The 57,671-nt window shown below is 51.8% G+C and carries 48 protein-coding genes and 2 pseudogenes (1 of these 50 only partly in view); 26 read left to right on the top strand and 24 right to left on the bottom strand.

What is annotated here, in order from left to right:
• Window positions 1-92 precede the first annotated feature (92 nt).
• Together HMPREF0201_RS03350 and HMPREF0201_RS23280 are read right to left on the bottom strand one after the other, a co-directional pair.
• Window positions 93-1,235 (bottom strand): Fic family protein, encoded by a 1,143-nt coding sequence (locus HMPREF0201_RS03350; RefSeq protein ID WP_016535056.1) that lies wholly within the window; start codon window positions 1,233-1,235, stop codon window positions 93-95.
• 335 nt (window positions 1,236-1,570) lie between these two features.
• A pseudogene (locus HMPREF0201_RS23280) lies at window positions 1,571-1,792 on the bottom strand (hypothetical protein); the annotation flags it as partial.
• Window positions 1,793-2,471: 679 nt separating this feature from the next.
• On the opposite strand from HMPREF0201_RS23280, the gene HMPREF0201_RS03355 reads away from it, so the two are divergent.
• From HMPREF0201_RS03355 to HMPREF0201_RS03370, 4 genes are all read left to right on the top strand, one after another.
• Window positions 2,472-2,804, top strand: a complete 333-nt coding sequence (locus tag HMPREF0201_RS03355) for a hypothetical protein (RefSeq protein ID WP_039897950.1) — start codon at window positions 2,472-2,474, stop codon at window positions 2,802-2,804.
• An 820-nt stretch (window positions 2,805-3,624) separates the two neighbouring features.
• Window positions 3,625-4,788: a DUF262 domain-containing protein gene (locus HMPREF0201_RS03360; protein ID WP_016535059.1), complete on the top strand. Its 1,164-nt coding sequence runs from the start codon at window positions 3,625-3,627 to the stop codon at window positions 4,786-4,788.
• Window positions 4,789-5,352, top strand: coding sequence for a HEPN domain-containing protein (locus tag HMPREF0201_RS03365; protein ID WP_016535060.1), 564 nt, complete (start codon window positions 4,789-4,791; stop codon window positions 5,350-5,352).
• A 74-nt stretch (window positions 5,353-5,426) separates the two neighbouring features.
• Window positions 5,427-6,269 (top strand): hypothetical protein, encoded by an 843-nt coding sequence (locus HMPREF0201_RS03370; protein WP_147293941.1) that lies wholly within the window; start codon window positions 5,427-5,429, stop codon window positions 6,267-6,269.
• Between the two features lie 244 nt (window positions 6,270-6,513).
• Here HMPREF0201_RS03370 and HMPREF0201_RS23285 read toward each other — a convergent pair.
• Both HMPREF0201_RS23285 and HMPREF0201_RS03375 read right to left on the bottom strand, forming a co-directional pair.
• Window positions 6,514-6,642, bottom strand: a pseudogene (locus HMPREF0201_RS23285) (hypothetical protein); the annotation flags it as partial.
• Between the two features lie 182 nt (window positions 6,643-6,824).
• Window positions 6,825-7,418 (bottom strand): LuxR C-terminal-related transcriptional regulator, encoded by a 594-nt coding sequence (locus HMPREF0201_RS03375; RefSeq protein ID WP_016535062.1) that lies wholly within the window; start codon window positions 7,416-7,418, stop codon window positions 6,825-6,827.
• Window positions 7,419-8,121: 703 nt separating this feature from the next.
• Between HMPREF0201_RS03375 and HMPREF0201_RS03380 the strand changes: the two genes are divergently transcribed.
• The 9 genes from HMPREF0201_RS03380 to HMPREF0201_RS03425 all read left to right on the top strand — a co-directional run bounded on the left by HMPREF0201_RS03380 (window position 8,122) and on the right by HMPREF0201_RS03425 (window position 17,205).
• Window positions 8,122-8,685, top strand: coding sequence for a fimbrial protein (locus HMPREF0201_RS03380; RefSeq protein WP_016535063.1), 564 nt, complete (start codon window positions 8,122-8,124; stop codon window positions 8,683-8,685).
• Window positions 8,686-8,745: 60 nt separating this feature from the next.
• Window positions 8,746-9,450 (top strand): fimbria/pilus periplasmic chaperone, encoded by a 705-nt coding sequence (locus HMPREF0201_RS03385; protein WP_244878498.1) that lies wholly within the window; start codon window positions 8,746-8,748, stop codon window positions 9,448-9,450.
• Between the two features lie 229 nt (window positions 9,451-9,679).
• Complete coding sequence (locus HMPREF0201_RS03390; protein WP_055696344.1) at window positions 9,680-12,208, top strand: fimbria/pilus outer membrane usher protein; 2,529 nt, start codon at window positions 9,680-9,682, stop codon at window positions 12,206-12,208.
• A 13-nt stretch (window positions 12,209-12,221) separates the two neighbouring features.
• Window positions 12,222-12,767: a hypothetical protein gene (locus tag HMPREF0201_RS03395; protein ID WP_016535066.1), complete on the top strand. Its 546-nt coding sequence runs from the start codon at window positions 12,222-12,224 to the stop codon at window positions 12,765-12,767.
• A 45-nt stretch (window positions 12,768-12,812) separates the two neighbouring features.
• Window positions 12,813-13,322: a fimbrial protein gene (locus HMPREF0201_RS03400; protein ID WP_039897952.1), complete on the top strand. Its 510-nt coding sequence runs from the start codon at window positions 12,813-12,815 to the stop codon at window positions 13,320-13,322.
• Window positions 13,323-13,575: 253 nt separating this feature from the next.
• Window positions 13,576-14,175: a hypothetical protein gene (locus HMPREF0201_RS03405; RefSeq protein WP_147293940.1), complete on the top strand. Its 600-nt coding sequence runs from the start codon at window positions 13,576-13,578 to the stop codon at window positions 14,173-14,175.
• Between the two features lie 927 nt (window positions 14,176-15,102).
• The gene (locus tag HMPREF0201_RS03415; RefSeq protein WP_016535069.1) at window positions 15,103-15,579 is read left to right on the top strand and encodes a WbuC family cupin fold metalloprotein; all 477 of its coding nucleotides are present in this window, start codon (window positions 15,103-15,105) and stop codon (window positions 15,577-15,579) included.
• A gap of 671 nt (window positions 15,580-16,250) precedes the next feature.
• Window positions 16,251-16,676: a phosphate-starvation-inducible protein PsiE gene (locus tag HMPREF0201_RS03420; protein WP_016535070.1), complete on the top strand. Its 426-nt coding sequence runs from the start codon at window positions 16,251-16,253 to the stop codon at window positions 16,674-16,676.
• A gap of 64 nt (window positions 16,677-16,740) precedes the next feature.
• Window positions 16,741-17,205 carry a TIGR00645 family protein gene (locus HMPREF0201_RS03425; RefSeq protein WP_016535071.1) on the top strand — a complete coding sequence of 155 codons (465 nt, stop codon included), beginning with the start codon at window positions 16,741-16,743 and terminating at the stop codon, window positions 17,203-17,205.
• Between the two features lie 145 nt (window positions 17,206-17,350).
• On the opposite strand, the gene HMPREF0201_RS03430 is transcribed toward HMPREF0201_RS03425, so the two are convergent.
• The 5 genes from HMPREF0201_RS03430 to HMPREF0201_RS03450 all read right to left on the bottom strand — a co-directional run bounded on the left by HMPREF0201_RS03430 (window position 17,351) and on the right by HMPREF0201_RS03450 (window position 24,205).
• Window positions 17,351-18,769, bottom strand: coding sequence for an NAD(P)/FAD-dependent oxidoreductase (locus HMPREF0201_RS03430; protein ID WP_016535072.1), 1,419 nt, complete (start codon window positions 18,767-18,769; stop codon window positions 17,351-17,353).
• A 106-nt stretch (window positions 18,770-18,875) separates the two neighbouring features.
• Window positions 18,876-20,135 (bottom strand): CfaE/CblD family pilus tip adhesin, encoded by a 1,260-nt coding sequence (locus HMPREF0201_RS03435; protein WP_016535073.1) that lies wholly within the window; start codon window positions 20,133-20,135, stop codon window positions 18,876-18,878.
• Window positions 20,136-20,141: 6 nt separating this feature from the next.
• On the bottom strand, window positions 20,142-22,847 hold the full coding sequence (locus tag HMPREF0201_RS03440; protein ID WP_039897956.1) for a TcfC E-set like domain-containing protein: 2,706 nt from the start codon (window positions 22,845-22,847) through the stop codon (window positions 20,142-20,144).
• 56 nt (window positions 22,848-22,903) lie between these two features.
• Window positions 22,904-23,425 carry a CS1 type fimbrial major subunit gene (locus tag HMPREF0201_RS03445; RefSeq protein ID WP_016535075.1) on the bottom strand — a complete coding sequence of 174 codons (522 nt, stop codon included), beginning with the start codon at window positions 23,423-23,425 and terminating at the stop codon, window positions 22,904-22,906.
• 39 nt (window positions 23,426-23,464) lie between these two features.
• A complete protein-coding gene (locus tag HMPREF0201_RS03450) occupies window positions 23,465-24,205 on the bottom strand; it encodes a hypothetical protein (RefSeq protein WP_016535076.1) in 741 nt (246 codons plus the stop codon).
• Between the two features lie 247 nt (window positions 24,206-24,452).
• Here HMPREF0201_RS03450 and HMPREF0201_RS03455 point away from each other — a divergent pair, with 247 nt between their 5' ends.
• The gene (locus HMPREF0201_RS03455; protein ID WP_016535077.1) at window positions 24,453-24,965 is read left to right on the top strand and encodes a helix-turn-helix transcriptional regulator; all 513 of its coding nucleotides are present in this window, start codon (window positions 24,453-24,455) and stop codon (window positions 24,963-24,965) included.
• Window positions 24,966-26,239: 1,274 nt separating this feature from the next.
• On the opposite strand, the gene HMPREF0201_RS03460 is transcribed toward HMPREF0201_RS03455, so the two are convergent.
• Window positions 26,240-26,554, bottom strand: a complete 315-nt coding sequence (locus HMPREF0201_RS03460) for a PTS sugar transporter subunit IIB (protein WP_039897957.1) — start codon at window positions 26,552-26,554, stop codon at window positions 26,240-26,242.
• Window positions 26,555-27,040: 486 nt separating this feature from the next.
• On the opposite strand from HMPREF0201_RS03460, the gene HMPREF0201_RS03465 reads away from it, so the two are divergent.
• From HMPREF0201_RS03465 to HMPREF0201_RS03475, 3 genes are all read left to right on the top strand, one after another.
• Window positions 27,041-27,562, top strand: coding sequence for a hypothetical protein (locus tag HMPREF0201_RS03465; protein ID WP_016535082.1), 522 nt, complete (start codon window positions 27,041-27,043; stop codon window positions 27,560-27,562).
• A 115-nt stretch (window positions 27,563-27,677) separates the two neighbouring features.
• The gene (locus HMPREF0201_RS03470) at window positions 27,678-28,433 is read left to right on the top strand and encodes a fimbria/pilus periplasmic chaperone (protein ID WP_016535083.1); all 756 of its coding nucleotides are present in this window, start codon (window positions 27,678-27,680) and stop codon (window positions 28,431-28,433) included.
• Window positions 28,434-28,446: 13 nt separating this feature from the next.
• Complete coding sequence (locus HMPREF0201_RS03475; RefSeq protein ID WP_016535084.1) at window positions 28,447-30,921, top strand: fimbria/pilus outer membrane usher protein; 2,475 nt, start codon at window positions 28,447-28,449, stop codon at window positions 30,919-30,921.
• Between the two features lie 94 nt (window positions 30,922-31,015).
• On the opposite strand, the gene HMPREF0201_RS03480 is transcribed toward HMPREF0201_RS03475, so the two are convergent.
• The 5 genes from HMPREF0201_RS03480 to HMPREF0201_RS03495 are packed head-to-tail and all read right to left on the bottom strand — an operon-like array spanning window position 31,016 to window position 35,075.
• Entirely contained in the window at window positions 31,016-31,237 is a 222-nt protein-coding gene (locus HMPREF0201_RS03480; protein WP_039899116.1) for an acyl carrier protein, read from the bottom strand.
• 17 nt (window positions 31,238-31,254) lie between these two features.
• Window positions 31,255-32,688, bottom strand: coding sequence for an AMP-binding protein (locus HMPREF0201_RS03485; protein ID WP_016535086.1), 1,434 nt, complete (start codon window positions 32,686-32,688; stop codon window positions 31,255-31,257).
• Complete coding sequence (locus HMPREF0201_RS03490; RefSeq protein WP_039897958.1) at window positions 32,685-33,803, bottom strand: MBOAT family O-acyltransferase; 1,119 nt, start codon at window positions 33,801-33,803, stop codon at window positions 32,685-32,687. Before HMPREF0201_RS03490 ends, HMPREF0201_RS03485 begins: the two co-directional genes overlap by 4 nt.
• 10 nt (window positions 33,804-33,813) lie before the next feature.
• Window positions 33,814-33,936 (bottom strand): hypothetical protein, encoded by a 123-nt coding sequence (locus tag HMPREF0201_RS23420; RefSeq protein ID WP_016535088.1) that lies wholly within the window; start codon window positions 33,934-33,936, stop codon window positions 33,814-33,816.
• Window positions 33,933-35,075, bottom strand: a complete 1,143-nt coding sequence (locus HMPREF0201_RS03495; RefSeq protein ID WP_016535089.1) for an SGNH/GDSL hydrolase family protein — start codon at window positions 35,073-35,075, stop codon at window positions 33,933-33,935. The genes HMPREF0201_RS23420 and HMPREF0201_RS03495 overlap by 4 nt, the downstream gene beginning before the upstream one ends.
• Before the next feature lie 649 nt (window positions 35,076-35,724).
• Here HMPREF0201_RS03495 and ompC point away from each other — a divergent pair.
• The 4 genes from ompC to zinT all read left to right on the top strand — a co-directional run bounded on the left by ompC (window position 35,725) and on the right by zinT (window position 38,950).
• Window positions 35,725-36,819 (top strand): porin OmpC, encoded by a 1,095-nt coding sequence (ompC, locus tag HMPREF0201_RS03500; RefSeq protein ID WP_016535090.1) that lies wholly within the window; start codon window positions 35,725-35,727, stop codon window positions 36,817-36,819.
• 134 nt (window positions 36,820-36,953) lie between these two features.
• Window positions 36,954-37,466, top strand: coding sequence for a GNAT family N-acetyltransferase (locus HMPREF0201_RS03505; RefSeq protein WP_016535091.1), 513 nt, complete (start codon window positions 36,954-36,956; stop codon window positions 37,464-37,466).
• Between the two features lie 238 nt (window positions 37,467-37,704).
• The gene (locus tag HMPREF0201_RS03510; protein ID WP_039897959.1) at window positions 37,705-38,229 is read left to right on the top strand and encodes a phospholipase D family nuclease; all 525 of its coding nucleotides are present in this window, start codon (window positions 37,705-37,707) and stop codon (window positions 38,227-38,229) included.
• Window positions 38,230-38,305: 76 nt separating this feature from the next.
• On the top strand, window positions 38,306-38,950 hold the full coding sequence (zinT, locus tag HMPREF0201_RS03515) for a metal-binding protein ZinT (RefSeq protein WP_016535093.1): 645 nt from the start codon (window positions 38,306-38,308) through the stop codon (window positions 38,948-38,950).
• Between the two features lie 43 nt (window positions 38,951-38,993).
• Here zinT and HMPREF0201_RS03520 read toward each other — a convergent pair whose 3' ends face one another.
• The 6 genes from HMPREF0201_RS03520 to HMPREF0201_RS03545 form a co-directional block, all read right to left on the bottom strand.
• Entirely contained in the window at window positions 38,994-39,677 is a 684-nt protein-coding gene (locus HMPREF0201_RS03520; RefSeq protein WP_016535094.1) for an outer membrane protein, read from the bottom strand.
• 20 nt (window positions 39,678-39,697) lie between these two features.
• A complete protein-coding gene (locus HMPREF0201_RS03525; protein ID WP_016535095.1) occupies window positions 39,698-40,189 on the bottom strand; it encodes a GlcG/HbpS family heme-binding protein in 492 nt (163 codons plus the stop codon).
• 92 nt (window positions 40,190-40,281) lie between these two features.
• Complete coding sequence (locus HMPREF0201_RS03530) at window positions 40,282-40,899, bottom strand: response regulator transcription factor (protein WP_016535096.1); 618 nt, start codon at window positions 40,897-40,899, stop codon at window positions 40,282-40,284.
• Complete coding sequence (locus tag HMPREF0201_RS03535; protein ID WP_016535097.1) at window positions 40,899-42,209, bottom strand: sensor histidine kinase; 1,311 nt, start codon at window positions 42,207-42,209, stop codon at window positions 40,899-40,901. The genes HMPREF0201_RS03530 and HMPREF0201_RS03535 overlap by 1 nt, the downstream gene beginning before the upstream one ends.
• A 110-nt stretch (window positions 42,210-42,319) precedes the next feature.
• Complete coding sequence (fumA, locus tag HMPREF0201_RS03540; protein WP_016535098.1) at window positions 42,320-43,969, bottom strand: class I fumarate hydratase FumA; 1,650 nt, start codon at window positions 43,967-43,969, stop codon at window positions 42,320-42,322.
• A 55-nt stretch (window positions 43,970-44,024) separates the two neighbouring features.
• Entirely contained in the window at window positions 44,025-45,536 is a 1,512-nt protein-coding gene (locus tag HMPREF0201_RS03545) for a DASS family sodium-coupled anion symporter (RefSeq protein ID WP_016535099.1), read from the bottom strand.
• A gap of 628 nt (window positions 45,537-46,164) precedes the next feature.
• Here HMPREF0201_RS03545 and HMPREF0201_RS03550 point away from each other — a divergent pair.
• Together HMPREF0201_RS03550 and HMPREF0201_RS03555 are read left to right on the top strand one after the other, a co-directional pair.
• Window positions 46,165-48,945, top strand: coding sequence for a flavocytochrome c (locus HMPREF0201_RS03550; RefSeq protein ID WP_016535100.1), 2,781 nt, complete (start codon window positions 46,165-46,167; stop codon window positions 48,943-48,945).
• Between the two features lie 58 nt (window positions 48,946-49,003).
• Window positions 49,004-49,972 (top strand): FAD:protein FMN transferase, encoded by a 969-nt coding sequence (locus tag HMPREF0201_RS03555; protein ID WP_016535101.1) that lies wholly within the window; start codon window positions 49,004-49,006, stop codon window positions 49,970-49,972.
• Here HMPREF0201_RS03555 and dcuR read toward each other — a convergent pair.
• From dcuR to HMPREF0201_RS03570, 3 genes are all read right to left on the bottom strand, one after another.
• Window positions 49,953-50,672, bottom strand: coding sequence for a two-component system response regulator DcuR (gene dcuR, locus HMPREF0201_RS03560; RefSeq protein ID WP_016535102.1), 720 nt, complete (start codon window positions 50,670-50,672; stop codon window positions 49,953-49,955). The genes HMPREF0201_RS03555 and dcuR overlap by 20 nt on opposite strands.
• A complete protein-coding gene (locus HMPREF0201_RS03565; RefSeq protein WP_016535103.1) occupies window positions 50,669-52,291 on the bottom strand; it encodes a sensor histidine kinase in 1,623 nt (540 codons plus the stop codon). The genes dcuR and HMPREF0201_RS03565 overlap by 4 nt, the downstream gene beginning before the upstream one ends.
• Window positions 52,292-52,355: 64 nt before the next feature.
• Window positions 52,356-53,120, bottom strand: coding sequence for an AraC family transcriptional regulator (locus HMPREF0201_RS03570; protein WP_055696345.1), 765 nt, complete (start codon window positions 53,118-53,120; stop codon window positions 52,356-52,358).
• 210 nt (window positions 53,121-53,330) lie between these two features.
• Here HMPREF0201_RS03570 and HMPREF0201_RS03575 point away from each other — a divergent pair, with 210 nt between their 5' ends.
• The 3 genes in view from HMPREF0201_RS03575 to fhuB are tightly spaced (at most 4 nt apart) and all read left to right on the top strand, a layout consistent with a single transcriptional unit that may run on beyond the window.
• Window positions 53,331-55,433, top strand: coding sequence for a TonB-dependent siderophore receptor (locus HMPREF0201_RS03575; RefSeq protein WP_244878527.1), 2,103 nt, complete (start codon window positions 53,331-53,333; stop codon window positions 55,431-55,433).
• Between the two features lie 4 nt (window positions 55,434-55,437).
• Window positions 55,438-56,298, top strand: coding sequence for an iron-siderophore ABC transporter substrate-binding protein (locus HMPREF0201_RS03580; protein WP_016535106.1), 861 nt, complete (start codon window positions 55,438-55,440; stop codon window positions 56,296-56,298).
• Window positions 56,291-57,671, top strand: the 5' portion of a protein-coding gene (gene fhuB / locus HMPREF0201_RS03585; RefSeq protein ID WP_016535107.1) for a Fe(3+)-hydroxamate ABC transporter permease FhuB. Its footprint extends 617 nt past the window's final position; only the first 1,381 of its 1,998 coding nucleotides appear in the window; the start codon lies at window positions 56,291-56,293; its stop codon lies off the right edge, out of view. The genes HMPREF0201_RS03580 and fhuB overlap by 8 nt, the downstream gene beginning before the upstream one ends.

Here is a 57,671-nt window from a genome sequence, read left to right on the forward strand (position 1 = left end):
CGGCGTGACAAATTCCGTGAAATAATGCGATCACCCGTCTATCAGTGGAAGAAGCCAGCGCCGCGCAGATAGATACGTATTAACCAAATTAACTATAGATCAGGGATAAAACCGGTATTGCGCAGACTGGTGATAACTCCACGCATTAAATATGAGTTTGAGAACTTCGCCGTGTACGTCCTTGCGCCTTCCTCTACGGGTTGAAGCATCCCCCGCTCAATGAGTTTACCAATCTGATAAGTTATCTGCGGCCCCTTAAGCTCCGGAAGAACGCCCTTCAAGTCACCGGCTTTAATGGTGCCTTTTTCGACGGCTTTTTTTAGCACTTTTGCCTCAAGGTCATTAATTAGTCCGCGCTCCACCGAATAATCTACGGCAGGGTATAAAATTTTCGTGCTGAGGAAACTCAGGCTGGTTAGCTGGTCTACTTTTTTCAGCTCTACCGATATTCCGGATAGTACATACAGGCACCATCTTTCCAGCCCCTCTTCTGTACCTTTATCCGCTTCGCTCAACATAGCGTAGTAACGCTCCCGGTCATTACAGAAAACCGCTGTAGGGTTCAGCACCCGGCCACCGGCCTGCACATTAAAGCCGTATTTTATTAACAGGGCGTAGGTCAGTAAGCGGACAGTTCGACCATTACCATTCCCGAATGGGTGGATCCAGCCGAAACGATGGTGCGCCAGAGCTATCTTCATTAGGTCATATTTTGGTTTATCTGCGCGGTTAATGAAGGCGGTCAACTCTTCCATATATCCCGGCACCTGTATGTGCTCAGGTGGCAGGTGTTCCGATTGTGCGATACTGACGTTGTGCTGGCGATATGCTCCTGGTGTTTTATCTCCTTCCCTGTCCAGTCCCGATACAGCAAGGCCATGGAGTTCCCGAATGAAATGCTCGGTTATCGGCTCACCGTTTTTAAAATGCTGGTCGATAAACTCCATTGCCTCTTCGATGTTGTAAATCTCTTTCAGCTGATCGGTGGAACTCCTGGTACCCTCAACCTTGCTTTCAACGTAATCGGCAAGTGTAGTGTGGTTCCCCTCGATACGGGCAGACCCCAGACTCTCAAGCATGTGAAAAACATCTTTTAACTGGACAAACAGAATCGGGTGTACGTCAGTTTCAAGCCTCAGGTGCCGGAGCAATTCCAGCTCTGTTAAAATATCCACCAGCGGAGAGTCAAACTCTGGATTGAGCAGCCCTAGTTCGAAGTGATTAAAGGTAGCCATAATTTAGTTATCTAAACTCGTGGTTAATTCATATCTCAAAATCTACACGAAAATCTCTTTCCAATCCATTGGTTGAGTAGAGGTGTCGTTAGTTGTTATCTCAAATCACCATAATGCTAGATATCAAAAAATGTAGAGCGAAATGAAACACAGTGGAACGGGGTGAGGTGGATTTAAACCATCTTAAAAGCATGGCGGAAGCCGCAACCAGGTGGCAATGGTGCGTTTAGTTTGGTATTGCCAACGTAAAAAGGGCTAACAACAAAACCACGTACACGCATGGCACTTACCCCACCTTGCCGTATCGCTAAGGGACAACGGCAGACCCCCAGCGGGGTGACAGTTCGCAGTAAGGTTCGCACTACGCAGCAATCAGCTTCCAGCGTGCGCCGGGTTGATTCGAGCTGTTGGCGTTTACCGAACAATCCCATACGCTGAAGCAGGTAGGCTACGCCGGACATATCGAGCGGCGGAGCGCCGATCTCACCTGCCGCCCATTCAAGGTTATCTGGTTAGTAGTAGCTCAGGACCTCTTTTTTACGGCTGGTCATTCTCATGGCTGGCTGATTCCTTATCGTGTGATAGATGTATCATACAATAATTGGGTTAAAGGGGGAGCTTTACCGCCTGATGTTCTGTATGAATAACAACCAGATTTTATGGGCAGAAAAAGATATGGGGGTACTTTTGGGGGTATCTGGAAAAACTAAACAATAAAAACACCAACAAAAACATAGGCTATTATCTATATGTTTTGTTCCTATTATCGCACCATTTCATGCTTTTACCTTATAAATAATGAGGTTAGATAGAAATATCTATGCTTCATTGCATCTATAAAGGTCGGTAAATCATTCCCTAAAACTGCCGTTATGATTGATGGTGTTCGGGGAAGATGTTAACCATAACGGCCTGTAGTTGTACAGCTAGAACAGGCACTAAGAACTCGAAGCTGATGACGATGCCACGTCTTTAAATCCTTCCCAAAGCAGACTAACTAAGCATTTAAGCCCGATGTGCTGGCAGCAATGATTCTTCTGAACTGCTAGCGTAAACAGGTCTATGGTGGTATGTACCTGTAAACGATGGTTCTACCAGCGTTTCGGTCACGCTCCCGCAAGGGTACTTCAACCCTGAAAGGTACACGGTTATCCTGATAAGTTAGCTAGTCTGTACATAAGCCCTCTTAGACTGTCGCTTTGCTCCGCAGGTCGCTAGTACCACCAACGGGGCTTTATGGCTTCTATTGTTTCAGCTATGATGGATTTTTATACCAACGGGCTGAATTTTATGGAAAAGATAATCAAGATTAGTTTTAACTATAAAGGCAATGACTCCGAGGTTAATTATGATCACATTGATGATGGTTATGACCAGATAAATGGAGTATTGGAATACATTGCAGATATTTGCGTAATTCCCGACTTGATCGTTGCAGGGAAACCGGGAGCGACACGGAAAGCTATAGGGAAGCTTAACCTTTCTGCATATGATGTTTCCGATGTTCGTTTCCAGTTGGAGACAGGTGAATGGGTCGATGTTGAGGATGAGCGGCTCAGAAACGTTTAATTGGGTCGTCAAGAAAACAGACAGATACTGTGTTGTACTCGTTATGTAGTACAAAAAAGACCTAATCTCATCAGACTAGTTGCCGAAAAGACCCCGAACCCAATAGCGGGAACGGGGTGAGGCCTCGGTAACTCAAAGTAAAGCGTCTCCGCTTACGGCTGCACCCGATAACCTCCGAAATGGGAGCCAGATGCAGCGTGTAAGCGCCCTCCTTAATTGAGAAAGGCAAAGGTATTGCCCAGTGCTTTATAACGTCTCCAGCTCTTGTAGTTCGTCTGAGGTGATCTTGTCCTCTGCTAGTTTCTGCTGTAGCGCTACCTTACGGCGAGCCACTGCCTTTCGTGCTTCAAAGGCTGCGTTGCGGTCTGCCCCTTACCCGCGTTTCTTATCCTCAATTCGGTGGATTAACCTATTTCGACTACATTGATAAACGCTTGACCGAGGTCATGCGCGACAATCCGCCTGTAGTTACTCCTGGCTACCGCTTTAAAAAACTTCAGGTGCAGATCGTTGGATGCATCTGTCAAAACTTGTCACCCGCTGGCCCCGCCTGGGGGGATTCGAGGTTATATGCGCGCTAAGTTACAGTTGTGATGAAGTGTTAATCACATTGCCAACTAAGCTTTTGGACAGAATATGGACATACATTTTGCATGAACAACCGAGTAAATTTTGATAAGTTAGTTCACAATGCATCGAAAATGTTGGGGGAGATCAAAAGCCAAGATTAATGTGGCCGTATGTTTCCATGTTCCACTTATCGCTGATAAATGTTTAAAGCTAAGATGCTACTAACAGCATTTCGCTAACGGAGATTTTTATGTCTTTACTTGATAATGATAACGATATTTTTGAAATAGAAGATGAAACATATCCAATTGATGAATTCGAATTAACAACTACTCCCAACGATTTTAACATGTTGACTATAATAAGTTTTATTAGGTCGAAAGTGTTTAAAATTCCTTCTTTTCAACGGCACTTTGTTTGGGATATAAAGAAATCCTCAAAGCTAATCGAGTCGCTGTTAATAGGCTTGCCAATCCCACAAATTTTCCTCTATGAAAAAGGGAAAAATGAGTTTTTAGTAATTGATGGGCAACAGCGTTTAATGTCACTATATTATTTCTTCAGTGGTAGATTTCCTAAGATGGAAAAAAGATCTGAATTAAGGAAAGTTTTTGATAGGCATGGATACATACCAGATGAAATTCTGGCTGATGATGATTATTTTGTAAAGTTTAATCTTAAACTTGATGGTATTGTCGATGGTCAGTTAAATAAATTCAATGGAAGAAATTATGACACTCTAGGTGAGTTTCAAACGACGTTGAATCTCGCAACCATTCGAAACATGATTATAAGACCTGTAGCCCAGGACTCTGAAGATGGAGCAATGTTTGAAATTTTTAACCGTTTGAATAGTGGTGGTGTAAATCTTGCTCCACAAGAAATTCGAATGAGTTTATATCATTCTGAATTTTTAGAGATGCTTTTAAACTTAAATGAGCATCCGCATTGGCGATTAATATTAGCTAAAAAAGTCATTGACGTACGACTAAATGATGTAGAAGCGTTATTACGTTCCTTTGCGATGGCTATATACCTTGATAACTATAAAAGCTCAGTAAATGGATTCCTGAATAATTTTTCGAATGCTACGAAAAACTTCCCCCCTCATAACATTGCATTTTATCAGGACTTATGGCGTGCTTTTATGGATGCCTGCTCCGATCTCAATGAAGAAAGTTTTAGAACAGGAGGAAGCCGGCTCAGTATCACACTCTTCGAGTCTGTTTTTTCAGCTAGTGTTGAAGAATCACTGCGTTCAGGAAAAATTGATATCAAAAAAATATCCCCTGCTTATATCGAACGTTTGAAATCTGATGCCGCCTTCATAGGCTATAGTACAGGAAAAACTACTAGAGGTGAGTTCGTTAGGGGACGAATTAAAAGGGCCAAAGAAATTCTCAAGGAGTTTTAAATGAACGATATGGGGAAGCAGGCAATTGATAGTTTATACACGGATTTTGTAGAAAACTATGGGAGACTCATTGAAATTGGCGAAGTAAGCTTCGCCAACTCTTATAAATCTCAGTTTGCTAAAGTGATTCTTCTGGCATGCGCAAGCTATTTTGAATCAGCAACAACACTTGTAATTCACTCAATGTTAAACCCAACACGTTGCAATATAACAAGACAATTTATTGAAAATAAGGCGTTGAGTAGACAATATCACGCTCTTTTTGATTGGAATAATCGCTCTGTAAACAAATTTTTTGCATTTTTCGGTGCGGATTTTAAAACTTTCATGGCTGCGAAGATGAGGCAAGATGCTGATATAAAAAGAAGTATAGATAATTTCCTTGAGTTAGGAGATTTACGAAACCAGTTAGCTCATGAAAACTATGCATTGTTTAGATTGAATCTCACGCCTGAAGAAATTTATGAAAAGTTTAATGGCGCCCATATATTTATAGATAATTTAAATGGTTATATGAATGAATATAAGGAGGCGTTACAAGCTCAGTTGGCTCAAGAACCATAATGGCTATTTCAGAATTTGATAAAGTTTAATAAAATGGATATATATGTTTTTTAACGTCAACATGGAATTAAGGGGTGTCCTATGAAAGCTGTAGATTTAATAAAAAAATGGAATTGTACGTACACTCTGCACTTTACGCATGCGAATTATCAATTGCTGCTGGATCTGCTATGTCCTTCTCAAAGGAAAAATGGAATGTTGGACCTAGTTTACATAGCGCTGCAAATCGACCACAGTTAAACAATAAAATACTTCCTTTGACACTGAAAACATCTGATATCTTTCAGCTTGCATTGCATGTAATGAATGATCTTAAAGTTCCGCAGAAAGAAAAAAATGGTGGTCGTCGAATGTTTAATATCAACGACTTAACTCCCCCAGATGAGATAATGTCTGCACAAACTATACTTTATCTTTTTTGCTTGTTAGAGGAATACGAATTTCTTACTTATGAGAATACACTTACATCAAATCTAAGTAGGGTGTGTCATAGTGATCAGTACACACTGAAAAATCTAGAGGAATTAGGGGTTGAAGGAGTAAAGAAAAAAAGTATTGAAAGGCATATGGCTACATATCAATTTTCAGCATGCCGAAAAAGAATTAAGTATTGGGGTAAAATGGGGTTAAAAGAGTTACCAGAGGGCAGAATCGCTCTATACGAGCAAGCTTCAAAAAGAAGAAATGAATTAACGCATTTATCTACACCAACCCCTGCATCAAGATTTGAGGCAGTAAATTATTATTTAGTTTGCCGAAATCTGGTGCGTGATATAGCAATATCTTTCGCAGATGAGAGTATCAATGAACTTGATATTGAATGGGACATTTGGAGTGAACTTGAACATGATGTACAAAATGATAGTTTAGTTCATGACTTAGCAAAAGTTATAAACAATAATCAAATTCATAGTTAGATTGAAATTTAAAGTTTTGCTTTGCCCACTTTACAGCGCTTGAGCTTATGTTTTTATGAACTAAAGCTTGTGTAGCATGTCCTGCCAGCTATTAATATCATTCTGAAGGTTTATGCAGAACGTTACAGGGGTTCTTTTGGGGGGGGGGATTGGGTAAGGCATATAAAGTTCATTAAATTCAATCGGTTAATTGGTGTTTTTTGTTCCTGTTATCGGCACCAGTAACCACGCGATATTCACCAAATCAGGAAGGCCACCTTGTGCCATTTACTGCCAGAAATGCGTCAATTTGCATGGCATGCTGTGTAAGGTGGTTAGGTGCCAGATGGGCATAACGCTGAATCATTTCTATGCTTTCCCATCCTCCCATTTCCAGTCCTCCTTAACGCAGCTCGCCAGGCTGTGTTTGTAGTAGCACAGTAAAATTGGCCACCTGTAGGATAGGGCTGTCAGCCCGCCCGGACTGGCACTTACACCGGCGGGGCTTCCGTAAGACAGGCGAAAGCAGAACGTATCTGTATCAAAAACATCCCCCAGACTTTCCAGGTGTTGGTGTTAAGGAATGATTTTTTTAATTTTATAGATTTGGTAAAGCTGTTGCATGCTGACTAAATGCGTCCTGCGCATCACGTTCCGTAAATGTGAGTATAAAGTTTTATTTTCGATAGACAGTCTGTTGCATATTACGCGATGGCTTATTCCTCTGAAGAAAAGGTTAAGGATCCTCGTTTCTTTACGGCTGACATAGAACGTATCGCTGCGGTGTAGCTGACTTTTGTTATCAGACAGGTACAGATGTTCTGCTTTCATTCTGTCCAGTACCGGGCGTATGTCACGGCGATTAATGATAATCAGGTTATCAGCCATCACTAAGAGCCTGTTTATCGGCGTGCACCTCACTTCGGTCAGGATGTAGAACAGCGTGTTTCGATAGCGCTGTACGAGTCGCCGAAGCTCTGCCTGTCCCCATTCGTTACACACCCGGTCTGCTCCCAGAAATACGCAATGCACCGGATATTCACTCAGCTTTGTGACAACATCCTGCAGCGTATCCACTATTGACACTTTTTGTGGGTACGAGAACTTTTCTTTCAGATATACCCTCATTCCCAGCGCTGTAAAACTGCAGTCCTCAGCAATCAGAATCATTAGTCATCTCAATGGGTTTGATTTATTAGTAGGTTATTAATACATTTATTTTGTAAATGAAATGTTATTCGCCGTGAATTCTTATAAATAAATTCCTTTTATTTTTTAAATGAAAAAATATTTACCGCCAGGAAAGGGCCCGACTTTCTTTCGACAGGCAAGGGAGGCCCCAGCTTGTATAAAGCTGTGTGTATTAACGCCGTTAATTTAAAGCGGGACCGTTACTTATATTCACTTTCAGGTAGCTACATATTTAGCCTCATTAATGACACCAAGTATCGATGGGCTGAATTTAGATCATTTCACTAAAAAGATCACCTTCTTTGATCACAAATTCTTATTTATCAAGCAACATTGGATGATTATGCTGATTTGGTGATCTTGTTCAGGATATCGATCTTATTGTTAGTTGCATTGGCATGCCCGAGCAGAATAAATGCCATTATTTTATTTTGAATTCCCACATTCATTCCGTGGTTTAATATTTATTTAGGGTTTCTGTTCGAGGATTTACGTGAAAGCAGCATGATTGCAGATGGATGCAATTATTTTTCAGTAGGCATAATAAGCCTGCGAACTTTAATGTGAGTCATCATTTTATATCCATCGAAATGCCGTTTTTTTCTTTGCTATCAATGTATTGCTCAGGAGTGTCCGAAAACTCCTGAGAAGATGCGTATTATTTAATCGAAAAGGATAATTCATGAAACGTAAAAATTTAGCTCTCGCGTTAACGACATTGCTTTGCACATCGTCGGTATTCGCTGATCCCGTAGCACCGCCTAAACCCGCCACGGTGAATGGAGGAACCATCAAATTTGTCGGCAGCCTGGTCAATGCCGCCTGTGCGCTTGAACAGCCGGCTGGCGGACAAGTTGTTGACCTCCAGCAATTCCGCGTGGCGGAACTAAAAAAGTCGGTAGGAGCTGCCACGCACGCACAAGATTTTGATATTAAGCTAACGGACTGCTCGGTTGAAACGTACAAGAAGGCCAGCGTTAACTTCAGTGGCGTGAGTGTACCGGGCGAAAATACCATTCTTGCTCTCGACAACGACCGCGGGACCTCTGCTGCCAGCGGCGTCGGGATCCGTATCCTGAGCAATGGGGAGGCCGTACCCGTCGACGGTTCAGGGGCTTCTGAAGCCACGAATCTGACGCCGGGCAACACCAAAATGCGATTCCAGGCGCAGTACGTTTCGACGTCCACAGACGTTAAACCTGGCGCAGCGAATGCCAGCGCTGAGTTCAGCATCACCTATTCCTGACAGGCCCTGCTCCGGACCCTGGTCCGGAGCAGGTATCTCCGCAATATCATGGTTATCAATATGACTCTTACGCGCTTTTTCCAGAGAAAAGCGGGCGCCCTTTTGCTCTCTTTTTTCAGCGTGCTGCCCCTTGGCGCCCAGGCCGGCGGCATAGTGCTGGGCGGTACCCGCATTATCTATCCGCTGGACAGCCGGCAGCAGCCGGTCTCTGTCCGTAATACCGACGACAAAACCACCTTCCTGGTGCAGTCCTGGGTTGAGGGTGCAGACGGCCAGAAAAGTAAGGACTTTGTGGTCACGCCGCCGCTGTATACCGGCGGGCCCGGCAACGAGAATATGCTGCGCCTGGTGCGTACGGGGGGAGAATTACCCCGTGACCGGGAGAGCCTCTATTACTTCAATGCCAAGGCGATTCCTTCGGTGGATAAAAAAGCGCTTGAAGGAAAAAGCGCCCTCATTCTCGCCGTGGTCACCCGCGTCAAACTGTTTGTCAGACCTGAAGGGCTCAAGCCCCGGCCTGAGGCCGCGCCCGCCGAACTGCGTTTCCGGCTAAACGGGCAGAAGGTCACTGTCCATAATCCGACGCCGTACTACCTGACCCTGACCGACATAAAAGCCGGCAGAACGCCGCTGGCGGACACCATGGTTTCTCCTCTGAGTGACTCTTCCATCGCCCTGCCGCCGGGGGCGGGAAGCGACATCACCTTCAGCACCATCAACGACTACGGCGGCATCAGTACCCCGCAGAAAGGCGTCATGCAGTAAGTGAGTTGCTCGCGGGATGTAAGGGAGGTTCAGCATTATGGACAGAAAGCGGAACAGAAAAAAAAGGTCGGGAGACGGAGCGGGAGAGCCGTCGGCCATCATCGTTCCTGACCTTACGGATGAAAAAAATAGCGACAAAAGAAAGAGAAGCCGCAGGACGCCTGAACATCAGCGGGGCGTCGCCCCCCTGGCGCTGGCGGTCACGCTGGCGCTGACTGGTGGACCTGCGATGGCCGATGAACTCTGGTTCCCGCCCGGATTACTGGGGGGCGCGAAGACGGTGGCAGACCTGTCGCAGTTCCAGCGGGGCGGGCAGATGCCGGGCCGCTACCAGGTTGACATTGTGGTGAATGACACGGTGGTGGCCACCCGGACGCTCACCTTCGTGCCGCTGCCGGAGAAGGATATTCCCCCGGGCATTACCGATAACACCGGGTTGATGACCTGCCTGGGCCCTGACGAGCTGAAGGAAGTGGGATTGCGACCGGAGATACTAGCCCCACTGACCGGCCAGCCCGATGAGCAGCCAGAGGCGAGCGCCCTGTCGGACCAGCAGTGCCTGAACGTGGCAACCCTGGTGCCGCAGGCCACGACCCGCTTCGACTTCCAGCGTATGCGCCTGGAGCTGAGCATCCCTCAGGCTGCGTTGCTGGCCAGACCCCGGGGATGGATACCGCCGGAGCAGTGGGACGAGGGCATCAATGCGGCCCTGCTCAACTACAACCTGAGCGGCAGCGACAACCGCGGGCGATACGGCAACAGCCGCAGCAACTACCTGCGCCTGAGCGGCGGCCTGAACCTTGGCGCCTGGCGTTTTCGGGACGATATGACCTGGAGCAGTTACCGCAGCCGTTACTCCAGCGAGAGTCGCTGGCAGCACGGGAGCGCCTGGGCGGAGCGGGCCATTATTCCCTGGCGCAGCCGCCTGACGCTCGGGGACGCCACCACCGATGGCGATATTTTTGATTCGGTAGGTTTTCGCGGCGTGCGGCTGATGACCGACGACAGTATGTACCCGGACAGCCAGCGCGGCTATGCCCCGGTTATCCGCGGCACCGCCGTCGGCAACGCCCGGGTGACGGTCCGGCAGAACGGGTACGAGATGTACCGGATGAACGTGGCCCCGGGGCCATTTGTTATCGACGATATGTACCCGATGTACGCCGGGGGTGACCTTGAGGTCACCGTGACAGAGGCGGACGGCAGCCGAAAAACGTTCACCGTGCCGTATTCCTCGGTGCCTCTCCTCCTGCGTGAGGGGCGCGTGACCTACTCGGTGACCGCGGGACGGCTGCGCAGCAACAGCGACCGCTATGAAACCCCGGCCTTCGTGCAGCCGACCCTGGTGTGGGGACTGCCGTATAACATCACCGCTTACGGCGGGCTGCAGCTGGCGGAGCGCTACCGGGCGGGAACGCTGGGCGCTGGCCTGAATATGGGGCGCTGGGGGGCTATCTCTGCCGACGCCACCCACGCCGACAGCGAGTTGACCGACGGCAGCCGCCATCAGGGGCAGTCCGTACGATTCCTCTATGGCCGGTCGCTGAACGACCTGGGGACGACGTTCCAGCTGGCGGGCTACCGCTACTCGACGCAGGGCTTCCACACCCTGGACGAGACGGCGCTGAAAGGCATGTCGGGCTGGCTGTACGACCCGAAGGAGGTGGATGCGGACGGCCGGCCGGCGCGCCGCCCGGTGACGGACTATTTCAACCTCTATGACAATAAGCGGCAGCGCATACAGGTCAATATCTCCCAGCGGCTGGGGGATATCGGCGCCCTCTACCTGACCGGCAGCCGGCAGACCTACTGGAACCGCCGCGGGAGCAGCGAGTCGCTGCAGGCTGGTTTCAGCGGGATGGTGGGGACGGTGAATTACAGCGTCTCCTTTAACCAGACGCGCAATACCGGGCTGTCACAGACGGACCGTTCGCTGTACCTGACGCTGTCGGTGCCGCTGGAGCGCTGGCTGCCGTCGGGCAGCTCGCCGGTCTACGCCACCCTGAGCGGCGGGCGTGACGGGCGCGGCAATGTCACGCAGCAGCTGGGCCTCAGCGGCTCGGCGCTGGAGCGCGGCAACCTGAGCTGGAACGTCAGCCAGGGGCACTCCCGGGACGGGGGGAACAGCAGCAGCGCGAGCCTCTATTACCAGGGCGGGTACGGCAACGGCAACCTGGGCTACAGCCACAGCGGCAGCTACACCCAGACCAGCTATGGCGTGTCGGGCGGAATGCTGTTGCACCGGAACGGGCTGACGCTGGGCCAGCCGCTGGGGGATACCAGTGTCCTGGTGGCCGCCCCCGGTGCGGCGAATGTGCCGGTGGGCAACGCCGGCGGAGTGCAGACGGACTGGCGGGGCTACACGGTGATGCCGTACGCCACGGTGTACCGTGAAAACCGGGTCGCGCTGGACACCACGAAGCTGGACGACCGGACAGAAATTGATAACGCGGTGAGCCGGGTGGTGCCGACGCGCGGGGCCATCGTCAGGGCAGAATTTAAAGCGAGAACCGGGCTACGGGCGCTGATAACGCTGACGCACAATGGGAAGCCGCTGCCGTTCGGGACGACGGTCACGTCGGGCGATAACGGGAGCATCGTCGGGGACGAGGGCCAGGTCTTCCTGTCGGGACTGTCGCCGCAGGGCACCCTGAAGGCGAAATGGGGCGCGGGTGCGGACCAGCAGTGCACGGTGCGCTACCGGCTGCCGGCGCAAAAAGAACACCTGATACAGGTCAGTCAGATTTGTCAGTCATAAGGAGCATCATGAAATGGGAAAAAAAATGAAGCAGGAAATGAAGGCACGTTGTCAGCAGGGCATCCGACGCATCGTGCTGCTGGGCGCTCTGGGGCCGTTGTTTGCCGCACCGGCAGCCCTGGCAGCCGAAAGCGCAACCACGACGATCACGATTAAAGGGACGGTGCGGGCATCATGCAGTATTGGTTTAAAAAACAGCAGCGTGACGCTGCCCCCTGTCGATTTAGTCGAAAATCAGAAGCCCGGGGAAACAATCCCGGACGTGACGCCGACAAAAATTGAAGTTACCGGGAAATGTACCGGGGCGGAAAAAATAAAGTACTCGCTGAAGGCGGTCTCCGGGGTGGATGGCAGCTGCCTGGCCCCGGCAGAGGGTAAGGTCATTCAGATGTGTCTCTATAACGGTGAAAAGAAGCTCGATTTTACCGGCGGAACGGTGCCGACGATAGAGAACCAGAAAAACGGAGAGCTGACCCTGGATATTAAACCGGCTTATGGCACCGCCCCCAAAACAGGAGAGTACTCGGCCTCGCTCTCTATAAAAGTTGAGCCAATGTGAACATAAAACTACCGGTGCGGGAGTGGGACGGCGAGGAGGGTTGAAATGAAACGGTCAGCAATGAGGCATGCCGCGCACGCGCTTGTGTTATCGGCGATGGTTGCCCCTGCCGGGCTACAGGCGGCAGGGGATGTGCAGGCGGAAATCACCGGGACTATCAGGGCCAGCTGCACCATGACGTCTCCCCCCCTGGTTGCCGTCGGCGGCATACCGCTTGCGGAGATATCCCTGCCCGGCAGTGAGAGCGGGCTTGCCCGGTATGCAAAAGCCTTCACGATAGGCACTCGCTGTGTGGGCACGACGGAATATCGCCTGACCTTTAAAGCGGAGCATGTGACGGACAGCGGCTGCGCGGATACCGGCGCCGGGGCGATGGCGTTCTGTCTGTATCACGGGGACAAGCTGATTAATCTGACTGGCCGGGAGGGGGGCAGCATTGACGGCACGCCGGCCCACGCGGAGGTGGGGATGAGCGTGAGGCCGGCCCGGGGCAGCCAGGACGCCGTTGCCGGTGAGTACAGTGCCAGCGTCACGGTAACGGTCGAGCCGCAGTGAGAACGCCTGTTAAAAAAACAGGCGCAGTGCCCGCCGCAGAGGGCACATCACGCATGCAATGGAAGCAGGCATATGCGTGGCTGTGTGATACACGAAAAAGACATCCTCCGGACTCGGACGTCTGTAGCAAGGCTTTGACTGGCTGGGTATAGGCCCCGCCCTCTCACCGCGTGGAGGCTTACGAATCGCGATGGATGGCATGGGGGAGTCGGCTGCTGACAGCGGCTTCCATTCGAAATCAATAGGATAGAATATGAAAAGGATCATGGCCGCGGTTTTGGTTTTAATAATAACTTCACCCGTATGTAAAGCACAGGGTACGACGATGTGGTGGAAAACGTTCAGCCGTGCCCACAACGCTACGGTACCTCTGGCCGACGCCAGCGAAATTGAGTGCGATCTACTCGCCAACGACCACCGTCCCGGGATACCCTCCGACGGTCGGACGGTGGGCAGGATAAGGTTGGTACGCGAATCCGGCGGGTCTGGGGAATACCGCAACCCAGACATCGGCATACCAGCACCAGCTACGTACACCTGGGCGTTCTGCGTTGGGATGACGATGACGAAGATCTCTGGGACGTATACTCCGTCGAGCACCGACGGGATATACCCATGGGTCGTTGAAGGCCCTGACATAGTCTCCGGTGACAGTAAGCGCGTGGTGATCGAGCCTACCCTCCCGAGCGATAAACATATGGTGCGTCCTGACCTACTGAGCGTGACGGGGGACAGCGACGTCGCGACCGGCGTATGGATTGGTGAAGCGAACGGGAAGATCATCGGTGACATCACTGGGAAGCGACCCGGCGAGTATGTATTCGTGATAACGATGCTACTCACGTGGCACTGACGGTACGAACACACCGGCGACCTTAATCGCTAAGCGGTCCTCGCCAGCCGAAGCAACCGCAGCCAACGTTCCTGGTATCGTCGTTGAAGGGCGCAGAGCATAGAACCACGACGTTGCGTCTGAGGTGATCATCAAAAACGTATCGGTACTAATTGCGTACGCGTAAATCTGCGTGACGACAACCGTTGTGGTAAGAACATACAGAAAATAACCAACATGAAAAGGTGGACTACCGTTGGATACGGGAATATGCCAGGATTTGGTACCAGTTCACCGTTGGAGCACCTGTCTCCGAAGGGTCAGGAGCTTTTCGCTGACAGTACCGTTGAGGCGGAGCGTTCCGTGTCGGAATGCCACCTCACAGTTGATATTGAGGATCTCCGGATCTTCTGTTGGCGGTACTGCCTGGACCGCCAGTGGTCCCGCAGGGGCGTTGAGTGTTTAATGAAGTAGCTGAGGAAGGTCTGTCGAAGGCCGCAGGAGTTTACCTACACGCCACTACTGCCGCCAGTTGAACGACCGAACGGCGTTAATGCCATTTTCAAGCACCCGTTTTGAGATGGATAACCGGGTGCGCAGGAGGCGGCAACGAGCTGATGTGTAAGCTCAGGAGAATTGACCTGCTCCCCATTAATAAACACACCCCAATGTGACCAACGTCCTCATCAGCTACATAAGGACACCCCATGAAAAGGCGTTTTACTGACAGCCAGCGCATAACCATTCTGAAGCAAGTCTCGGCCGGAACGCCGGTGGCGTTGTAAATAGACTCGTTCTGGGGCTATGGGACATCAGCCGCAGCGTCTATAATCCGGGCAGAGATTTGGTCTGCTAAAACCGTGGCTAATCATCTGTTGAGATAGCATAAAACCTTGCGACATCCGGGTTCCTGGTTGCCGTGAGCGACCTACATTCACAAAGGTTAATATGAAACAAATTACGTTCAGCGATCTACAAAAACAAAGTGAGCAAGCCGCAAACTCCCCTCGCTTACGTGCCCATCGCAATCTCCATCCTGAATTGAGCGACCCTGTTCAGCGCCTGGCTATTGCTATGGAACCGGGTACCTATGTTCGCCCTCACCGCCATCCACACACCTTTGAGCTGCTGACATCCCTTAGCGGGCGCTTTTTGGTATTGAATTTTGATGACAATGGCAACGTGACCCACCGCGTTGTGTTAGGTGAAGACTGCAAAGTGCTGGAGACGGAGGCCGGGACCTGGCATGCGGTGTTGTCGCTGGATAAAGGTGGGGTTATTTTTGAGGTAAAACATGGGGCGTATCAGCCTGTAGCTGAGCAAGATATGGCCCCATGGGCACCCGCCGAAAACGAGCCGGGCACGGATGAGCTGATGAAATGGTATGCCGTGGCGCAAGTGGGAGATGGCGGTTTTTCCCTGTAATATTACCGCACCCTCCCATATTCTTTCCCGGCCAGCGAAATAAAATTAAAGCCGTGTACAACGGCTTTTTCCCGTCCTTATGTCGTGTTTTCAACTGAACTTGGCCCTGATTATGTCCGGATCATCTTCGGGGGCTGGTCAGTTAATCGAGCAGCTATGCTTCAGTGTAAAAAGCTGAGATGTTCGCACGCCGGAGCCGGTATTCTGGCCAGCATCTTGCCCGCAACGGATAACCCGAGAATCTGACAATAGCAGCGGTACAGCATAATGCTGGGTGACTGCTGAAGGGCACGTTGGTGGGGTGTTGCGTTTGCCGCATAAGGGAGCTTGAAATAAGGCTGATGATAGGGCAATCAGGACTCACTCCGTTTTTTTATACAACTTAATTAAATAACTATTCATTGAGTTTTAAATTCTAAAGTAATTTATATTTTCGATTTTCAACAATTGTAAGTTATTTGTCTATGATTGTAATTTGATGACGCCAAAATCCAGTGCCTCGACTTTGTTTATCCTTTATTTAATGAGGCGGCATATACTCATCGTACTTAAAGCGCGGAAGCATTTTTTCGCGTTTAAGTATTTGGTCAAATGTCTCTCCTGGGGATTTTTTTGATGCTTTATACATCAGCTTCCGGCATCTCTTCTTTGGAGATGCCTTTTTTTAATATATGTGGTTTGGTATGTTTTTATCACTAAAAATAAAATGGACAGATGTCTTCACCGCGCTTATTCGTGGCATGCTTAACATAAGCCTCTGTTTTGTCGGCCTGATCTTAACAATCTTCCTTCTGCGGGAAGGGAGTTACATGGCAGCGATGCTCTATAACAATACCTCAGAGAAATCCTCATATGATTTGATTGAGGCTCTGGTGACGTATTTTCTATTCTTTGAATTCGTTGCGCTGATAGTGGTTTACTTTAAATCGGGATGCCATTTCCCATTAAGGTATTTTATCTATATAGCCATCACGGCAATAATACGGTTATTGATTGTGGATCATTCCAGCGCTCAGGACACAATCCTGTATTGTGCGTCAATTTTCATTTTGTCTACCATTTTACTGTTCACTAAAAGTAAGAAGATAGAGCCATAAATAACTCTTTTTCGCGTTAAAACTGGTGTTGTTTATTCATCTTTATAAGGGAGTGAGTCATTATATGGAGCGTTTGATTGAGAATCTGCTTTGTGCATCGCGCTGGTTATTAGCCCCGGTATATTTTGGGCTGTCATTGGCGCTTGTGGCATTAACGATTAAGTTTTTTCAGGAAATAGTGCATGTATTACCGGATATCCTGCTGCTGCTGTCGCTTGTGGATATGGCACTGGTGGGGGGGTTATTGGTTATGGTCATGCTCTCCGGCTATGAGAACTTTGTCTCTCGCCTTAACGTTAAACACCTCAGTGAAAAGCTGAACTGGTTAGGGAAAGTTGACTCTACCTCGCTGAAAAATAAGGTTGCTGCCTCAATTGTCGCGATTTCATCAATCCATCTGCTACGGGTTTTTATGGATGCCGGTAACTTTAATGATGGGAAGATAATGTGGTATGTCATTATGCATATGACATTTGTCCTTTCAGCCTTTGCCATGGGTATTCTGGATAAAATAACGCGTAAGGTGTGATTTTAAATCATGGCATCAGCTCAGGAGGCTGGCAGTTAAAACTGCCAGTAATGCTATCCATCATCATGGAATGTATGAAAAATAGCCTGTGGCCGGAGAGTATAATCCGGCACAGATTTTATTCCCCACTGTTCTCCGGTCCCGATTAAAATCGGTAAAGGCTAAATGCTTTAGGATCCAGTACAGGCGTCTCTCCCAGGAGAATATCTGCGGCAATAGAGGCGGAAACAGGGCTTTCAGTCATCCCCCAGCTTGTGGCCGTGTTAACCACCAGTCCCGGGCATTCTTGAACGGCAGAAATAATAGGTGATTCATCCGGCGCGACGGCCATAGCGCCACTCCATCGGTCAATCACTGTCGAATGGTTAAAAGCAGGAAACTCTTCCCTTAGTCGGGCAAGTGATCTATCTAAATCTTTGACATCCGGCAAGGCAACCATATCTCTGTTGCTCTCGAAGGGCGATACTTCATCCAGCTTCCAGTTCTTTTTTTGCTTAAATGAATTGAGCAATTGCTCGTTAATTGACAGATGGACTGCGGCATCGGGCTGAGCCAGCAGAGGAAGATATTTATAGCCATATTTAAATGAGTCTTCGACGATAGGGATGACCTCGATGCGAGGCGAGGTAGCATAGGTCCCATCAGCCTGCTCGCGGAAAAACAGATTACCCGGTAAGGCAACATTCCCGCCAGGCAGCCCAACGGTGCCTGAAATCAATTGTTGAGACTGATATGCCGGCAGCGTTTCCAGGTCCACTCCGAGGTTTTGCATAAATAAACGTGACCATGCTCCGCCGCAGAGTACAACACGAGCTGTCTTTATCGAGCCTCTTTCGGTGACCACATCGGAAACAGCGCCGCCCTGGGTTTCAATTCCCCGCGCGGCACACTGCGTATATATTTTGATCCCAAGTCTTTTGGCATACTCGGCAATCTTAAAGGTCGCAATTTCAGGATCGAGGCTGCCGGAATCCTCTTCAAAACCTGCCACCTTCCAGGATGAAACAGCCCCTGCCAGACGCTGTTTTAACTCATTACCCTCGATAATTCTGGTTTGAAGAGGGTTTGCTCCACCGACTTCCTCCTTCTTCCGGGCAATCCACTTCGTCACATTATCTAAGTCGTCGTCGTCAAAGGGGACTTCAACTCGCCCCTGGGTTCGGTAGCTGGTATCTGCCCCGATCATGGCATTCATCTCACGCCAATGCTGTTTCCCCAGATGATGGAGCATGAATGTCTGGCCTTCCATTTTATAGGTAATAAGCTGGCCATAAAAACGAGATGATTGCTCGCCTGCAATATTCCCTTTCTCCAGAATAACAACGGACAATCCTTTTTTCGTCAGATTTATCGCTGTCATAATACCGAGTATGCCCGCGCCAATGACGACGACATCTGCCGACTTTGAAATATTACCTTCCGTACCCGAAACAAAACCATATCTTGGTCTGCCTGCGACCAGTCTTCCCTCTTGTTTGAGCATTGGGGGAAGAACTCCGGCTACCGCACCTGCAGCGCATATAGCCGCCCCGCCTAATATTAACTTTCTCCTGCTTATATTCATACATCCGCCTTAGCAAGGTTGCTTTAGAGTTTAATAAGTTGATTTGGTTATTAATAAATAAAAGCCGCTCGCATATAAGTGCAATTATATAAATAGACGAACAGTTTTATTTTTTAACGTCATCTCGCCACGATTGCGTGGTGGGGGTATAAACTACCTTAAGCGTTCCTGAGTAACGCCCCTGGCTCTTTGATGATATTTTGAACTCCGGGACTCGGAAGGTTAATGGCGCCGGCACGCATTGAACCAGGCCAGTTACGCCAGGCAGATTAACCAGTTTAGTTTTAACTTTCCCTTCATCTGCACTCACGCCGGTCCAGATAATAGGCTCGCCATTTTTAACTGTTTGTGCCCCACCTGTAACGGGATTGATAACAGAAAGATTGTAATCAAGCCGTTTGTCAGCATCCGTTGATGCACCCGGCGCGTATATGGAAAACTCTCCGGTTTTTCTTCCCGGTGCCTGTTTTCCCTCATCCGTGAATAACAGGCTGATCTGGTTTGAACTTGAGTTGCTCCCATCATATAAACACATATCTATTGTCCTGTTTGCATCAGCGACGGCCGTGCGGTCGCCAAATTTTTTAATTCTTAGCCCAAGGTCAACTAAAGGCGTCGATGCACCAAATTCAGGGAAATAAATTTGCTGTGTGCCATAGTCGGTTATTTTTAGCGATATAGTTGAATTCCATGAGCCAAATCTGCTGCCGCTACATCCCTGACTCGCCTGATTTTTCCCCGGAGCTGGACAATCTTTAACCCATTTAGTCAGATACATTATTAAATGTGCATTCCATGTCCCCGGAGTTAGCTTTAAAAGCTCCGAGCGATTTATCTTCAGTGAGAATGTAATAGGGTTGTCAGAAGTATAAGTCGTGGCATTCCAGAGGCTTACTTTAAGTAAAGAGGGGATTCTCTTTGCACCATCGAGCGTTAAATCTACAGTCTTTCCGGTCTTCTCATTACTGAAACGCAATACTAATTTTCCATCAAAAAGAGGGCCAGTTTTTCCATTACCCCAATATGGATTTGTTGGGCATGATCCGTTTGAAGGATCGGTACGCGTATAACAAGTTAAAGTATTATTTCTATTTTTATTAACCTCAGCGCTATTGGCGCTTCCGCCTGGAGGGGACATGCCACCAAAAAGATTATCAAAGATAATTACTGAGCCTGGTAATGATGCTTTATCCATTGTAACTTCGACATTAAAGTCATGCGAGGAAGGCGCTATTTCATCGGCCTGCAATATGGGCGCGTACAGACCATAAAATATTGTTGTGGTCATCAATAATATGAACTTGATAAAAGAGTTAGAGAGAATTTCAGATGTTTGCTTTTTGTGGGGTTCTAAAATAAGGCACATTAAGCACTACTCCTTGTTCATAGCCGTGGATTTGGTCTGCTGCGTCATTCCCGCGGTCATTAACTCAGCCTGTTTTTGTTCGGCTGCAGGTAAACTTGCCAGCTCTGTGCGTTGGCATGATGTTGTCCCCACATAGCGAATAACATCCCGCACCACGCTAACGTTCATTCTGCATTGCCAGTAAGCGTTGTCTTTCATTACGTAAAGGGTCTTAATATTGTTTGCTGTCTCAAGCGTAAAGTTGCCCTTTCCTAAAGGTGTCCATGACATAACATTTAATGGAATGGCCCCTTCCAGCGGCTGCCTGCCACTATCTATTAATCTGCCAAGCCATGTATAACGGGCATCAACTTTCACTTCTCTGTTAAATGTTTTTCCCGGTGTCATAAAGACTTTTCTTGCACCCGTTCCTTTGCTTATCTCGCTGCTTATGCCTGCGGAGGAGGCCTGTGACTCAGTGACATCAATCGTGCTTTCCCTATAACCGGGAACGGTAAAGAGCGCCCGGCTGTTGCTCTGGACGTCACTTCTGCCGCTGTTATCTACTGACACATTCACATGCGACTTTTCTGGCTCGCTGTCTTGTTCCACATTGACGGTTATTGCCGAAGATGGGGCTCCACCACTCCAGCGGCCGACAACAAACCCTTTCCGATCGAGGATCAGTGACGAGCTGTAATTGCCGCTGCTATTGAGGATGTGCCCGCTTGTCGTGCGATCCCATGCATCACTTAGGGTCAGTGAGCCCGTGCCGTACTGGCCTCCCATACGTCCATAAACTGAAGACGTAACGGTATCGGTGTTCACGCCATTGAGTGATATGCCCGTCTCATTTTCACCGCTCTCATCGCTATATTGGCTGTAGGCTGCGTTATATCCGAGCTGGGTATTACCTTGTTTACTGGCCTGCCAGCTAGCTCCCCCAGAGAATGAACGGCGCTTTCCGCCCACGTCATTCCGGCTGCCGGAGAAAGATAATGTGATGAAGATCCCTTTGTCCTGAGCGTTAAACGCGCTTTCGTTTCTTATAAAAGCATTCAGGCTGGAGGTGAGGTTGATATCACTGATGTTAAATGTACGTGTGACACCCGCTTGCCAGGTCCTGCTGCGGGAATGGGTCTGATAAATCTTTTCCCATGGAACACCCGCCGGGTTATGGGGATCATAATCGACCAAATCCCTGCGATACACATAGCGGCCCTGATTACTGTTAAGCGAATAACCCAGCGTGCCGTACCATTTTTCAAGCGGGACTGAAAGCATCACATTTGTACTTTTATAGCAGCCGTTAAAACTGTACCGGTGCAGCCCCTGGGCGTTACATTGAGCTGCCGTCATCGCACTACGATAAAAGCTCAAGGAAAAACCATCGTTGTAATTGAGTTGCTGAATATTGCCTCTTGATCCTTCGCTCCCGTGCAGATAGCTCGCTCTTGACGTCAAGAGACCGTCCAGCCAGCCCGAGTCAAAACCATGTGACCAGTCAATAGCGCCCTCCCAGTAGCTGGCGCTATTAAACAGTGCCGTACCGGCCGTCAGGGCAGTATTGCTATTCATCGGTAATTTGAGACCGGCCTGAATAACCTGCTTGTCGCTGTCGTTTTCATGCGTGTCATCCGTATCCGGCGAGCCCGCCTGGACAAACCACTGCGGAGTGCTGGATGAAAACCCGCCCAGGCCGGTATAAGGCACCGTCTCGGTCCTTACCAGTTGGTTATCCTCATATACCCGGAGGGTTAATGTGTAACTGCCCATCGGAAATGAACGGGTGTCGAGTTCCTGCGGCCCGGGCTTTAAATAGAATGAAGCGAGTAGCTGACGATCTCTGTAAGCATCAACCCTTGCCTCTCTGGACAGAAAAATATTGACCGGTGTACCGCCGGAGACATTATCCATATTGACCCAGGCGAGGGTGGAGCCGGCTCTTATGCCACGCATTTTCCCCAGCGGTAACTGGCTAAGGTTAATATTCCCGCCGCTATTACTGAAAACATCCCGCGAATCCATAACGCCGGCCTGCACATAAAACCGCTTTAAAAAATCTTGTCTGAAGTAGGCATTATTGATGGCGGTGTCATGGGTGCTTTCCTTGCCGGAACGTTGTCCCTGCCAGTTCCAGTCAACATTCAGGTAACCATTTTCCGTAATACCCAGAGAACCATTGCCCTGCACTGAAGCTGACTGATAGTGCCTGTCTGTCACAAAATTAATATTTTGCTGGTGAATAAAAGCATTGCGACTTTCTAGGCTGGAGACGTAATAAATATTCTTCTGCTTTTTTTCCGGAAGATAGTGGTTACTAATAAACAGGATAGTCCTGGCATTATTTTCGTCATAGATAATATCGGCAGTATCCGTTTTGAGAAAGTCGCACCCGGGCGTGCCGCCGCTGCTGCTGCATGAAAGCTTGCTGTTACGGTTAAAAGGTTTCTTTAGTTCATTATGTAACATTGCATTGAGGTCAGGATTATCCGGATATATTTTATTGATGGCAGAAACGACCGCGTCGGGTTGTAGAAACTGGACGCTTTCGAGATCCACATGAGTCTGGAAAACCCCCAGAGACTGACCATAAAGATAAACATCGGTGAGAACCGTTTGACCCCTGGCCAGTTCCTCAAAACCCTGCGGGATGCGCACGGATGCATGAAGCGAACATGATGCTGAATAAGCGAAAATTAAGAAGAAAACAGGCAAGGACCGCATGTTCATCCATGAACTCCCATCAGAAATGACAGGGTTGGCACCCTGTCATTTGAGTTGACTAATTACTTATTGCCACCTGGCTTTTCTGCTGGCGCAGTGGCCTGCGTTACCACCATGCTTACGATCCCAGTGTAAGAGCCCGCAGCCGTTACTGGTCCTGGATTGTCCTGAGCAATGACCAGAGGCATGGTTGAAGAACCGTTAGCAATACCGCTCGGGAAGGCAGTGGCATATTCCAGAGTGATAGGGGTGGTAGACAATTTTGTACCGTTAACAGATACGCTTAATGGAATAGCATTGCTGCCATTGGCATCCGTCAGGGTCGGGGTATTAGCCAGGCTGACGCTGAGTGCTTTATCTTCTTTATTCGACCAGAACTTAATATTTTCTTTATGTGCCGCAAGTCCTTTCCCCGGTAGGTATTGCATCGCTACGGAAGAAGGGAGAGGAGAGCCATCGGCATTGGTAACGTCAACCGTCGGGTCAATATCTGCTGTTACTGTAATATCTCTTTGTACAGCATTAGCGCAAAAAGTGGTTGCCAGAATACCGCCTAAGCAGAGCAGGTTAAGTTTGTTTTTCATTTAACATTCCTTTTGTTGTTTTCCCATTTTCGGGAAGGGTTAATTCGTCTGCGATGCAGACAATGGAGCTTCTTCCATTTTTTTTGTAATCCAGTTTATATATTTAATTCGGTATGTTTTTGAGTGTGAGAAGGTCATTTGTGGAATATTGATCTCGGTATCCGGATAGACCGTGGCTATTGTTTTTTTCCATAAGCACTGGCCATCCGGATGACACTCTCCGATCTCTTTGACAGGCATCCTGATAGTCCCATCATTAAAAACCTTTCCGTTTTCACGATTGATTTTTAGACTCGCAATTACCTTTTTAGGTGCAACATGTATCAATGCTCCCCAGACAATATTTACGCCGACGTTGGCAGTTTTGTTGTCTTTTTTACTTTTGAAGCCTTCATCAAGAAAATTGTTTTCATTTACACTTTCAAAATAAGCACGCCATGTAGTTTCTTTTTGCGGCGGTTCTACTGAAACAAGCCTCACAACTCTCTCGCTGGCTGAAGACAGGGCTATTTTTCGTGGCGTAATAATGAGTCCTGCCGGGTTGTCGGCCAATGTTGCTTTCTCACTCTCTTCCTTTGTTCCTGGGTTAAGCACTTGCTTGAGGCTTACCCTAATAAACTGAACATCATTATCCTGAGATATTACTCTTATTTTTGATGCTCCATTCATTCCAACGGAGGCCTCCATAGGGTAGACATACATGGCGGCATTGGCCTTGCTGTTCATGGACAGGAGTGCCAGGAGAATAATAGGTGCGGAACAAATAAAAATGCTCTTCATAAGTATTTTATCCCTGATGAAAATTATCTCTTTCCATGATGAGTAGATATGGATTTTGTTGAGAAACAGAGCAGATTCTAGAGGACAAATTGACAGCGATCAAGTATTTTGATCGTCAAAACCGATCGGTTACATATTCCTAAATAGGCAAAACCTATCAATCAAGGGGGTTATGATCGATATACATTTTCAGTTATGAGTCTTATAAATTATAAGAATAGTTTGTTAACGATAAGGATTATCTAATATGAAGTTGACAGTTCTCCCGAATAAAGATGCATATTTCAATATAGGGTTGCAGTACGTTTTAAGATTGTTTAAAGAGTGTGACTACAATAGTGAAAATATCGTTTTTTTAAATCTTTCAACATGGTCTGTGAAAGAGGTGATCATGAGTGATTGGGTTGATTGTAATTTAAATGAAAGAACCATAATAATTTCACATCCTAATCTTTTACCGCTTGCAAACTACTTTTCAGGCTTACGGCGTAATATCTGTGTTGTTAGCTTGAGTGATATCAAGTTAACGAATAAATGCTCCGGTGGTTTTACTGGGAAAAGAGCCAGGAAATCCTCAGCAGAAAGTGAAAAAGCATTGACTGCGAAAGAATATCAAGCATTGCAAAATTTAATATTTAATATTCCTTTAGAGAAGGAAGCTTGTCATTTAGGCGTTTCAAAAAAAACGGTGTATAGTTTAAGGAAGAACGTTGCAAAAAAGCTAAGTATAAGAAATGTAAGGGAAATTTTCTTTTGGTGATATGTTTTATCACGCTGAAAATATGATCGCATTTAATTGGTTCATCAATTTTTGATTGTTTTTGCATAAAACACCTTTCTTCTTTACGGAGTGGGAGGGTGTTTCTTTAATTTGTTTTTTAATATATTTAATGATGTGTTTAATTATGTTTTTTTGTGTTTGCTGTTGGTTTTTTATGCTCTTTTTATGTGCTTTGTTGACTGGTTTTATTATGGTTATTTATGTTTCTTTTGATATGTGTCGATAATGTCTTTTGACGAGCGTGGCATGAGTAAGCGGTTTTTTTATTTTTCATTTTATGGTTTTTTTATTTTTATGATTGTTATTTTAAGTATTTCACAGTCTATCCGATGGTATGCGTTCTTATTGCATCATCAATATGATTTTTTTAATTTTAAATATAATGTTTAATTATGAAATTTGATGGCCTCGCAGAACGGAAAGTTATTGTTATCACTTAACTATCGGTTGCTAACCATGCTGAAGAACCAGGCCGGGCATCTCTCTGAAACTAATGAGATTGACGGTCAAAAAAATAGAAATAAAACATAAGCTAAGGTTAAGTGTTTTCTTCACTCGAGAAATACGGCGGTTAACGGTCTCTCCTTACCCGATAATATGATTTTTTGAGTGGTAATCCCCCCTGAGCGATGCTAATCCTCAATGAATAATGCAGTAGATTAATTAAAGTAAATCCCTGGTTTGTGATTTAAATTGCGCTCAGTATAACCATGCTTTTTAAATGGAGACTAAACAATGAATATGCAATGTAACAAAAGAAAAAGACGTTACATTTCTCTACAAAAAAATTACAAAACTACATTTTTTTCACTATGAAAAAAATGGTTTTTAATTTCATATAAGTGATTAATTATGCGCCATAAAAGGGTCTGTATTCATTCCGACAAATGAGGCTCTCCCTTTAAATACAATGAATAAAAACGGAAATGTTTTTTAGCGGGCCTTTCTGCCTCTGCTTGAAGCTGCCTCTGAAGTAGAAATAAAGAGGGTGGGTTTCCCCTGGTTTTCTGTGAGCCGTTGCGCCAGTGGCGGCTCCTTTTCATTTACACCTTTGCTGCATAGCGCTGGTGAGGCTCGGGCCGGAGCGGCTCCCGGCCCGCTGGAAAACTTGATTCAGCGTAAGCTTCGCTTCAGGCAGGAACAATGCGTATAAACAGGCTGCAGAAGAACAGGGTGGCGATATCAAAAGATGAGGAATAAAAGCACGCGTTGGCCGGGTATGAAATTAACTCATCCCTGAGTTGGGCCTTAACCTAACTGGCCATGTCCGGGAGAGTGGCAAGAGCAAAACGGAGAACGTTATCGCCATCCAGCGACGCATAGGGCAGGCTTTCTATAACGGCGATGGGGCGTTGTCCCCCGACGGTAGCCCTGATTTCGTCAAGCTTGTATTGAATGTGTGGTGCAACCAGAAATCCATCAAATGCAGGCTGGACGCTGGCAAAGTTATCCAGCCCCACGGCGCTGACCATCAGTTTATAACCTTCTGCATCCGCTACTTTCTGCATTTTCTTCGCCAGAGAATTGGCCGTGTTCCCGAACAAGCAACATATGAGTAACTTTTTCATGGGTATGTCCTCTTGATAACTGAGGCATACACTATTCCTGGTGGTAACCATAAAATGTGTGTGGGCTCATAGTTACACGACAAATTTATCCGATAAGGCGCTCACTCAGCCTGGCCCACCGGGGCTGCCGCGCTGTTCTTATCTTGTGGCCTCCTGGCAATCAAAAGTGAAAATCTGGTATGTGGTGGCATGGAGGCTAAGCACAATTATCTCCGGGTAATATAAAGGTGTGTAAGAAATACATCAAAAGGCAAAGTTTTAGTGTTGAGTAAAATAACCACCAGGGGTTGTTTGTTTTTTATACTGGTCTGTTCAGATGATTATTGATTTAATAATGGCGTTTTTTGATAGATAGAGTTTTTACGTGTTTTTATACTCGCCGCTTGTGTGGAAGATATAAAGTAAATTGATTCATTGTTTTTACTGTCTCATTTTGTAGCGCCTTTATATCATTTAAAGTTGTGTAGTCACTAAGGAAGGTAATACATGAACCATAAAAAACTGATGCTGGGGGCGTTTGTTTTGCCTCTGGCATTTGCATCCTGTAGTTTCGCCGAAACGCTCACGTCAGAAAAAGTAAGTTCCAGTGCAAATATTCCCTTTGCCGAAACGGTGGATATCGGGAACTCACTAACGATGGTCGGTGGCCTGGTCAGCGGGAGTTTTGGGGATGACTCATTAATTGCAACCGGTAGCATCACGGGGTTACAGGAAGGGCTTTATACCACCCTCATTGCCGATACGGATGATATTCCGGAAGGGCATACCTCAAAAGAGTTTGGCGTCGGGAATTTCCACGGTATGAATAATGCTGATAACGTCATCTCGGTAAAAGTTGAACCCGTTTCTCCCCGGAGTATTGTGCAGTCCGGCGAGCATGGTCTTAATTATGTTTCATTTGCGGCCAGCGGCCCGGTGCAAAGCTATAACGTGAAGTTAAATGGTCCACAGAAAGTCGTGGCTGATACTTATACAGTTAAAACGATAGCTTATACATTTAGTGAGTAAATAATTTGGGGGCATAGCCCCCTTTTTTAATCGGGCGTGTTTTTTATAATCGCATCGCCCACTTATATCTCACTTTAATGAGCGCGTTGTTATGCGAAATTCGTATTCTGTGGGGATGTTTTCTCTTATTATCGGTGGCGCATTGTTGATATTATCAGCAAATGCTGCGGCTGATGAAGTGGTTGCTCATACACGCCTGTTTCAAATAAAACTGGGTGCCTCAAGGCTTATCTATTTGCCAGGCATAAACGACATCGCTCTCGCCGTAAATAATCCCCAGGATTACCCGGTTCTTATTCAGGGAAAAGCCTGGCAGGAAGATAAAAAAACGCCTGCTCCATTTATCGTGACTCCGCCGGTGTCGCGTTTAGAAGGCCATCAGCAAAGTCGTTTAAGAGTGATAAAAGCAGGCGAGTTTGCTCAGGATCGCGAGACCCTGAGCTGGCTTTGCGTAGCGGGCATTCCGCCTAAAAACACCGATGTCTGGGCGCAAGATGAGAGAGAGCGTGCTCCCTCTTCTGCGGTTATCATGAACCTGGAAGTCAGCGCCCGCCAGTGCATTAAGCTGCTGGTTCGCCCCCCTTCGTTAAGCATTACCTCCCGGGAAGCCGCCGGGAACCTGGCCTGGTACAAAGATGGGAAGACGCTCGTGGCGCAGAACTCGTCTCCTCTTTATGTTCAATTAGCATCGGTGAGCATTGGCGGGCTGGCCGTGCCGGAGGTGACATATATTCCCCCTTACTCCTCGCGGACCTTTCCCGTTAGCAAGGAAGCCAAAGGCCCGATCAAATGGGTGGTGATAACGGATGAAGGGGGGAGGAGTCGCGCTTACCAGTCATTGCCGGAGCTAGCCGCCCGGCCTAAGGGCTGATTGAGCGCCCGCTATGATGCCTCTGATACCTGTGCGCTATTTCGCCCTCACCCTGATGTTGTCCCCTTTTTACTGTGACGCCCAGCGCTGGGAGTTTGATGCCAGCCAGCTGGGGCTGAGTGATGCCAGCCTGGCCGTGTTTAATCAGGGAGGCCAGTTACCGGGAAGCTACCGCGTTGATGTGTTGCTGAACGGAGAAATTGTGGATACCCGCAATATTCTGTTCAGGAAATTGGCGGGGGAACCTGAAAATGCCGGTCTCGTTCCCTGCCTGAGCATTGGGCTGCTTAACCAATACGGCATTCGGGTTGAAGATTATCCCCGGCTAACGCCGTCATCTTCTGATACCAGCCAGTGCAGCCACCTGAATGCCGTTCCCGGCGTGGAGGCGACGTTTAGTTTTTCCAGCCAGCAACTCCTGCTCACTGTTCCTCAGGCCGTTATGCGTCAGGTGTCGGGCGAGCTGGCGCCGCGGGAGCAATGGAATGACGGGCTCGATGCGCTCCTGCTGAATTACCAGGCCAGCATGTCGCATACGTCTTACCGTGGCTCGCGCCGCCAGCGAATGGACTCCCCGTTCATCCTGCTGGAGCCGGGGCTGAATATAGGCCCGTGGCGGCTGCGTCATTCTACCAGTTGGCAGAAAAATGCCGGGCAGGGCGGCCGCTGGGAAACGGCGTATACCTTTGCCGAACGGGGTCTGTACGGGATGAAGAGCCGCCTGACGCTTGGCGCACGTTTTACCCCGTATGAGGTGTTCGACAGCGTTCCCTTCAGGGGCGTTATGCTCGGGACTGACGACGAGATGGTGCCTTTTAGCGAGCGCCGTTTTTCTCCGGTAGTCAGCGGCGTTGCCCGTTCGCTGGCGCGAGTGGTCGTCCGCCAGCAGGGGTACACCCTCTATGACGCCACCGTCGCGCCCGGCCCCTTCAGGCTGGGCAACTTAAGGCCGTTGTCCGGCGGCGGTGATTTGGACGTCACCGTTGAGGAGAGCAGCGGCTTAGCTCAGCATTTCATCGTGTCCTGGCAAACACCTTCCATCGCCGTGCATTCCGGTTACCTGAAATACAACCTGATGGCGGGGCAATATAATCCTGCCGGTCGTGTCAGCGGGCAGACAGGCATTGCACAGGCATCGGCAATATATGGCTTGCCGCTGGGGGCGACGATTTACGGCGGATTGCAGGGCGCTGAGCGCTTTCATGCCCTGTCGCTTGGGGTTGGCGTCTCGCTGGGCAGCGCCGGTAGCTTTTCTCTGGATACTACGCACGACCGCGTTCGTTCTAAAAATGCCTCACAGGGTAAGCAGTGGCGGGTGCGCTACAGCAAATCGGTGGATGCTACCCATTCATCGCTGGCATTAACCTGGGCCTGGTCTCCTGCGGCCGGCTACCGCACGTTGTCGGATGCCCTTGAGCGCAGATCGGTTCCCCGGGGTGGGATGATTTCCCGGGCGCAGCTGAGTTTTAATCAATCTCTGGGCGCGTTGGGCTACCTTAGCCTGAGCACCCGCCGAATCCGATACCGGCAGAGTGAAGAAAACGATCGCTCCGAAAGCATACGCTACAACACGCGTATCAAAGATCTCTCTCTGTCTCTGGACTGGACGCGCTCGCGCTGGCAGGGAAAAGTGGATCGGCTTCTCAGTATTATGTTCAGTATCCCACTGGGGAATATGTCCGGGGCTGAAACAATGGCTAGCGGGCAGATGTTGTCGTCCACCGCCGGCAAAGAAACCTGGATGACGGGACTGAGCGGCCAGGAGATGGGGCATCGCTTAAGCTGGAATGTGATGCAGCGTTTTTTGCCCGGCAACGCGGGTACCTGGTCGCAATCTCACTCCACAACCTCTCTGGGATGGCGTGGTTCTCAGGGGATCATGACGGCAAATTATAGCCGTAGCCCACAGGTTACAGGTCTTGGAGCCAGCCTGAGCGGGAGCGGCGTGCTGACTTCCGGGGGATGGGCGCTGGGGCAGCCGCTAAACGGCACGGCAGCATTAGTTGGCGCACCGGGAGCAGCAGAGATCCCGGTTGGAGGGTGGCCAGGGGTGAAAACCGATGGGCGGGGTTATACCGTCCTGAGCGGGCTGCAACCTTACCAGCGAAACGTTATCAGCCTCGATCCCGCTCGTCTGCCGCATGAGGCGGAGATAACCCGGACGGATATTCCCGTGGTACCGACCAACGGCGCGATTATTCCTGCCGTATTTGCGACTCATATCGGCAAAAAGGCGCTATTGGGTCTGACGGATAGCAGCGGGCAAGCCATCCCCTTCGGCTCCGTTGTTACGCCGGAAGCACAAAATAATGCCGGTAACGGCATCGTGGGTGAAAACGGAAAGGTCTATTTGTCCGGGCTTTCCGGGAAAGGATATTTGCAAATCCGCTGGGGTCTCTCAGCGCGGCAGTCCTGTCGGGCAGCATATCGTTTGCCGAAAGTTTCCGGCCCTGCTGGAATTTTTAGTGCATGGGCGAAGTGCTTGTGAGCCATGTAAGTAAATTAGCTTCTGCCTCCCCTTGAAATAAAAAGACCCCGGAAGTCTAAACCGCCGGGGTCTTCAAATCAGGCGCAGCTAAGGCTTAGCTGCGGTTTTCTTCAATATAACGAGCAAGGCTCTCCGGGGTTTTCAGCACGGTGGCGACTTCCGTCGGCGGTATCATACAGCCGTACAGATCCTGCACTTCCAGCACTAAATCCACCGCCAGAATAGAGTCGAGAATATCGGACTCAATCAGCTCATCGTTAAAGCCGACTTTGCGGGATAACACCTTTTCAAACAGGGCGAGAATGTCTTGTTCCATCTTTTTTTCCTGAGTCATTAATTCGTGCGAGCCTGGGTATCCAGCAGCTTGCGGTCGATTTTGCCGTTAGGGTTAAGCGGCAAAGCGTCTTTAATAATGATTTGCGAAGGCACCATATAAGGCGGGATCACCTTCGAGAGCGAAGTTTTGATGGCTTCCGGCGCGAGGCCGGTTACGCAGAAAGCCGCAATACGCAGCACGCCGCCGCCGGACTTCATCAGCGGCAGCACCACGGCCTCGCTAATGCCGGACATCGCCAGCAGGCGGTTCTCAATCTCGTTGATTTCAATCCGGTAGCCGTTCAATTTGATTTGGCTGTCGTTGCGGCCCTGGCAATAAAGCAGTCCGTCCTCGTAGCCGAGATCGCCGGTCCGGTAGCCCCGGAATTGCTCGCTTTCGCGGTGCAGTAATTTCTCTGCGTTTTCCTGAGGCAGCCCAAGGTAGCCGCGCATCACGTTTTTACCCCAGATAATCAGTTCACCTTCGGCGGTAATCTCCATTCTGGAGTCCGGCATCATGGTGCCAACCGGCAGCAGGTCGTTTTCGCTGAGCAGGATCTCATCGGTGATTTCGATAACCGTGGTGGCGATGGTCGCCTCCGTTGGCCCATAGGAGTTAAGAATTTTGGCCTGCGGGAAGCGTCGGCGCAGCTGCTTGACCAGCGCCTTATTCAGCACTTCGCCGATGAATACAAACACGCTCAGGTCGGGCAAATAGTCGCTGTTGAACTGCGGGGAAAGCAGCTTCTGGTAGGCAAAAGAGGGCGTTGAAACCCAGGCCGAAACGCCGTTGGTTTTCAGGCGCTCGAGCCAGTTTTCGGCCGCGATGTCTTCTTTCGCATTCAGCACGATGTGCCCGCCGGTAGCGAGGTTTGCCAGCAGCGGGATCAGGGAAAGGTCGAAGCTGAACACCGCGTGGTTCATCAGCACCGGCACGTCCGGCAGCGCAAAATCCTGGCGTACCCACTTCATGAAGTGCCACAGGCTCTCGCGCCCAATCTGCACGCCTTTCGGTTTCCCGGTGCTTCCTGAAGTAAACATGATATAGGCCAGGTTCTGCTCGGCCAGCGCTTTGCCCGTTTCGCCGGTTGCCACGAACTGCTTTGTCGCTACGTCGTAATAGCAGGGAGCGCTGGCAAGCTGGCAGATCTCTTTCAGCCTCTCCTGAGGGTAAATGCAGTCCACCGGAATATACGGAATGTTGTGCAGCAGGCAGCTATAAATAGCCACGGCAAACTCGGCCTGCTGGTGCCCGTACAAAACCACCGGCGTTCCGGCGGGCTGGTGGCTCAGTTCGTAGCGCTGCGCCCAGTCCGCAACGGCGACGGAGAGCTGCTGCCAGGTCAGGGCGTAATCGCTGCCGCTGATGGCCAGCTGCTGGGGGCGTGCGGGGTCGAGTAATGCCGCACGCAGAAAATCCTGCAGTTCCTGAAGCTCGGGATGAAGTTTCATAGAGGTGACATTCCGCTAAAGATGTAGAGGGAGGCCGCTGCGCTTGCCAGCGTCAGAATTCGTCCAAAAAACGCGATAACCGGATGGCGTAATCCGTTGCTCAAAGCTGGGCTGCGTTTGGCTGACCACAGCAGCATGTTATGGGCAACGGAAATGGCGCCGAACAGCGCGCCGCTGATAACATAGTGCCTTTCAAGCCCGTTCCATGCCCCCATGCAAAAGAGCGTGCAGAAAATGCCAACGTTCTGTGCCAGGGTTTTGTTTTGACGGAAGAAATCGAGCTTCATCAGATTCATGTAAATCGGCATAAAGACCACGTCGCGCAGCCATTCAGACAGGCTGATGTGAAAGCGTCGCCAGAAGTCCTGCGGGTTTTTAGCCAGAATCGGCATATTAAAGTTGGCCGGAATGTTCAGACCAAACAGGCGGCCAGCGCCGATAGCCATGTTGCTGTAACCGGCAAAATCGAAGTAGAGATAGGCGCTGTAGGCCAGCGACATCACAACGCCGACGCTGAGCGTAAACGGGCGGTGGCTCCAGGATTCAATCACCAGGTTATCTATCAGCATGGCAAACAAAAATTTTTGGATAATGCCGGTCACGATTTGCTCCAGCGCCAGTAAAAACTGTTCGCGGCTGAGGCGGAAAACCGGTTTGTTAATGTCGTTAACCCAGCTGCGCCAGCGGTACATTGGGCCAGCGAGGATAATAAACGGCATAAACAGATAGCAAAAATAATGCAGGAAATTTCGCCCGTCTTTTTTACTGCGGTAAAGCAGTACGTCAATCGCGCGGAAGGTCATAAAGGAGAGGCCAATCATGCCCAGGTGGTTATTAAGGTGTAGTTTCACCAAAAACAGCGGTAGCAGGGTCAGGCTCACCGCCTGCCATGTTTTTAACCAGCCTTTCTCTTTTAATGTGACAAGAATATAAAAAGCCAGGAACACCGCGATCGGAACAATATAATCGCCCTGGAAGATATAGCCCCAGCCTAATGCCGCCAGCACCGAAAAAGCGGATAAATAAGTCAGCCGGTGATTCAATACCCGGTTAACCAGCGCAAACAACAGCGCCGATGAAAACAGAAAGAAAAAAAATGTTCCTGAGCTGTACATCATTCATCCTTCAGAATTTTTGATATTCAAAATGCACTTTTAAATTCATGCTGTCGTCAACGGATGACCACGCAACAACGGTTATCGCTAAAAAGAGATAAAGGAAAAAAAGGCGGGCTGCTGTTTTCATCATTTAAAACTCCCGGCAATAAATCGGTCCATGGCGACCCACGCCAGTTCTGTGGGGTGAAGGCGATCCCAGTTCCAGCCGTTTTGGTAGGGCTGAGCGTACATGTCGAAGTAACGAACCTGGTTTTGCTCAAGCGTTGCCGTAACCTGGCGGTCAACGGGGCGGAATTTCTCCGTGTTCTTAAGCGCCCACGGATTGAGCGGGTCGATAATCACCACAAACTGCGCGTGGCGCTGTTTCAGGAGCGCAATTGTTGCCTGGAAAGCCTGCATCTGGCGGCTAACTGGCGGGGTTGGGTACCAGTCTTCCGGCGTTTTGTTATCTTCGAAAACGGACTTATCCATCCACAATGTCGCCGCGCTTTCCTGGCGGGACTGGTTCAGAACGCGCGCCTGGGCCAGCTGTTGGTCCCAGTCAGGTTGCACAACGTTGGCGCTCATCTGCTGCGGCCAGGTACGGTGTTTTGGCTGCGGGGTAATATGCAGCATTGCCAGCCAGTCGTTTTTTACCATGGTGCAGAAGTTAGCAAACTGATAATTCACTTCCTGCCAGATAACCTGCGGGTGCCAGCCGTAAACTTTCATTTCGCCAAAGGTTAAATGGCTAATATCTTCTTTATCAATATGCTGCAAATAATGAGTCAGGTAAGGGCGAGTTTGCTCATTTTTCATCAGCGGATTAAAAATTGCCGCCGGGAAATGGTCGGCAAAAATTGCCGGAGGAATGCTGTCAAAATAAAAACTATCCGGGGCATAGAGCAGAACAATTTTACTGTTAGCGTTGATGTCATTTTTGAAACGGGAGAGCAGTAAAAACTGAGTAATGTTATCAACATAACTATCGCCATAGGCGACCACCGGGCGATGCAACTGGTTGTTAAAGTAATTATATACCGCGTAGTGCTCATCTTCGGAGGTAGAGACTTCCGAAGCACCGAGGAAGAAAATCGCATTTCCCTGTAACGCATGGGATATTGTGGCTATTTTTTCGCGCTGTTCTTTTGGCGTGCCTTCCATTGTTTTGATCAGCGGCTGGAATGTCAAAGGCGGATCGAAGCTCGTCACCAGCGGGTGAACGCAAAGGAACAAGACAGCAAGCAGCGCCATCGAGATATGTAGGCAGAGAGTATTTTTAATTTTCATTATAAGAGTAACGCTATATGACAACCATTTGTTTAAAATTTGTTAGTTTTTAACCTCACGGTAAATCCAGCCCCGTGAATTTTGACACTATATACCAGGAATCTGGCGATGATGAGCGTTGCTGTGTAACGGTATGTACAAGCTCCGACACTCCGGAATCCCGGCGGTTGTTTGTGCCTGGCCGCTATTTTTTACGGCGGTTAGCGGCCTAATTAATTGCTCGCCAGGTAATTTGTACCGGGCCTATTGTCGGCTTCTCCGGAGAAGGGAATAAGTTGTTTAACCACTCGCTGTCCTATCGTTTACATAAATGTTTTAGCTGTTTTATATTTCCGTGGTGATTGTTTTTAAACGCGCCCACCCTTGTTGTTAACATAACTCATTCTAATCAAATGGTTTTTTGTGTTGTGATTTGGCGGTGTGGCGTTTTTTAATCTTATTTTATAAGGATGATTTTGTGTTTGTTTGATGTTTTGTATATTGAGTGAGTTATGAATTGATATTTATCATTTAACAATAGCGATGATGCTCACGAGAATAAAAAATAGGAAGATATTGTGGAACTTTTATTTGTAACGTTCATTTCGCCATTGAATAATGTCCTGGCTTCACAGGGGTGAAGCATTTTTCAACTATTAGGGACGAAAAGATGAAATTAAAATTAATCGTGGTGGCCGTCTCAACGTTATTAGCGGCAGGGGCGGTTAACGCCGCCGGCGTTTATAATAAAGAGGGTAACAAGCTGGATCTCTATGGAAAGGTTACCGCCCTCCATTATTTCAGTGACTCAAACGGTGCTAATGGGGATAAAACCTATGCGCGCTTAGGGTTTAAAGGCGAAACCCGCATCACCCATCAGCTCACCGGGTACGGCCAGTGGGAATATAACTTCAGCGGTAATAATGCCGAATCCGACGGTGCGAAGGGCAATGCAACGCGCCTGGCTTTTGCCGGGCTAAAATTTGCCAACTTTGGCAGCTTTGATTACGGGCGTAACTTTGGCGTGGCTTACGACATTGGCTCATGGACGGATATGCTGCCGGAATTTGGCGGCGACACATGGACCCAAACGGATGTCTTCCTCACCGGGCGTACCAACGGCGTTGCCACCTGGCGTAATAGCGACTTCTTCGGCCTGGTTGAGGGACTGAATGTCGCCCTTCAGTACCAGGGCAAAGAAGATGACGCCACGCGCGGGCTGGGCAAACAGCACGGCGACGGCTGGGGCATGTCTACTAGCTATGAGTCCCAGGGCTTTGGCATAGGCGTGACTTATGCCGCATCGGACAGGACTGACGCTCAGGTTGCACAGGGGCGGCTTGTATCGGGTGACAATGCCGCAGGTAATAAGGCAGAAGTCTGGGCGGCGGGCCTGAAGTATGACGTCAACTCGCTCTATCTTGCGGCGACGTTTTCAGAAACCCATAACATGACCACCTACGGCGGCAACAGCAACATCGCCAATAAAACGCAAAACTTCGAAGTCGTTGCGCAATATCAGTTTGAGTCGGGCCTGCGTCCGTCCCTGGCTTATCTGAAATCAAAAGGCAAAGATCTGAATACCGTCGGAGGCAATCAGGATCTTGTTGAGTATATTTCTATTGGCGCTAACTACTACTTCAACAAAAATATGTCGACCTACACGGATTATAAAATCAATCTGCTGGACGACAGCGAATTTACCCGCGCTGCACAAATCAACACCGACAATGTTTTTGCCGTCGGCATGGTCTATCAGTTCTGATTTTGTGATAAATACGGCCCGGTTTGTTTTACGGGTCGTAATAAGCCGTGCTCCTGACAAGATGTTTCCGCGACGGACAAGTTGAATACTTTTTCTGCTGGCTTTATGGTGAATCCTAAAAGCGAGGAAGAAAAATGCCCCTGATAATCCGCAAAGCCGTCCCCGAAGATGCCCCTCTTATCTCTACCCTTGGTGCGACGAGTTACCGCTATCATTTCCAAAAATTCTGGCAATCTGAAGATGAGCTTCAGGCCTTTATTGACGGTGAATATTCGCTGCCTACGCTGGCGAAAAGCCTGTCCGACCCTGACGTTGGCTGGTTTATTGCTGAAAACAAAGGTGCAATTGGTTTTGCCAAAATAAGCTGGGATCGCTCGGTTCCGGGGCGGCCGTTTTCTGGCGCCTTGCTTAACAAGCTCTACTTTGCTCCCGGTGAGACCGGTAAGGGCTATGGGAAAGCGCTTTTTGACAGAGCGATTGAGCTGGCGAAAGAAAGGAATCAGAACTACTTCTGGCTGGAAGTGCTTGAGGGCAATGAGGGCGCACGGCATTTTTACCTGTCCCAGGGCATGAGCCACTTAACAAGTGAGACCTTTACCAGCGCGACGCAAACCAGCACGCTATATATTCTTGGTAAACCGCTATAAACCCGGCAAGAGATTTCGGTATAGCCCGCTGGGCTGATAGCATTTTCAGGCTCCCTCCGTTTTTTTAAGCGGCGGGATTGCCGCCGGAGTTACGCCCGGCGGACGGCAATATCGACATATCTTGTTATTTCTTAACTCCCCTCTGATACAAAGGTCTTCTTTCCGGCCTCTATTTCTGCGGCGTAAACTAGCCGCTGATAAAGACAAGTGGCCTAACCTCAAAGTGATAAATTCCTGGTTGAAAAATATTACCCTGGCAGCCGCGCTTAGCCTGCCCGCAGCGGCTTTTGCCGCGCCACATGTTCAGGTCGGTTTTTCGCCGGAAGGGTCGGCGCGGGCGCTGGTATTGCAGGTTATCGCCCAGGCGCATAAGTCTGTCCGCATGATTGGCTACTCCTTCCAGGCTCCCGACATCGCTCAGGCGCTGGTGGAGGCTCGTAAGCGGGGCGTAGAGGTGAGGGTAGTGGTGGATAAAAAACGTAACCAGAACAAGGCCAGCCTGAAGGCGATGAGCTTTGTCGCTGCCAATGGCGTTCAGCTGCGTATTGACGGGCACTATCATATCCAGCATGACAAAACGATCATCGTCGATGAGCAAACCGTTGAAACCGGCTCGTTTAACTATGCGCCTTCTGCTGAAACGGAAAACAGCGAAAACGTGGTGGTGCTGCGAGACATGCCGGATGTTGCCAGCCAGTACGTTGCGCACTGGCAAAGCCGCTGGGAGCTGGGCGTGCCGTTTACCGGAGAAACTTCGGTATAGCCTGGCGCGGGTTGATCTCCTTGGTTGTTATGTTATAACGTTTCTCTTTCGCGATTGGATCGCAAAGGAGAGCGTTATGATAATGAAGAAATCTGCTTTTATTCTGGGAATGGGCGTTCTGCTGTCGGGAACGCAGGCGCTGGCTCACGGCCATCATCACGGCAAACCGTTAACCGAGGTCGAACAGAAAGCCAGCGAAGGTATTTTTGACGATACCCATGTGAAAGACCGCTCCCTGGCCGACTGGGAAGGTATCTGGCAGTCGGTAAATCCCTATTTGTTGAGCGGTGATTTAGACCCGGTACTGGAGAAAAAAGCCAAAAAGAGCGGCAAGAGCCTGGAAGAATATCGGGCGTATTATAAAAAGGGTTATGCGACAGATGTCGAAACGATTGGCATCGAGAATAACGTCATCGAATTCCACGTAGGAAAAGAAACCGCCAGCTGCCATTACGATTACGCGGGCTACAAAATTCTGACTTATAGCTCAGGAAAGAAGGGCGTGCGCTACCTGTTTGAGTGCAAAGACGGCCAGTCAAAAGCGCCAAAGTTTGTGCAATTTAGCGACCATATTATTGCCCCGCGTCAGTCTCAGCATTTCCACATCTTCACCGGGAGTGAATCCCAGGACGCATTGCTCAAAGAGATGGATAACTGGCCAACATATTACCCGTACAATATGACCAAAGCGCAGGTAGTTGACGAGATGCTGCACCACTAGAGAAGGAAAACGGGCGGCACATTCGCCGCCCGCTGTTTAACCATCAGAACAGGTAGCGAGTGCCCAGGGTAAATTCGCTGGTGGCAAGGCGAGCCTTCATTTGCTCGTCCTTCAGGCCGCGTACGTTGCCGAAGGTATTGTAGCCGCTCTCGATTTTGCCCATATCCACGTAGCGATAGCCAATGTCAAAGCTCAGGCGCTCCAGCGGCGAATAGCTGACGCCTGCGCCAAGCGACCAGGCCAGGTTGTTTTGCGTGCTGGAGGCGTATTCCCGGGAAGTATTACCCTGCCAGCCGCCCGCTTTTACCTTCGCAACCCCGAGACCCGCGGTGCCGAACAGTGAAACACCGTAGCCCAGTTCATAGTCGCGATAGACGTTCAGCATCAGCCGTTCTGTTTTCAGCTTCAGGTGGTTGTAGCTGGTCGGGAAGGCGGTGGAGCCGCTGCTAAATTCGGTTTTCTGGCGGAAGGTATATTCCCCCTCGGTACGCCAGCCGTTGCCGTACTGGTAACCGGCAGCCAGCGACGCGCCGCCGAGTCTGTCTTTTTCTTTACCGTCAACAAACTGCCCAACGCCGGGACGGCTGCTGGTGTCCTGGTCGCTGGCACGCTGCTCGCTTTGCAGGTATTTAGCCGAACCGTAATAGCCTTCATCCCCGTTTGCGGCCAGAGCCTGCCCGGCACACAGCATTAACGGAAGCGCCCATAAGCCTGTTTTAATTTTCATATTTTCCGCCCGATATCGTGTTATTTCAGCTCGTTCTCAATCGTTTTCAGCGCCTCAATAGCGCAGGCCTGGTCGAGATGCCCGCCCGGTGCGCCGCCGATGCCGATTGCGCCAATCACCTGCTCACCGGCTTTTACCGGCACGCCGCCCGCCAGCAGCAGGAAGCCAGGGATATCGCGCATATTGGCCGCGCCCGCGTTGGACTGAGAGCCTTTCATCACGTTGTCGGTTGGGTTTTTGGTGGTCAATGAGGTCCAGGCTTTCATGCGGCTGGCTTCGACGGTATGCGGCCCGGCATTATCCATGCGCTTCATCACCAGCGGCGTGCCGGAACGGTCAACCACGGTCACCGCCACGTTATAGTTATCTTTGGCGCAAACCTGGAGTGCGCTTTGCGCCAGCTTGTCGGCAAGCTCAAGGGAGAGGTTTTTCTGGCTCAGTACGCCGGTTGCCGCGCTGGCGCTAGAGATTACGCTGCCCATCAGCAGGGCGCTTAACAGAAGACGTTTCATGATGTTGCTCCATATTGGTTTGCTATGGGTCAATACTATGAAACGCGGCGCTGGCGGGAAATTGGCGCGAACACCTAACTTTCCTGGTAGTTTTACTTAGTCTCTTTGACGACTTCACCGTAGATTTTGAGCAGTTTCGGCAGGGAGTTAACTTCAAGCTTGGTGAAAATATTGGCGCGGTGCGCCTCCACCGTGCGCGGAGAAAGCGAGCACTGTTGGGCAATTTCCTTGCTGGAATAACCCAGGATCAACAGCTCCAGCATCTCCTTTTCGCGCGCGGTCAGAGTCGCGAGCTTTTCCTGGAGAGGTTGCCATTTCTGCTTTTCCTCAAGCCGCGTTTTTTGCTGCTCCATGGCGGCTCCGACCACTTCAAACAGCAGGTCGGCATCAATCGGCTTGGTCAGAAACTCAAAGGCACCATTTTTAAAGGCGCGGCGGCACAGATCGATGTTGCCGTGCCCGGTCATGATAATCACCGGCAGCGCCAGCCCTTCCTGCGTCCATTCGTCCAGCAGAGTCAGCCCTGTTTTGCCCGGCATACGGATGTCGAGCAGCATACAGCCGTCGAGCAGGGCGAGGTCGCCCGCCTGCTGCTGAAAAGCCTGGGCGCTGTCGAAGGCGTGAGTCTCCCAGCCCACCGTTGAAAGCAGCAGCTTCAGCGAGTCGCGGATCGCCGCATCGTCATCAATAAGCCAGATGCACTGTTCCATTATTTCTCCTCGCCGTTGAGCGGAAACCAGAGCCTGAAGCAGGCGCCCTGTCCCGGAATATTGCTGGCTTCGATAGTGCCGTTCAGGCGCTGAACCAGGGTGTCGGTAAGCGCCATACCCAGGCCAATGCCCCCGGCCCGGGTGGTGAAGAACGGAATGAAAACGTGCTCCAGCGCCTCGGGGGATAACCCCGGCCCGCCGTCGCTCAGGGTTAACACAATGCCGTTGTTTTCAGCCTCGATCTTGAGATGAACCCAGCCCGAGCCGCTGGTTTGCGCCTGGATAGCGTTGCTGACGATGTTATGCAGGATCTGCTCAATCCATAACGGCGGAGCAAACAGCGGCGGCAGCGGGTCGGCAAAGTGGCCGGTTGCGCGGATTTTCCCCGTCCGCAACTCGTTATCCAGCAGCTTGCACACCCGCAGCCAGAGCCGCTGGAGATCGACAGGCTGGAATTCGGCCCGCTCGCTGGTTAATTTTTGCCGGAACTGGCTGAGCAGGGCATCAATACGTTTTATCTGGAGCACCGAGGCCTCCAGCAGGCCGGGAACCTGGGCCGGATTATTCTGTTTTATCAGCCTCGCCGCCGCCTGGTTATAGCTCATTACCGCCGTCAGCGGCTGGTTCAGCTCATGCACCATGCCCGCCGCCAGCTCGCCCATGGTATTGAGCCGGGTAAGCTCGGCGTAGCGGGCGCGCAAATCTGCAATATCGCGGCGGCGTTTATTCACCTGATACTGCGCCAGCAGGTAGAGTGCAAGCGCCCAGAACAAGGCCGGGGAGATAATCAGCCACCACGGCAGCTTAGCCCATTCAGGATTATCGCCGACGGAGAGCAAAAGCGGCTGGGTAGGGCTGGCGACGGTTTTATCCCAGCGCCAGTAGTAAGACGCGCCAGAGTCGCCCTGCTGGTAGAGCAGGGTGGCGTTCCAGCTGATATCGAGATAGCGAAACGTCTTTTTCTCTCCGAGGGTATCGAGCAGGGTTTTCAGGTCGATTAACAGGGACAGATTTGGGCGGTTAAGCCAGTAGCGGCCGTCGCCTTCGGGCACGATAGGCAGGCGCGGTTCGAGGTTGTTATGCCGCCGCCACATGACGATTTGCGGCAGGATCTTTTGCACCTCGCTGGCATCCTGCCTGACCGGCAGCAGCGGAATAATGGCGTCGTGCTGGGACAGCTTCACCGTGACCTCACGGTAGAGAATGCGGAAGTCGGCGGACTTCTCCTCGTACTGCTGCTGTAAAAACCAGGCGCTAAGCCCCGCGCAGCTGAGCAGCGTTAGCAGCAGCCAGCTAAACAACCTCAACATGCTAAATCCCTTTTTGCGCCGTGGTGAAAATGTGGATTCAGTATGGAGTAACTTGCGGGCAAAAAAAAGCGAGCGCCGTAGCGCCCGCCTTGATGACAAGTTCTGCTAAATCAGTGCTTGTTACAGCCCGCGCACTGTTTGTTCTGGATCTGCTGGAAGAAGTCGTTGCCTTTGTCATCCACCAGGATGAACGCCGGGAAGTCTTCCACTTCAATTTTCCAGATGGCTTCCATACCCAGCTCCGGGTATTCCACCAGTTCCAGGCTCTTAATGCTCTGCTGAGCCAGAACCGCCGCCGGGCCGCCGATGCTGCCGAGGTAGAAGCCACCGTGTTTGTGGCAGGCGTCGGTCACCTGCTGGCTGCGGTTGCCTTTCGCCAGCATTATCATGCTGCCGCCGTTGGCCTGAAGCTGATCGACATAAGAGTCCATACGGCCTGCGGTAGTTGGGCCTAAAGAGCCTGAGGCGTAACCTTCTGGCGTTTTGGCCGGGCCTGCGTAGTAGATCGGGTGATCTTTCACGTACTGCGGCAGCGCTTCGCCGTTATCCAGGCGTTCTTTCAGCTTAGCGTGGGCGATGTCGCGCGCTACGATAATGGTGCCGCTCAGGGAGAGGCGGGTAGAAACAGGGTAAGCTGAAAGCTGGGCGAGGATCTCTTTCATCGGCTGGTTCAGGTTCACCTTCACGGCTTCGCCTTCACCGGCCTGGCGCAGCGCTTCCGGGATGTACTTCCCAGGATTGCTCTCCAGTTTTTCAATCCAGATCCCGTCTTTGTTGATTTTCGCTTTGATGTTGCGGTCCGCGGAGCAGGAAACACCCATGCCAATCGGGCAGGATGCGCCGTGGCGCGGCAGGCGCACAACGCGGATGTCGTGGGCGAAGTATTTCCCGCCAAACTGCGCGCCGAGGCCGAGCTTCTGCGCTTCTTCCAGCAGTTCCTGCTCCAGCTTCACGTCGCGGAAGGCCTGGCCGTGCTCGTTGCCTTCGGTTGGCAGCCCGTCGTAATAGTGGGTGGAAGCCAGTTTCACCGTTTTCAGCGTGGACTCAGCCGAAGTTCCGCCGATAACGAACGCAACGTGGTATGGCGGGCAGGCCGCGGTGCCGAGCGTACGCATTTTCTCAACCAGGTAAGCTTTCAGCTTCGCCGGGGTGATAAGCGCTTTGGTTTCCTGATAGAGATAGGTTTTGTTGGCCGAGCCGCCGCCTTTGGCAACGCACAGGAATTTATATTCGTCGCCGTCCACGCTGTAGAGGTCAATCTGAGCAGGCAGGTTGGTGCCGGTGTTCACCTCTTTGTACATATCCAGCGCGGCATTCTGGGAATAGCGCAGGTTATCTTCGATATAGGTGTTGTACACGCCCTGAGACAGCGCGGCTTCATCGCCGCCGCCGGTCCAGACGCGCTGGCCTTTTTTACCCATGATAATCGCGGTGCCGGTATCCTGGCAGGTCGGCAAGATGCCTTTGGCGGCAATCTCAGAGTTCCGCAGGAATTGCAGCGCCACGTATTTGTCGTTTTCGCTGGCTTCCGGGTCGTGAAGAATATCGGCAACTTGCTGCTGGTGGGCAGGGCGCAGCATAAACGCCGCGTCGTGGAAGGCCTGCTGTGCCAGCAGAGTCAGGGCCTGAGGTTCTACTTTCAGCACCGGCTGGCCTTCGAATTCGCTAACCGAAACGTGTTCACGGGTTAACAGATAATATTCGGTTTCATCGTGCGCCAGAGGGAAAGGGTTCTGGTAAACAAAAGGTTTGTTCGACATAGCTCATTACTCCATAAAAATAAGCCGCCGGAAGTTGCCCCCCAGCGGCTTTAAATCAGAACAGCATCGCCATCCACGGATAACCAATCAGCAGCAGTGCGGCGAGGAACAGGCCGCCAAAGATGGTGCCAAGGCGCCAGTAATCTTTGGTTGGCAGGTAGCCGCTACCGTAGTAAATCGGGCTTGGGCCTGTGCCGTACGGGGTGATGATGCCCATGATGCCCAGCGAGGTCACCATCAGCAGGCAGAACACTTCCATATTCATGCCGGGGATAGTAGAAGCGATGGTCAGCATGGCCGGCAGCAGCGCGGTAGTGTGTGCGGTGGTGCTGGCAAACAGGTAGTGCAGCAGGTAGAACGCCAGCAGCAGCACGATGGTTGCGGTGCCCGGGGCGATGCCGCTCATTAGCGCGCCGCCTTCTTTACCCAGCCAGGTGATGAAGCCGGTAGAAGAGAGGCCGTCTGCCAGGGCGACGAGGGTGGCGAACCAGACAAAGGTGTTCCACGCCGCTTTATTGTTGGTGATGTCGTTCCAGTTCAGCACGCCGGTCCACAGCATCAGGACGATGACCAGCAGGGCGGCCAGGGCTGGTTCAATCCAGCTGGCGGCGAAGATCCACATCATCAGCGCGAAGCAGACGAACACCAGCAGCAGGATCTCATTGCGGGACAGCTTACCCAGTTTTTCCAGCTCGCGGCTCGCCCATTTTGGCACTTCGTCGTTCACTTTCACTTCCGGCGGGTAGAGCCAGTAGGCCAGCAGCGGCATGGTCAGCAGCAGCAGCAGGCCAAGCGGCAGGAAGGCGAGGAACCACATGCCCCAGGAGATGTTAATCCCGACGATGCTTTTCACCAGCGCCAGCGCCAGCAGGTTAGGTGCCAGAGCGGAAAGGAACATTGAGCTGGTGATACAGGCTGCGGTAATCGCCACCCACATCAGGTAAGAACCAATTTTACGTGCGCTCGGGTCGTTAGGTTTAGAGCCGTACAGCGGCGGCAGGTTGGCAATAATCGGATAGATAGTCCCGCCGCTGCGTGCGGTGTTGGACGGGGTAAACGGTGCCAGCAGCAGGTCAGCGAAGGCAATGGCGTAGCCCAGCGTCAGGCTGCGGCGGCCAAGATATTTCACCAGAATCAGCGCCAGGCGGCGGCCGAACTGAGTTTTATCGTAACCGGCGGCAAACATAAATGCGCCGAAGATAAGCCAGACGGTGGAGTTGCCGAAACCGCTTACCGCCCATTTAAAGGAGGCACCGGCCAGCTTAAATTTCGGGTCGGCCATTTGCTCCGGGCTGAACAGCAGCCACTGGCTGCCAAGGGCGATGACCACTATCCCGGTCAGGCCGATAACGGCGCCGGGCAGAGGTTCGAAGATAAGCCCGACAATCACGCCGACGAAGATGGCAAAGAAGTGCCAGGCGTAAGGCGGCAGGCCGTCAGGAACCGGGACCAGCAGCAGCAACAGCGCAACGATGATGGGCAGCGCCATCATCAGCCAGCGGTTGTTGTTGCCCGCTTTCTTAGTGCTCGCTTTGAGCGGCGGTAGATTGGTGGTTATTACACTCATAATGACACCGTTATAAGTAGTTAAGGATTCGGGTTTTCTATTTCCGGCTAATTCACTTTCTTTAGTTATTTAACTTTCTTTATTAATTAAAGATGAATTTAAGCTGCTTCAGAAATAGCTATTCAGCGCATTTTTTCTGCGATGAATTAAATACTGGTGATATTTATATATTGCGCTTTCGGGGTATATGGCAATTGATCCGGATCAAGAAATGAGATTCTGTTATCTATTTTTAAAATAAATAATAGTTAACCCGGGAGTAGGGTTATTTCCGGTGAAAAGTTATCACTTTGATCATTAAAAATGCGCCTTTAAGTCGATTTTTATCACTTTTAGCTGACTCGATTCTGCGCCGCGCAAGGCCTGGGTTATGTTTCCTGGTGTTGGTGGCGAAGTAATTAAATTGTTATCATCTTTTAATAAGATGTGATTTTTTGGATTTTAATTAATAACACGTTGTGGGTAATTCTGTTATTGAGGTGATTTAATAGTTTTTAAACTAACGTAAATAGTTTGGTAACTAAAAATAGTCTTATATTGTTGCTATGCATAATGGCAAATAACTACAACCAAAAATAACGCCAGCACCCAATTCTCAAGTTTAAATTTTAAAGTTTGGAGTCGCATTATGAACACCGACAAAAACATGCTCAGCACCTTTACCTTACCCAATGGTACGGCGTTAAAAAACCGCCTGCTGATGGCGCCGATGACCACCTGCACCGGGTATTTTGACGGCACGGTGACCGAAGAGCTGGTGGAGTACTACCGCGTTCGCGCCGGCAGCATCGGCACTATCGTGGTGGAATGCTGCTTTATCGACGATCTCGGCCTCGCTTTCCCGGGCGCTATCGGTATTGATAACGACGAGAAAATTGCCGGGTTGGCAAAAATTGCTGCGGCGATCAAAGCCGAAGGCTCCAGAGCTATTTTGCAGATTTACCACGGCGGCCGCATGGTCGACCCGAAACTTATCGGTGGCCGTACTCCGGTTGCGCCGAGCGCCCTGGCCGCTCCTCGCGATGGGGCTGCAACCCCGAACGCTTTGACCACCGAAGAAGTGGAAGGCATGGTTGGCAAATTCGGTGATGCCGTTCGTCGCGCTATTCAGGCCGGGTTCGACGGCGTGGAAATCCACGGAGCCAACACCTACCTTATTCAGCAGTTCTACTCTCCTAACTCCAACCAGCGTGACGACGAATGGGGCGGCAGCCGCGATAACCGCGCTAAATTCCCGCTGGCGGTGCTGGATATTACCCACCAGATGGTGCGCCAGTTTGCCGACGATTCATTTATCATCGGCTACCGCTTCTCTCCTGAAGAGCTTGAAGTTCCCGGCATCCGCTTCGACGACACCATGTATCTGCTGGAGAAACTGGCGGCTCGCGGCCTTGATTACCTGCACTTCTCGCTGGGCTACTCGCTGCGTCCGTCAATCAACGACACCACCGACCCGACGCCGCTGATTAACAAATACTGCCAGATGCGTTCCGCCGAACTGGCGCAAATCCCGGTGATGGGCGTGGGCGGCATCGTCAATGCTTCTGACGTAGAAACCGCGCTGGAAAACGGCTATGACCTGGTGGCTGTAGGCCGCGCCTGCATCGCTTACCCGGACTGGACAGACCGCATCGCCAACGGCGAAGTGCTGGATCTGTTTATCGATAGCACCAAACGCGAAGAGCTGACTATTCCTGAACCGCTGTGGCGCTTCTCGCTGGTAGAGGCGATGATCCGCGACATGAGCATGGGCGGCGCATCCAAATTCAAACCGGGCGTATTCGAAGAAACCGTCAGCGATGACGTAAACCAGTTGGTGATTAACGTTAGCCTCGATAACGAAGGCATCGCGGACATCGCGCTGGCCGAAGGCCCGCAGGACGACGTTGAATTCACGACCAATTTTGAAGAAATTCGTACCCGTATCCTGACCGCCAACTCGCCGTTTGTGGACGCCATTTCCGGCGCGACTTCCCAGAGCGAAGCGGTGAAAAAAGCCGTCTCCAAAGCGATGGTGAAATCCAGCAAGCAGCGGGCGTTTGAAGAGAGCGGCGGCGTTAGCGCCCCACAAAACTACGATGTTGTGGTTGTCGGCAGCGGCGGCGCGGGCCTGGCAGCGGCGATTCAGGCTCACGACGAAGGCGCTAGCGTGCTGATCGTTGAGAAAATGCCTTCCATCGGCGGCAATACCGTGAAGGCCTCCGCCGGGATGAATGCGGCCGAAACCCGCTTCCAGCGCGTAAAAGGCATTAACGACAGCAAAGAGCTGTTCTATGCCGAAACCCTGAAAGGCGGTTACGGCAAAAACAATCCTGAGCTGCTGCACCGCTTTGTGGAGACGGCTCCGCAGGCGATTGAGTGGCTGGCGGATCGCGGGATCATGCTGAACGACATCACCACCACCGGCGGGATGAGCATTGACCGTACCCACCGCCCGCGTGACGGATCGGCGGTTGGCGGCTACCTGATTAGCGGCCTGCTGCGCAACATTAACAAACGCGGTATCGACGTGCTGATGGACACCGCGGTAACCGAAATCCTGTTTGAGCAGGGCGCGGTAAGCGGCGTGGAGCTGCTGACTGACGAAAACGAAGCCCTGACCATTCATGCGAAGAGCGTTATCGTTGCCACCGGCGGATTCAGCGCCAACAGCCAGATGGTGGTGAAATACCGCCCTGACCTGGACGGCTTCGTCACCACCAACCACAAAGGCGCGACCGGCGGCGGTATTGCCCTGCTGGAAAAACTGGGCGCGGGCACCGTGGATATGGGTGAAATTCAGATCCACCCAACGGTTGAGCAAACTACGTCCTACCTGATTTCCGAGTCGATTCGCGGCGGCGGCGCTATCCTGGTGAACCAGAAAGGCAGCCGCTTCTTCAACGAAATGGAAACTCGCGATAAAGTATCGGCGCAGATTATTGCCCTGCCGGAGAAATACGCTTACATCGTGTTCGATGAAAACGTGCGCACCAAAAACAAAGCGGCTGACGAATACATCGCCAAAGGCTTTGTGGTTAGCGCCGAAGGGCCGCGCGAGCTGGCGGAGAAACTGGGTATGGATTACCACACTTTCCTGGCAACGCTTGAGCGTTACAACGGCTTCGTGGAAAATCAGTACGACGAAGACTTTGGCCGTAAAACCGCGCTGCGTAATCCGATTAAAGATGGCCCGTTCTACGCCATCCGCATCGCGCCGGGGGTGCACCACACCATGGGTGGCGTGACCATCAACACTGAAACCGAAGTGCTGAACAAACAGCAACAGGTTATCCCGGGCGCTTACGCGGCGGGTGAGGTTGTTGGCGGCATCCACGGCGGCAACCGCATCGGCGGTAACGCGGTGGCAGACATCATTATCTTTGGCACCCTGGCGGGCCATCAGGCGGCAAGCTGGGCAAAACGTTAAGCCCGAAGCGCCCCGGTTAACGCCGGGGCGCAATCCTTTCAAGCAACAAGGAGCCGCTATGTCACAAACCGAAGGCGTTTACGGATATTCCGCGGTATTAATGGGTTCGCCCATCCTCCTCAAGCTGTTCGAGCACAACGAAACGCTCGCCTCCCAGGTGTTCCGCCTGATCAAACAATACGAAGATCTACTCACCGTTAACCGCGCCCAATCGCAGGTGATGAGCATTAATCACGCCGCCGGTCAGCATCCTGTTGTCGTCAGCCGCCCGGTGTTCGAGCTTATCAAATGCGCAAAGGCCGCCAGCCTGTTCCCCGGCAGCGCTTTTAACCTCGCCATCGGCCCGCTGGTTAAGCGCTGGAAGATTGGCTTTAAGGGCGACAGCGTGCCGCCGCAGCAGGAGATAGCCGCTCTGCTGCCGCTTACTGACCCTCATCAGGTGCTGCTGGACGAAGCCGCAGCCAGCGTTTTTCTTACCCAACCGGGAATGGAAATTGACCTCGGGGCGATAGCCAAAGGCTACATTGCCGACCGCGTGCGCGATTTTCTAAACAAGCAGGGCGTGGAGCAGGGGCTGATTAACCTCGGCGGTAATGTTCAGACTCTTGGCTCACCGCAGGGCGGCTGGTCAATTGGCCTGAAAAAACCGTTTAGCGGGGCGGATGAGATGCTGGGCGTGATTGAAGTTGCCAATAAGTCGGTAGTGACTTCCGGCGTGTATGAGCGCTACTTCGAGCTGGACGGCAATCGTTATCACCATATTCTTGACCCGCGCACCGGCTACCCGCTGGAGAACGAACTCGAGAGCGTCACCATTGTTTCGGCGGACTCTATCGACGGCGATATCTGGACGACGCTGATTTTCGGCATGGGCGTGGAGAAGGGCATTAACATGTTGAAGAACCGCCCCGATATCGAGGCGATTTTTGTAACTAAACGGCGCGAGATTATTCTCTCTTCGGCCAATTTATTCCGCTTTACGCCGCTGGAAAGCGACTACCGGCTGCTTACTGACAGTATTGCTTGAGCAGGCCGAGCTGTTCCGCCTGAAGGCGATAGCGGTAAACCGGGCGGCCGGTCATGCCGTAATGAATGCTGGTGAACAGAATATTAATCTGTGCCAGCCAAATCAGGTATTTACGGCAGGATACGCGGGAAATATTGACCGCCGCCGCCAGCTCATCGGTGGAAAACTCTTCCGTTGGATGCGTATCTATCCACTGGCAAATGGTACGCAGCGTCTGCGGCGTTAACCCTTTCGGCAGGCGCTTTGAGTCCGCCACCACCGGCGAACCGCCGTGCAGCAGGCGGTCGACATCCGCCTGTTCGTAATACTTGTGGGTGCCCATCAGGTTTTTCTTTTCGCGCCAGTTGGTCAGCGCCTCTTCGAAACGCGGGAACTGGAACGGCTTAATCAGATAGTCCACCACGCCGTAATGCATCGACTTTTGAATTGTCGCCGCGTCCGCCGCCGATGAAATAACGATAACGTCGATGCTTTTCCCCGCTTCGCGCAGGGTCGGCAGCAGATCGAGACCGTTATCCTGCTGCATGTAAACGTCCAGCAGGATCAAATCTATTTTTAACTCCGGGTTATTTACCATCTCCCGCGCCTGTTTCAGCGTGGAAGCGGAGCCGCAGCAGCTAAAGCCCGGGATTTGGCTGACGTAGGCGCGGTTTAATTCCGCAACCATGGCATCATCATCGACTATTAATACATTGATCACGAATTGTTCCTTTCACTATCCCAGGGTAACTGCACAAAGAACTGGGTAAAGACGCCCGGCTCAGACTCCACCTGAATGCTGCCGCCAAGCCGTTCAAGCTGCTGTTTGGCCAGGAACAGCCCAACGCCGCGCTGCTCGCCTTTGGTGGAGAAGCCTTTGTCAAAAATAGCCTGAATTTTCTCCGGCTCAATGCCGGGGCCGTCGTCGCTGACTTCAACGCTCAGCACGCCGTTCTGGTAGTGTAGCAATACGCCCACTTCCCCGTCCGGCTGCCCGGCCATCGCATCCAGTGCGTTCTCAATCAGGTTGCCTAATGCGGTAATCAGCGCCATCACCTGAAGCTCGTTCGGGTTGTCCGGCAGCTGGCATTCATCGGCCAGCGCCAGATGATGCCCCGCTTCGCGCGCGCGATTAATTTTGCCAATCAGGAACCCGGCGATAACCGGCGACTTAATTTTGCTTTGCAGCGTGCCGATTTCCGTCTGGTAATTACTGGCGGTTTGCAGAATGTACTCTTCAAGCTTGTCGTAATGCTTAAGCTGTAGCAGGCCAAGAATAACGTGCAGCTTATTCATAAACTCATGAGAACGCTCGCGTAGAGCGTCGACATAATTCACCATGCCGTCTACACGCTGAGTCAACAAATTGATTTCTGTTTTATCGCGGAAGGTGCTTATCGCGCCTATCACCTGGTTATTTATACGAATCGGCACCGCATTACACAAGACCAGACGCCCGTAGCTGATAATTTCTCTGTCCTGAATAGGCATACCGCTGCGTAACACTTCGCACAGCGTGGAGACCAGCGGCCCAGGCGGCACGGTTTTACCGAGGCGGAAATCGTCCGGCGACAGCAGCATTTTGCGCGCCGCGTGGTTGATTAAAGTGACGCGGCCTTCACGATCGACGGCAATAATTCCCTCTTTGACCGATTGCAGCATCGCCTGGCGCTGCTCGAACAGGGCGGAGATTTCATAAGGTTCAAAGCCAAACAGAATGCGCTTCAATACGCGCACCAGCACCCAGGTGCCGAGCGAACCGACCAGGGCACTGAACAGCACCGTCCACAGTACGCTCCAGCGGCTTTTGGCTATCTGCTGGTCCACTTTGCTTAGCGAAATACCGATGGCGACCACGCCAATCTGCTTGTGCTGCTCGTTATAAACCGGGGTAAAGACGCGCAGCGCCTCCGCCAGCACGCCGTGGTTTATCGAGACGTTTTCTTTGCCTTCCAGCGCCGGGAAAATATCGTCGCCGATAAAATGCGAGCCGATATTGCCCGGCTTGGGGTGAGAATAGCGAATGCCGTTCATATCGGTGACGACCACGAACAGCAGATCGTTTCGATCCTGCACGCGGGAGGCCACCGGCGGAATAATGTCTCTGTCGTGGGGCAGAGTCAGCCCGAGCTTAATCGTTGGATCGTCGGCCAGGGTTCTGGCCACCGCCAGCGCGGTATCTTTCAGGCCGCTGCGCGTGGCATTGCTGACCTGAATGAAATACAGCGCGTAGACCACCAAAAGCACCGAGCCGATAACGGCACACAGCATCAGCGTGACCGAAGTGCTGAGTTTCATCGGACGTTTGGCCGTCGCCTGGGCAGGTTGAGTGTCGCTCATGGTTATTCCGGTAGAAGGCGCAAACGCTGATTATCGCCGATGGAACCGGATTGTAAAAGCCATGTCAGAGATAGCGGCCAATATACCTCTGGGGGGAAACCCCCAGCTTTTTCCTGAACATAGCGATAAACGCGCTGCTGCTGGCATAGCCGAGCGTGCTGGAGAGGTTGCTGATAGTGGTGCCGCGAGCCAGATGGCAAACTGCTTCTACCAGATGCATCTGCTGGCGCCACTCGGTAAAGCTGAGCTGGGTTTCTTCCCGGAACAGTCGGGCGAGAGTGCGTTCGCTGGCGCCGACCTGCCTGCCCCACCAGGCGAGGGTTTCGCGTTGAGAGAGGTCGCTGCACAGGGCGTCACACAGCTGGCGAATGCGCCTGTCGTGGGGCAGGGTGATGTGGCACAGGGCGATATCCTGAAGCCGCAGCAGTTCGTTATGCAGCAGGTCGTGCAGCAGGCGGGCGCGCTGGGCGTCGGCGGGTTTTTCTAAACCGGCAGCGGTCAACGACTGGAACAGAGGCGTAACCGCCAGGCTGCGGCAATGGAGGCCAAAGGCGGCGGAGGCGGCGGGCGTCATATACAGGTTGTGGGTCAGCACTTTTCCAATCGCTTCCAGCCCGTGAGGCAGGCGGCCAGGAAGCCAAAGCGCGTGGCCGGGGGCCACAACCCAGACGTTTTGCTCGCTGCGGATCTTCGCGACACCGCTCACCGGGTAAATCAGCTGGCCTTGTTCATGCGCATGAAACGGTTCCCTGCTCCCTGCGCTATAATGCAGCTCTCGTACTTCCAGAAACGCTTCCTGCGGACTCTGCTGTGTGAATTGCTTTATCATCTGTTGCCTGCCATTCGTCCGATTCTCGCCATTTCATGGCGCAGTAGCGCGTTAAGACAATCTCTGTCTGCTTTGCGATATATCCTCACCGGCTTGCGCTATTCTGCCACCCGTGCTCTTCTCTTTTAAAGGTGAATAATTATCATTTCGATCCTCTTCTTATAACATGATACGGTCGATATGAAACAGGGCGGATGGTTAAACGGGAACATGCCTTTGAAGGCGTTAAGTTGTGCAGTCTTCGCGGCATGCGGAGGTTTCGCGCAGGCGGCAGATAAACCGGCTGCTCCTGAAAGCACGATGGTGGTGACGGCGGCCGCGCCTTCCTCCTCCGGGCAGGAAGATGAAACCAGCATTGTGGCGCATGAGGCAGAAGCGGGCACCAAATCCAGCTCGCTGATTAGCCGCACGCCGCAGAGCATTTCGGTTGTCACCCAGGCGCAAATTGCCGCGATGGCCGCGAAGAACGTGCCGGAAACCCTGCGCTATGTCGCCGGAGTCTCTTCAGAAAGCGCCGGGCCGGATACCCGCTTTGATACCATCACGGTGCGTGGCTTTGAGGCCGACGAATACCTCGATGGCCTGCGCCTGCCGCGCGAAGCCTGGTGGAGCCGCCCGGCCTGGGACCCGTTCTTGCTTTCCCGCATTGAAGTGGTGAAAGGGCCTGCCTCGGTGCTGTATGGCCAGGCCAACCCCGGCGGCGTAGTGAATCTGGTAAGCAAAACTCCGCAGGCACAGCCCGGCGGCCAGGTTTACGTCAGCGCCGGGAATAACAACCAGTTTGGCACCGGCTTTGACGTGACCGGCCCGCTGACCGACAGCAAAGCGTGGCTGGGGCGCGTGGCGGGCACCTTCTTTGACACCAAAACCCAGGTTGACCATACCCGTTACCAGCACTACGACATTGCGCCGTCTCTCACCTGGCAGCCAAACGACCGCACCACGCTGACGCTGCTGGCCCAACTGCGTAAAGATCCGGACTCTGGCTTCTACAACATGATGCCGATGAACGGCACGCTGGTGAACAACCCGAACGGCAAGATCGGCAGCAACTTCTACGGCGGCCAGCCTGGTTTTGATACCTACAGCCGCCAGCAGGGCAGCATCGGCTACCAGTTCCGCACCGAGCTGAACGATAACGTGACCCTGCGCCAGAACGTGCGCTACATCAGCAGCAGCGCGGACTACCGCATGGTTTACCCGTTTGGGACTTATGCGACCCGGCCGCTGGTGGATCGCTATTCCATGAATCTCACCGAGACCACGAGCAACTTCGCGGCGGATAACCAGGGCGAGTTCCGCTTTGATACCGGCCCGGTTTCGCACATCGCGCTGGTGGGCGTGGACGTGATGCATTCTTCGGTGCGCAGCCGGGCGGGTTACGGCGACGCTTCACCGCTTAACTACCTCAACCCGGATTACAGCACCCCGGTTGAAGTCCCGGCGTTCACCAGCAGCAGCCACTCGACGATGGATCAAACGGGTCTCTATTTGCAGGATCAGATGGCGCTGGATAACTGGGTGATGAGCCTTGCCGGGCGCTACGATCATGCTAAAACCAAAGCGACTGATTTACTGGCCGATAGCCACCAGAGCCGCAGCGATTATGCGACAACGGGCCGGGCGGGGCTGCTGTACCACTTTGATAACGGCATTGCGCCTTACATCAGCTACTCGACGTCATTCGTACCGAGCGCCGGAACTGACTTTTACGGCAACGGCTTTAAGCCGACCAAAGGCAAGCAGACCGAAGTGGGCCTGAAATACGATCCGGTTGGCATGGACGCGCTGTTTACGCTGGCGTTGTTCGATCTTCGCCAGACCAATGTGGCAACGGCCGATCCTAATCATGTTAACTACAGCGTGCAGACCGGCGAGATCCGCTCCCGCGGTATCGAGCTGGAAGGCAAGATCAACGTGACGCCAGCGTGGCAGATCCTCGGCTCTTATGCCCTGACCGATCCTGAAGTGCTCAAGGCCAACGACGGCACCGAAGGCAAACATCCAATGGGTATTTCCCGCAATACCGCGAAGCTCTGGAGCCAGTATGCCTTCAGCGGCCCGCTGGATGGTTTCTCGCTGGGCGGCGGCGTGCGCTACGTTGGCCCGAGCTATGCGACCAGCGATAACTCGCTCCAGGTCCCGGGGGCAACTGTTTATGACGCACGAGCTGCATGGCAGTACAGGCAGTGGCAAATCGCGCTTAACGCCGCCAACCTGACTAACAAAACCTACCTTGCCGCCTGCCAGAACAACGGCTGCGAATACGCGGTGAAACGCCAGTATGTGGCGACCCTGAGCTACCAGTGGTAAACGAATGCTCTCCCGCAGACGTTTACTGACCCTCGCGCTGGCCGCCCCCTTTATCGGGGCGGCTGGTGCCGTTCCCGGCGTGCCGCGGCGGATTGCGATGCTGGACTGGGGGCTGACGGAGCTTATCCTGGCTCTCGGCGTCACTCCGCAGGCTGTCTCCGCCCCGGACTGGTATCGCAAACTTATCGGCACGCCGGAGCTGCCCTCCAGCGTGGTGGACATCGGCCTGCTGTACCAGCCGAATCTCGAAACGCTGTATGCCCTGAAACCCGACCTGATTGTGATAACGCCAGGCCACGGGTTGTTGAAGCCTCAGCTTGAACAAATCGCCCCTACGTTAACGCTGCCCACCGGCACGCTGGCGGCCTGGAAAAACTCGCTGGCCCGGCTGGCTACGGTTCTGCACCGGGAAACCCAGGCCCAGGCCGTACTGGCTCTTTTTGAACAGGCTACCCGGCAGGCGAGGGAAGCGGCGGCGGGCTACACGCGGCCGCTGTTTCTGGCTACGCCGGTGGACGCGCTACATATAAAACTTTACGGCAAGGGAAGCCTGCCGGGAGACGTACTGGCGAGCTGCGGTATCGCCAATGCCTGGCGGGGCGGCACCAATGCTCAGGGAGAGGCGCTGGTCGAGCTGACGCGCATCGGTACCGAAAACGCCGGGCTGATTTTACTGGCCGATGACGGGCAGCGGCCGTTTATCCGCAGCTGGCAGCATTCATTGCTCTGGCAGCGTCTGCCGCTGACCGCCCAGCCGCAGGTTGCTCTCCCGGAGCAAAAATTCAGTTCGGGCGGCGCGCTGGTTACGGCGACTCGCCTTGCCGAAGCGCTGAGCCAGATTGTTACGGGGTGGCAGCATGGCTGAGTCCGGACGAGTGATAACCTCCTGGCTGCTGATCGCCGGGCTATGGGCGGCAAGTCTTGCTCTGGCGCTGCAAAACGTGGCGCAGTTCGGCGGGCTTCAGCATGGCCTGGGCCTGTTGTTCAGCTCAAAAATGGTGGATGCCCATGCGGTTATCCTGCATTCAATGTGGTTCCCGCGTCAGGTGATGGCGTGGCTCGGCGGAGCGGCGCTGGCGCTGTGCGGCTGGCTGATGCAGCGGGCGCTGCGTAACCCGCTGGCGGAGCCTATCACGCTGGGAATGACTTCTGGCGCAACCCTCGCGCTTGGCGTGGCCTCTATGTGGTTCCCTGCCAGCCTGCTCACGGCGCGTACCGGGGTGATAATCGCCGGGGAAGTTGCCGCTCTGCTACTGGTTCTGCTGCTCGCCTGGCGGCAGCGCCTGTCGCCGCTGGTGACTATTCAGGCCGGGATGCTGATCAACCTGTGGTGCGGGTCGCTCACCATGATCATGGCGGTTATCAACGATCGTTTCCTGCTGTCGGTGCTGATGTGGGGCGGCGGCTCGCTGGCGCAGCCGGACTGGAGCGGCGTGGCGGCGATTGCGCCCTGGCTGGCGCTTTGTGCGCTTGCCCTGCTGCTGCTGTTGAGGCCGCTGGCGCTGCTCAGGCTGCCGGAAGCGATGGTCAGCAGCCTGGGTGCGTCGCCGCTGCTGATCCGCTCGGCGGCGATGGCGCTGGCTTTAGTGATGAGCGCCTTGATCATCAACAGCGTTGGCGTCATCGGTTTTGTCGGGCTGGCTGCCCCTCATCTGGCGCGCCTTGGCGGGGCGCGAACCACGCGGCAGATGCTGTGCCAGTCGCTGCTGATTGGGGGCGGTCTGCTGTGGTTTACCGACCTCAGCGTTAGCCGCATCACGCTGCTGGACGGGCAGCTTCTGCCGGTGGGCATGCTGACGGCGTTAACCGGCGGTCCGCTGCTTATTCTGCTGGCTTCAAAAGCGCGGCATCAGATGCCGGAAACCGTACCTTCGGCTTATGAAGGTGAGCCGGGCGGCGTGCGTTTCCCGGCCGGGATGGCGTTTGGGCTACTGGCGGTTGCCGTGGTGCTGTCGCTGTTTCTTGGTCAGGAGCTGCATGGCTGGCACTGGACGACACTTATGGAGCAGCACGCGATATTACCTATGCGTCTGCCGCGCCTGCTGGCGGCATTGAGCGCCGGGGCGCTGCTGGCCGCTGCCGGAGTATTGATGCAGCGCGTGAGCGGCAACCCGCTTGCCAGCCCGGAGATCCTCGGCATCGGCGGTGGGGCGGCAATGGGCGTCACTGCGTTCCTGCTGCTCTTCCCCGGCGGCGGCACCGGGCTGATGATTTTAAGCAGCGCAGCCGGGGCGCTGC

It is taken from the genome of Cedecea davisae DSM 4568 (genome assembly GCF_000412335.2).
Classification (GTDB): Bacteria; Pseudomonadota; Gammaproteobacteria; order Enterobacterales; family Enterobacteriaceae; genus Cedecea; species Cedecea davisae.

Excerpts from the sequence above, each read along its gene's own strand:
- HMPREF0201_RS03355 (WP_039897950.1), top strand. The coding sequence starts at position 2,472 with ATGGCTTCTATTGTTTCAGCTATGATGGATTTTTATACCAACGGGCTG.
- HMPREF0201_RS03430 (WP_016535072.1), bottom strand. The coding sequence starts at position 18,769 with ATGAATATAAGCAGGAGAAAGTTAATATTAGGCGGGGCGGCTATATGC.
- HMPREF0201_RS03460 (WP_039897957.1), bottom strand. The coding sequence starts at position 26,554 with ATGAAAAAGTTACTCATATGTTGCTTGTTCGGGAACACGGCCAATTCT.
- HMPREF0201_RS03395 (WP_016535066.1), top strand. The coding sequence starts at position 12,222 with ATGGGAAAAAAAATGAAGCAGGAAATGAAGGCACGTTGTCAGCAGGGC.
- HMPREF0201_RS03435 (WP_016535073.1), bottom strand. The coding sequence starts at position 20,135 with ATGTGCCTTATTTTAGAACCCCACAAAAAGCAAACATCTGAAATTCTC.
- HMPREF0201_RS03380 (WP_016535063.1), top strand. The coding sequence starts at position 8,122 with ATGAAACGTAAAAATTTAGCTCTCGCGTTAACGACATTGCTTTGCACA.
- zinT (WP_016535093.1), top strand. The coding sequence starts at position 38,306 with ATGATAATGAAGAAATCTGCTTTTATTCTGGGAATGGGCGTTCTGCTG.
- HMPREF0201_RS03390 (WP_055696344.1), top strand. The coding sequence starts at position 9,680 with ATGGCCGATGAACTCTGGTTCCCGCCCGGATTACTGGGGGGCGCGAAG.
- HMPREF0201_RS03545 (WP_016535099.1), bottom strand. The coding sequence starts at position 45,536 with ATGAGTGTAATAACCACCAATCTACCGCCGCTCAAAGCGAGCACTAAG.
- HMPREF0201_RS03465 (WP_016535082.1), top strand. The coding sequence starts at position 27,041 with ATGAACCATAAAAAACTGATGCTGGGGGCGTTTGTTTTGCCTCTGGCA.
- HMPREF0201_RS03490 (WP_039897958.1), bottom strand. The coding sequence starts at position 33,803 with ATGTACAGCTCAGGAACATTTTTTTTCTTTCTGTTTTCATCGGCGCTG.
- HMPREF0201_RS03425 (WP_016535071.1), top strand. The coding sequence starts at position 16,741 with ATGGAGCGTTTGATTGAGAATCTGCTTTGTGCATCGCGCTGGTTATTA.
- HMPREF0201_RS03525 (WP_016535095.1), bottom strand. The coding sequence starts at position 40,189 with ATGAAACGTCTTCTGTTAAGCGCCCTGCTGATGGGCAGCGTAATCTCT.
- HMPREF0201_RS03455 (WP_016535077.1), top strand. The coding sequence starts at position 24,453 with ATGAAGTTGACAGTTCTCCCGAATAAAGATGCATATTTCAATATAGGG.
- HMPREF0201_RS03555 (WP_016535101.1), top strand. The coding sequence starts at position 49,004 with ATGTCACAAACCGAAGGCGTTTACGGATATTCCGCGGTATTAATGGGT.
- HMPREF0201_RS03505 (WP_016535091.1), top strand. The coding sequence starts at position 36,954 with ATGCCCCTGATAATCCGCAAAGCCGTCCCCGAAGATGCCCCTCTTATC.
- HMPREF0201_RS03480 (WP_039899116.1), bottom strand. The coding sequence starts at position 31,237 with ATGGAACAAGACATTCTCGCCCTGTTTGAAAAGGTGTTATCCCGCAAA.
- HMPREF0201_RS03400 (WP_039897952.1), top strand. The coding sequence starts at position 12,813 with ATGAAACGGTCAGCAATGAGGCATGCCGCGCACGCGCTTGTGTTATCG.
- HMPREF0201_RS03405 (WP_147293940.1), top strand. The coding sequence starts at position 13,576 with ATGAAAAGGATCATGGCCGCGGTTTTGGTTTTAATAATAACTTCACCC.
- HMPREF0201_RS03440 (WP_039897956.1), bottom strand. The coding sequence starts at position 22,847 with ATGAACATGCGGTCCTTGCCTGTTTTCTTCTTAATTTTCGCTTATTCA.
- HMPREF0201_RS03450 (WP_016535076.1), bottom strand. The coding sequence starts at position 24,205 with ATGAAGAGCATTTTTATTTGTTCCGCACCTATTATTCTCCTGGCACTC.
- HMPREF0201_RS03485 (WP_016535086.1), bottom strand. The coding sequence starts at position 32,688 with ATGAAACTTCATCCCGAGCTTCAGGAACTGCAGGATTTTCTGCGTGCG.
- HMPREF0201_RS03475 (WP_016535084.1), top strand. The coding sequence starts at position 28,447 with ATGATGCCTCTGATACCTGTGCGCTATTTCGCCCTCACCCTGATGTTG.
- HMPREF0201_RS03570 (WP_055696345.1), bottom strand. The coding sequence starts at position 53,120 with ATGATAAAGCAATTCACACAGCAGAGTCCGCAGGAAGCGTTTCTGGAA.
- HMPREF0201_RS03385 (WP_244878498.1), top strand. The coding sequence starts at position 8,746 with ATGACTCTTACGCGCTTTTTCCAGAGAAAAGCGGGCGCCCTTTTGCTC.
- HMPREF0201_RS03580 (WP_016535106.1), top strand. The coding sequence starts at position 55,438 with ATGCTCTCCCGCAGACGTTTACTGACCCTCGCGCTGGCCGCCCCCTTT.
- HMPREF0201_RS03470 (WP_016535083.1), top strand. The coding sequence starts at position 27,678 with ATGTTTTCTCTTATTATCGGTGGCGCATTGTTGATATTATCAGCAAAT.
- HMPREF0201_RS03415 (WP_016535069.1), top strand. The coding sequence starts at position 15,103 with ATGAAACAAATTACGTTCAGCGATCTACAAAAACAAAGTGAGCAAGCC.
- ompC (WP_016535090.1), top strand. The coding sequence starts at position 35,725 with ATGAAATTAAAATTAATCGTGGTGGCCGTCTCAACGTTATTAGCGGCA.
- HMPREF0201_RS03495 (WP_016535089.1), bottom strand. The coding sequence starts at position 35,075 with ATGAAAATTAAAAATACTCTCTGCCTACATATCTCGATGGCGCTGCTT.
- HMPREF0201_RS03535 (WP_016535097.1), bottom strand. The coding sequence starts at position 42,209 with ATGTTGAGGTTGTTTAGCTGGCTGCTGCTAACGCTGCTCAGCTGCGCG.
- HMPREF0201_RS23420 (WP_016535088.1), bottom strand. The coding sequence starts at position 33,936 with ATGATGAAAACAGCAGCCCGCCTTTTTTTCCTTTATCTCTTTTTAGCG.
- HMPREF0201_RS03365 (WP_016535060.1), top strand. The coding sequence starts at position 4,789 with ATGAACGATATGGGGAAGCAGGCAATTGATAGTTTATACACGGATTTT.
- fumA (WP_016535098.1), bottom strand. The coding sequence starts at position 43,969 with ATGTCGAACAAACCTTTTGTTTACCAGAACCCTTTCCCTCTGGCGCAC.
- HMPREF0201_RS03575 (WP_244878527.1), top strand. The coding sequence starts at position 53,331 with ATGCCTTTGAAGGCGTTAAGTTGTGCAGTCTTCGCGGCATGCGGAGGT.
- HMPREF0201_RS03445 (WP_016535075.1), bottom strand. The coding sequence starts at position 23,425 with ATGAAAAACAAACTTAACCTGCTCTGCTTAGGCGGTATTCTGGCAACC.
- HMPREF0201_RS03550 (WP_016535100.1), top strand. The coding sequence starts at position 46,165 with ATGAACACCGACAAAAACATGCTCAGCACCTTTACCTTACCCAATGGT.
- HMPREF0201_RS03350 (WP_016535056.1), bottom strand. The coding sequence starts at position 1,235 with ATGGCTACCTTTAATCACTTCGAACTAGGGCTGCTCAATCCAGAGTTT.
- HMPREF0201_RS03530 (WP_016535096.1), bottom strand. The coding sequence starts at position 40,899 with ATGGAACAGTGCATCTGGCTTATTGATGACGATGCGGCGATCCGCGAC.
- HMPREF0201_RS03375 (WP_016535062.1), bottom strand. The coding sequence starts at position 7,418 with ATGATTCTGATTGCTGAGGACTGCAGTTTTACAGCGCTGGGAATGAGG.
- HMPREF0201_RS03420 (WP_016535070.1), top strand. The coding sequence starts at position 16,251 with ATGTGGTTTGGTATGTTTTTATCACTAAAAATAAAATGGACAGATGTC.
- HMPREF0201_RS03360 (WP_016535059.1), top strand. The coding sequence starts at position 3,625 with ATGTCTTTACTTGATAATGATAACGATATTTTTGAAATAGAAGATGAA.
- HMPREF0201_RS03565 (WP_016535103.1), bottom strand. The coding sequence starts at position 52,291 with ATGAGCGACACTCAACCTGCCCAGGCGACGGCCAAACGTCCGATGAAA.
- HMPREF0201_RS03520 (WP_016535094.1), bottom strand. The coding sequence starts at position 39,677 with ATGAAAATTAAAACAGGCTTATGGGCGCTTCCGTTAATGCTGTGTGCC.